We start from the raw sequence: 57,671 nt of genomic DNA on the forward strand, positions 1-57,671 counted from the left end.
TTAGAAGTCGTAGAAATATTATGTTCATTCAACCTTTTGTACTTGATAGTCTTAGAAAGCATATTCCAACCAAAGAAAATACTATCCTCTTTAATATTTTGTGTAGTATGCAAAATAAATTTGTCATTAAATTTCAATTTATCATATTCCTCCACGAGGTTTTTTAACGTTTTCCAAACATCAGTAGAATTACTGGTCAGATTTGAATCTGATAGATGATGTTTCACTTCTGTAGCTTTTACTCCTTGTTGGATATCACCAAAGCATTCGATGTAAACATGTTCACCTTTTTTAGCATTTAGGCATGACTCTAGGGCAATTAGTTTTTGATATTCAAAACCTAACTGCTTTTTGGTAGAATCATTATCTACTGTTTCTTTAGCCATTATTATAAATTTCTAGGTATTAATAATTATTTATTGTTAGCAAGCATCTGCTATTTTCCAATAAATAACTTCAGAATTCATATGTATTATGCAACATTCGGAATAAAGTAAACCAAATTTTTACGGCTTACCGTAATGTGCTTTAATAAAATACAAAGAAAAGATTAGAATTGATTCTCTAACTTTTATTTCATGGTTAATTTTATGGAATAGCCTACACTAAGGATAACCAAACATATTTTATGCAATATAGTAAATTTGTTATTTAATGATAACATTTTACTCAATACTATTGGATTTCCTAAAGAAAGAAAGAAAGAAGTCCAGTATTTTTTTATTAAGTTCTAATCTGTACTGGATAACTAATATTTTTAGTTATATTTATTAATAATTTAAAAGAATTATATTGCTCTTTTTAATAATGTAAAAGGTTACAAAATATAAGGATTGTTGGAATTATATTCTATGGCAGATTCATAGCAGTCTTTTGTTATATTACTTGAAATATAGGTTTTTTGAAAGTGAAGAGGGTTAGTTCGAATCCCTCCCTTTTATCATCATTCCTCTTAAACACTAGTTTTTAATGAAAAGACTAAATTCTAGTTGCTAAATAACCAACACTAAAAACTCACCAATACGGATAAAAATAATTGGAAGTAAGGTGCGCAATTGATTAGAACCAAATATTCAAATTTTCAAAATCACAATCCCATGAAGATAACTTAACAGAAATCAAACAAAAAGAATAAAATAGTAACAACCTTATTTTCAGATATATAGATCTAAAATATTTTCAATATCATTATAAAAATAGTTTGGGTAGCCTACCAGCGAGTTCACTTAAGGAGACAACTATTTGATAGTTGTCTCTTTTTTTTTATTCACAAATATCTTGAAATTGCGACAAAAACCGATTTAAGGCCATATCTTCCCCCCTACTTATTCACATTATCGCATTTTTTTTAATCTTTAGCTTCTTTTTCACTTTTTTTCCGAAAAGCAAAATATATAATAATTACACTCATCAACATTAAAATGGATGCTAGAAAAAACGGAGCTCCTGAAAATTGAAATGGTGCTTTATCATGAGTGAAATAATAGAATAAGTTGGTCATCACTGGAGGTCCCAAAATAGAGGTAGCACTCACTAAACCTGATAATGCCCCCTGCAGTTCCCCCTGTTCATTTGCAGGAACATTTTTACTGATTATTGATTGAAGTGCGGGTCCGCAGATCCCACCTAAGGAATAGGGAACGAGAAAAACAAACATCATCCATCCTTGATTGGTAAATGCAAAAAGCATTAAGCCTAATGCATAAAATAGCAACCCAACATATACACTTTTATATTCTCCTAATATTGGAGTTGTCCACCTAATCAGAATTCCTTGTACTAGGCCAAGCAATAAGCCAAGCAGACCAAGTGACAGACCTACAGTTCTTTCTGTCCAATTAAATTTATACATAGTAAAAAAATGCCAATTGCTTTGTACAGCGTGGAGGGCAACATACACCAAAATTAAAGCGATGACGAGATTTGATATTTTCGACTGTTTTCTCAAAAAATTTACTGTTCCAATAGGGTTTGCACGTTTCCAGCTAAATGACCGACGCTTATCTTTTTCTAAACTTTCCGGTAGTATGAGCAGGCCATAAAGAAAATTCACCATGCATAATATAGCAGCGAAATAAAAGGGAACTCTGGCTCCATAATGTCCAAGCAAACCGCCTATTACCGGACCTATAATAAATCCTAATCCAAAAGCTGCGCCGATTAAGCCGAAATTTTTAGTTCTATCTTCTTCAGTGGATATATCAGCGATATATGCACTAGCTGTTGAAATACTAGCCCCAGTAAGACCGGCAATGATTCTTCCTAAAAACAACCACCCGATAGAAGGCGCTAGTGCTAATAGTACATAATCAACAGCAAATCCAAAAAGAGAAATTAAAATAATTGGGCGTCTCCCATACTTATCACTAAGATTACCCACTATAGGTGCAAATATAAATTGCGTAATAGCATAAGCAAAGCCAAGCCAACCTCCATATTTCGCAGCTTCACCAAGGTCACTATTGATAAGTTCTCCAATGAGTTTAGGAACCACGGGAAGTATAATTCCCCAACCTGTAATATCAATCAACAACGTGACAAATATAAATCCAACAGCTGCTTTTTTACCTGTTTTTTTCATATTGTAAAATTAAACAGAGATAAAAAGGCAGGTATTAACAATTTAATGGTGTTTATGTACAATCTGAAAGCTCATCATATAAATAGTTTGGGCATAAAAGAATATAAATTAGTATTCGTTTCTATAGGTTTTTGGCGACACTCCCACTATTCTTTTAAAGTATCTGCAAAAAACACTTGTTTCTTCGAAATGAAGCTCATTGCTAATTTCTTTGATTGATAAATTAGAAGATTTCAGTAGTGTTTTAGCTTGTAGAATTGTGATATGATCAATCCACTGTAATATAGATTTTCCCGTTTTCTGTTTCAGGAAAGTGGAAAGATATTGTGGTGTTAAATGTAATTTTTCAGCATAAAACACAACGCTTCTCTGTTGATTCGCATGTTTTGAAATAAGTAGATAAAAATCATCTATAATCTCATGTGTACGGTTTTTCACTAAGCTTTTGTTATTCGGTAAAGAAGAATATACTTCAGAAATCATACTTATTAGAACCATAACAAGATGTCGAAGCATTTCCGTTTTATTATGGCTAGGTTTTTTATTGTAGAAATTCTGTATAAGCGTCAATAATTCATTTTGCAAATTTATTTCTTCAGGCTTAAGTCTGATAACGGGCTGCCATCTAATTTGGTGGTTCATTACAAACTCACGTAAAATGGGAAATGCTGTAATAAAATCTAAGGAAAGACCAATGGTTACAATTTGGGCATCGTCACTTAATGATTTTGTATCCATCATCAATTGCGGCTGTAAAACAACAATATCACCCGCGTTCATTTCATATTCTAAAAAATGAATCTGTGCTTTCATGGATCCCTGTATCAGGAATCCTAGCAATAAACCATCAAATAGACGGCTATTATTTGTATATTTCTTTTTAGGATCATTTTGTTGATTAAGAATAACGATCCCTTCCGTCTTTTTTGAAGAATCAAGATTGTACAATGTATAGACATTATCCAAAGTTATCAATAGAGCCATGTGCAAATATCTAAAAAATGAAATCATCTATTAAACTAATAAGGTGCTAAATCAGCAATATGAGATAATTCATCTCATTAATAGATATATTGAGCTCCAATATTCATTTTAGATGTTTGAAAACTTTTTCCGTCAAATTCGACTTTTGAGGGAAATATCAAATACCCTCACGTTATTTTCATTTGTAGAACCCTATGATAATAGTTTTAAGGTTATCCATTGAACAAAATAATCTTTTTGAAGATTCATTTTCTTTTAGCTTTTATGTGAGGCGTGAACTATTTATAATTATCTAAAAACAATTCCTTTATTAGTTCTTTATAAGCAGATTGTATTCCAGTTTAAACACTTTAAAGCGCAAAGAGTTCATTCAATGTATCAGAGTCAGATCTGAGAAATCTGTATTAACTGATTGTTTAATTAATCTTTCAGAAAAGTAAGCGATGTAGTTCCTTAACAGAAATTTTGGATACAATAATTTTCCACAAATTCGTTGAAGTTTATGAAATTATAAGATAGGAGACTCAATTAAATACTACCCGAAAATTCAGCAACCAATCCATAATACATTACTTCAAAATTCAGTATTACTACTGAATTATTTTTAAAAAAATAACATTAATATTGTTTTTATAGTAAACATAAAAGTTTATGAAATATAAAATGGAATCTTTAAAATAATGTAATATTTTTTTTACAATCACCTAGTATAACTAAAGAATGTTATTGCGATTTTAAAAATATCATCAACTCAAAAAACTAATATCATGAAATTAAAATTCAAAAAACTGATGCTTTTGAGCATAACGACAGGCAGTATTTTCAGCCTTATTTGTTGTAAAAAATCTATAGAATCTATAGAAATGGATAAAAATGACAAGGTGTCTCTAGAACATTTTGAGAAAAAATATTTTTCAAACTACAACAAATCATTCATCCCGGATACAGATGACGATAATCTCTGGAAAAATGATACTTTAGTGGTAACCAAAGAAGATTCTGCGAGGGCATTTCACACCTGGTCCTGGCAAAAGTATTTGCATTTAACACAGAACATTAAAGATTCAAAAAATGAAAAAACTCTAGATGGCTTACCATTGTTCCTGGATGATTCAAAAAATATTTTTCAAATTACCGAATACGGAGAACCTGTAAAATCACCTTTCAAATTATTTGCATTTCATCAGGCAGGTAGTGACCATCCTGTATTAAAATCAAATACAGACTTTGCCGGGATTTCTGAAGAGTATACTGTTTTTTATTCCATACATATGAATAAAATTATGCATGATCAGATGGTTAAAGCGACAGATTCTGCTATAGAGAAAGCAAAAAAAGGGATTAAGAATATAAGTGATTCAACAGAGGTCTATACCAATTCTTCATTAGAACTAAAGGCTGCCTGGGTAGATCTTAATGCGATTCCCAAAGATCAGCAGAAAAATTACCTGATTGTACACAATGTACCACAAATAAAAAAAGATTTTTTAAACAAACTAGATTATTTCACCAGAAAAAATGATTATACTAATGTTAATCTAATAATTAATAATCCTCAAAACTATCAAAACATACCCGCGGTTGCTCTTATTGGTTTACACATCGTTGCCAAAGTAGAAGGATTTCCAGAAATGCTTTGGGCAACTTTTGAAGGTCAGGATCTAGCTCCGGATAATCTAAATAACTTAACTGATTTGAATTCAAAACAAAGACATGGATTTAAACCAAACACAACTAACAGTCAGCCAATTGCCAAAACAGAAACCGATTTTTTATTCTTTAAAAAAGGTGAACTTAGTGCAAAAGATTCTCTGAATGCTATTAAGTTTGATACCTTAACTAAAAAAGGTAAAATAGCTGATAAGGCCTATCGTAAATATCCATTGGGCATATCACAAAAAAAATATGATCATCCAAATAATTCTGAATATAAAAGACATGCTGATCTTGCTAATGAATTAAATAAAAAAGCACTTACAAAAAGTGAAATTAAGCAATATTATAACGGTAACATCTGGCTAGGAATGCTTAATAGCAAGGAGTCCAGAAATGTAGATGTTTATCAGCAATTTAATAAGGGAAATTTAAAATTGGCAGGAAGTCCAAATGCGACAAATATTACGATGGAAACGTATCATCAAAATACCACCTGTTTCTCTTGTCACGGAATAACAAATTTTTCATTAGATCCTAAAAAAGATATTCAATACAAAACCTTACTAAATGTTAGTCATATATATGGAGCTTATTTTGCCGAAGCCTATAGAAAAAAAGATAAATCAAAAAACAATATGCTATTAAATATCAACAACATAACATCTTTAAATGAATTGATCAAAACACAAAACGAACAAAAATTAGAAGCCACTTTTAAATAAAAAGCAAACCTCCTGTTGTTCTTTGAAACAGCAGGAGATTTTAAAAATGTGTTAGATTATTTCTTCAATCATAATATCCATAACAACGCTTATCCTGATTGTACTTCCATACTGTAGGAGGTAAGGCGGGTTCCGGCAAAACAAGCTATGTATTTAATAAAAATGACCTCTTACTACCCATTCAATCTTGGCTTCCTGAGAATTTTAATGAAAACAGAGCGAGGAATGTACAACTAAAGATTAGAGCATACATCTTAAAAATTGTCAACAGGATTCAAACCGGAACAACCAAATCATAAATAATTATTAGTCAGCAACATCAACTTAAAACATCCTCTAACTTTGTAAAAATTGGTTTGATGTTCCAACCAAGGAGTTGACAAAAAAACAAATAGCGCCAGCTCTCTTCAGTTGGCGCTATTTTTAAGATGCTTTTAATAAATTTCAGCTCTTGAAATGCCAAAATACAGATGATTTTAGCCTCAATGCCTGACCAGACCTTGAGATTTATAATAAATAAAATGTGAGTATGACTCACAGAAAGCCACACTCACAATAATACCAGATCGGATTGCCAAGAAACAGAATAATTGACTGTCTCTATTTTTTAAGAACTTTTATGGTCTCTACACCTTTTCCCGTTTGTACTCTGACCCAATAAGAGGCCGGGGTAAGAGATGACAAATTAATTTCTGCTTCAATGCCGTTTATTTCCTGTTTTATAACAGTTTGCCCCAGAAAATTAATCACTTCAACATTTAAAATGGGTTGTTCGGATCTGAGGAACAATTTATTGGCAGCAGGATTAGGAAAGAGTTTAAATTTCGTTTTTTCTACTGAGGATACGTTTAGATAACCAGAACAAATAATTCCGCTAATTACAGCACTGTTGTCAACCCAGTTGGATGAGTTTCCATTTAAAGCAAAGCCGTTAAGCGTTCCATTGTAACTATTTCCGCTGCTGTCTTGTAAGAAGGTTATGGCTGCATTATTTGCATTGGCAATGCCCTGATTAAATTTATAATACGCAATTAGTCCTATTTGTGGACCTGGCAGCTCACAGTTCATATGATTGGTTATTTCTCCGGGAGACAAAGCTCTATTCCATATTCTCACTTCGTCCATGGTTCCTGTAAAACTGTTTGCAGCATTATTAAAAGCGCCTAATCTAACCATATTTCCTCCATCAACCGGATCAACATCAGTATTGGTAGATACCAGTTGTCCGTCTTTGTATAATTTCAGTGTGGTAACAGCAGCATCGTAAGTTACTGCAACGTGATGCCAGGTATTAACAGACAGAGGAACATTGTCTTCTACAGCAAACCAGTCACCGTTATGCCCTGCAGAAAGTTTACCGGAATTATTGGGGATCCAGAAAGCGTGCAGCCCATCTGAATCGCCACCAGAGATAATGTTGTTTTGGGTATTTAAACTTTTCACATAAACCCACGCTTCTTTAGTATAACTTGTAGGCAAAATATTTCCACAACTTACATAATCGTTTACGCCATCAAAATCCAACGCTGCTCCCTGCTGAGAAAATCCAAATTGGAAAATCATTACAAAACAGGCAATCCAAATTTTTTGAAAATTTAGTTTGAAAGGCATTAAAAGTATTTTTCTTTTCATAATAATAATTTTTATTAATTACTCCACAAAATTCCATTATTCTTCCGGAGATTCATACAGGGGGAAACCCCTGAATTAAACATTGTATAATTTTCAAGATTAGAAATTGATACATTTGTAAAAAAATATAGGTATGCCTACGATTAAGAAAATCATATTCTTATTCATTACTTTTTTTACCTTATCATGTAGAGAAAAAAAGGAAAATTTTTATTTTGAAAAAGAAAGCCCGTCAAAAGAGGAATCTACAAAAGTCTGGCTAAAAAAAAATGAAAACTATAACGCAGATAAAGAACGTTACCTGAAAGTTTTTCTGGACTACTACCAAAGTAAAATGGCAAAAGGGGATTATTCAAACGCCTCCAAAATTCTGGATGTAGTGACTACAAAATGTGTTTATTTTTATGATTTCGACCCTCGTATTACCAACGTTGTAAAAGAATTTGATGAAAGGTATAGAAGTGAATTACCACCCTTAAAAACAATTTACATTGACAGTTATTATGGTAATTTAGAATTTGACAGGGATCATCTCAACAAGGCTAAGGATTACTTTTTAAAAATTACCGCTTTAGAGCCGGATGATTATAAAAGCTGTTACAAAATAGCCCGTGCTTATTATGATTTATCTTATACTTATTTTGTTTTAGGGGATTTAAAAAACAGTATAGAAGCGAATGAAAAATCAAGAAACTACTCCCTAAAAATTAGGGACAGGGAAAGCATAGCTTCTGTAGAGTCGAATTATGTCAATATATACAAAGCAAACGGTTCTTTTCAAAAGGCAGTCGCAAGTGCGGATGAGGCGATAAAGATCTCTAAAGAAATCGGGAACACCTATGATTATTTTATGGGCAGATACAACAAATGTTCTGTGTATGGTTTCTTTAATCAGCATCAGTTGAAAAATAAATACATCCACGAAACTTACAAAGAATATTTAACCAGTCAATATGATAATGATGTGCTTCTGCTTGGTATTTCTGATTACGAAATAGAAGCTTTAACTGAAGAAAATAAATTAGACGATGCCAAAATAGTTTTAGACAGAATAGAGCCTGTTGCAGAAAAAAATCCCTCTCAAAACTGGCAAAAGGATTACCAGGCGACATTAGCTTTATATCAAATTACTAAAGATGTAAAAACGTGTAACACGAAATATATAGAAAATTCACTGCCCAATTTGCTTGAACATAAAAACTATGAAAGAGCCAACCTGTTTTACAGTGTTTTATTAGAAAAAGCAATTCAAAGCAAAGATCCGGACAAGGTTGCTTTTTATAGTAATGAAGTGTACCGTACAAAGGACAGCTTATCAAGCGCAAAAAGTAAGCTGATCAATTTAGAACTCGCCGCAAAATATGAAACGAAAGAAAAAGAGCAGGAAATTAAACTCCAACAAGAAACCATTATCAATAAAAATGCTGTTATTGTAGCTCTAATACTCGTCTTTATTGCATTGTTATTAGCCATTATTATCTATTATTTAAAACAAAAACAAAAGAAATTGTCTTTAGAAAAAGAACAATCATTGCAGTTTACTAAAAACCTTCTGGATAAAACCGAGGAAGAACGCAAAAGAATTGCCTCTGACCTCCATGATAGCGTGAGCCATGAACTATTGTCGCTTAAACATTCGTTCGAGGCAGGACAGCTTCAATTAAATGAAAAAGTGGATAGCATTATTAATGATATCAGAGCTATCAGCAGAAATTTACATCCCGTTCTTTTTGAAAAAATAGGACTTGAAGCCAGTTTGGAGCAGTTCATAGAACGAATTCAAAATACCCATCTTTTTATGATCTCATCCGAAATCAATTATCAGAATGGTCTCACGACTGAAAAAGAATTACAAATCTACAGAATTGTGCAGGAAGCTGTTTCAAATATTATAAAATACGCCGATGCCATCGCGGCAAAAGTAATTTTAACTGAAGATAAAGACACCGTTATTTTAGAAATTATGGATAATGGAAAAGGTTTTAATGTAAAGGAAACGCTGGAAAAAAAGGATGCTTTCGGACTACACAATATGATAGAAAGAAGCAAAGCAATTGGTGGACAGGCTCATATCACATCCACTGATAAAGGCACAAAAATACTGGTACAAATAAAAAAATAATACAATGAAAATTCTGGTTGCAGACGATCATCCTTTAACCCTGAACGGAACGGTTTCTTACCTTACCAATTTGGGATATAACGTAGTGAGTGCCTGCTCTAATGGAACGGCAGCACTTAATTACATTCAGGTTTATTTGCCGGATGTAGCAGTCTTAGATTTAAATATGCCGGGGTTGGACGGATTGGAAGTCGCCAAAAAAGTAATGGAAAATAAATGGCGTACTAAAGTGATCATCCTTACCATGCACAATGAAACCGGAGTTCTGAACAAGGCAAAAGAATTTGAAGTAGATGGATATATTTTAAAAGAAAAAGCTTGTCCGGATTTAGAAAAATGCATGAAAGAAATTGCTTTAGGAAAGAAATACTATTCAGGAGCTTTACTTCAGAATTACACGATAGAACATACTGAAGACCTCGGCAAACTCAACCTGTTAACATTTTCTGAAAGAAAAATAATAGAATTAATAGCGGGTCAAAAAACCAGTAAACAAATTGCAGAACTTCTTTTCCTGTCTGAAAAAACAGTAGAAGGACACCGTACCAGAATTATAGAAAAACTGGGAATTCCAAAAGAAAAAAACGCATTATTGATTTGGGCCATACAGAATTATAAAAAATGAAAAAAAAGTCCTACCCGATATTGTAAGTACCTTCAAAAAAGCCTGATAGCTCTACTTTAATACATTATGAAAAGAATAGACTGCGTTAAAATAAAAAACCGTCTCATACCAATAATGAAACGGTTTTTTATTAATCTATAAGATCGGGAATTCGTTTTATCTTCTGCCTCTTCCACCACCACCTCTGTTCATTCCTCCCATTTCCATTTCTCTTCCTCCTCTGTCAAATCCCTGTCCGCCCGGAAAGTTCATGCTGTGGATCATTGGGCCGGAATTATGATGAAACTGTCCCATATTATTTCTCATATTCATTTCATGATCCATTTGTTCTTTGCTTGCGGAAACACGGTTATCATGCATACCGTCCATTTCATCTTTATTCGGATGATACATTACGCCTTTTCCTCCATTAAAGCTCATACGATTGTTATTGACAATATTCACTTTATTGATGTAGGTATTATGAATGTTTTTATTCACTCTCCACACTGAAGTGTTGTACATAAAGTGTCCATGATCCCATCTTCCGCCATAGAAACCACTTCCAAAATATCCGAAACCATAGTTGATTCCTCCATAATACCCTACTCTAGGTCCCCAATATCCAGGATGCCATCCGTAGAAGCTATCGTAGAATCCCCAGTATCCGGGAGTCCATAATAGGCCAACAGCAGGAGGCAAAATCCAGACTCCTGGAACCCAGTAATATCCGCTTACATCCCAGGCCCAATATCCGGGCGTCCACAAATAACCATCTCCTGGACACGGAGGCTGTACATAATCCGGTAATGCAGGGGGGGCAAGCTGAGTTTTTACAGTGACAGTCGTCTGATCATCAATATACCCTGTATTCTGTGCAAAAAAAGAAGTCGTTGCAAAGAGAGCAATAATGGAAAGCATTATCAATTTTTTCAGAGCCAGGTACAATTTTGCGGCAAGCAATTGAGTACCGTCTGAGATCATATTATCCTTCATTAGAAATACGTCTTCATGATAGGAAATTGTGTGTGTTTTCATAAAAAAGAGATTTAAGGTTTGATTTAAATTATTATATCATACCTCATAGAGGTTATAGTTATCAAAAAATTAGAATTGAAAAACTATAATGTATGGGGATTACTCTTAATTATTGGGGATAAGAATGTAAAGTCATTATTTATTTTTTATTGAATAACATCCTTTTTCCAATCATTTATATCCAAACTACAGACCAATCTCACGAATTAAGCATCAATAAAATTAAAATTATATTAAATATTGAATACCAGATGAATACAGTAGTACTGAGAGGACAAAAAAACAAATGGTATAAATCCAAAAAATTTTTATATAATTTCAGCCTTTAAAATAAAACGGTTGTCAAAACGGTCTACTTTAATTAGATTTAGAAACGTAACATTTTTGGACATACTATTTTTTCTGAGGTAAATTGATCCAGTGAAAGCCGTCTTTGGCGATGAGTGCATCTGCATTTTCCGGACCCCACGAGTTGGCGGGATAATTCGGGAAGCTTGTCATTTTATTGTTCTCCCAATGATCAAGAATCGGCATGACAACTTTCCACGCTTCCTCCACTTGATCAGCCCGCATAAATAAGGTCTGATCTCCCGAAATAACATCCAGCAATAGTGTTTCATAAGCCTCCGGCGATTCGGTCTTTGTTTTTTCCGAATAATCAAATACCATATCCACCGTATTCAGCATCATTTCAAGACCCGGCGTTTTGCTTTCAAGCTGAAATTTAATCGACATATCTGGTTGGATACTAATAATAAGCCTGTTTTGTTTTGGAATAGTATGCTCTTCATTATTGAACATATTATGCGGCAGTTCCCGAAATTGCACCACAATATAGGAAGCTGTTTTAGAGAGTCTTTTGCCGGTTCGCAAATAAAAGGGAACGCCTTGCCAGCGCCAGTTATCGATATTGAATTTCATCGCGGCATAGGTCTCCGTATTTGAATCCGGCTGCACATCAGGTTCTTCAAGGTAACCGGGAACTTCTTTGCCTTCAACCCAGCCGGAGCCATACTGGCCTCTGACAGCAGTAGTATCAATCTTACCCGGAACAATTTTCCGAATGGCCTTCAAAACATCAACCTTTCGGTCACGCACAAGATCAGCATCGAAGTTGACAGGAGGCTCCATGGCAACAATACATAATAATTGCAGCAAATGGTTTTGGATCATATCCCGTAAGATACCTGCACGGTCAAAATAACTTCCCCTGTTTTCTACACCAATCTGTTCAGTCACCGAGATCTGAACATGTTCGATATGCGTACGGTTCCATAATGGTTCCATAATGGTATTGGCAAAGCGAAAAGCCATCACATTCTGAACTACTTCTTTCCCCAAATAATGATCTATCCTGTAGATTTGCTTTTCATCAAAAATGGTCAGCAGGTTTGCGTTTAACGCTTTTGCAGATTCCAGATCTCTCCCGAATGGTTTCTCAATGATGATGCGCGTGGTTTTCTGATCATTCTCCAGTTTGCTTTTAGAAATATTCTCTGCAATGGTACAGAACAAATCCGGTGAAACAGCGCAATAATACAGTATTGAAGGGTTCTGTTTCCACTCCTCCTTCCACTTGCTTACTTTCAGATAAAACTCGTTGTAAGAAGCCACATCATTAATATCAGCTGCCTGATAAGAAATATTTGAGGAAAATTCTGCCCACTTTTCTTTTTTAGCTTTACCCGTTCTGGAAAACTGATTGATTCCATCCAACAGAGAATCCCGATATTTCTGATCACTCAGTTCAGTTCTTGAAGTTCCTATGATGGCAAATTTTTCAGGCAATCTGTTTTCAAGAAAGAGGTTATACAATGCCGGGATAATTTTCCGTTGAGTCAGATCTCCGTTTCCTCCGAAAATAATCAAAACTGTAGGGTTTACTTTTGTATCTGATGTTTTTGACATTTTTATTTACTTTTTTTAAACTTAGATTAAAAACAAAAGGGTTCTTCTTTAAGATTTTCTGTCCTCCTTTTGGTATGAAAACAGCCGGTTATTTATGATTTACATTAAAATACTAATATTTGAAAACACTTACTATGACGGACGATCTTCCAGATTCCGAATTTTTTCCAGGCGTCGCAGATGTCTTTCAGCACCGATGAATTTTGCATTAAGAAAAGCTAAAACCAATTCTTCCGCGATGGCATACCCCGTTACACGTCCGCCGAGACAGATTAAATTCATATCATCATCCTCAACACCCTGATGTGCTGAGAAATAATCCGTAATTAATGCTGCCCGAATATCGGGAATTTTATTTGCGGCAACACAGGCTCCCACACCACTGCCACAAATTGCAATACCGCGGAAAACTGCTTTTGAAGCCACTGCTTTTGCAAGTGGAACTACAAAATCCGGAAAATCATCTGCATTGTTAAGTTCCATTGCACCATAATCCACCGGTTCGAATTGATTTTCAACTAAAAAAGATTTTATTTTTTCCTTAAGTTCAAAACCCCCGTGATCTGCGCAGATTCCAATTTTTATGAATGTTGACATTCCAATTTTGTATTTAATTCTAAAATATTTTGTAACTGTAAGAATACATGCTCAGCTTGTAAAAAGTCTATCTGCTTTTCGAAAATAAAGCGACAGCTCTTTGTACTATATTTTCAATGCTAAATCCATATTCTTTCATGATTTCTTCTCCCGGTGCGGATTCGCCAAATTTATCGATTCCGATCACATCACCATCGTCAGTTGTATATTTCATCCATCCCACTGATGAACCTGCTTCAACGGCCAATCGCTTACGGATATTTTTAGGTAAAACCTTTTCTTTATAGGCATCAGCCTGCTGATCAAATAAATTCCAGGAAGGCATGCTTACCACACGGGCATCAATCTTATTTTTCTTCAATTCCTCCTGTGCCTTCAATATTAAATGAACTTCGGATCCACTGGCAATCAGGATAATATCAGGCTCCCCTTCCGAATCTGAAAGAATATAAGCCCCTTTCTCCAGGTTTTTTGCATTTGCATATTTTTTTTGATCGATCATCGGAATTTCCTGTCTGGTCAGTGCAATGGCAACAGGCCCGCTTTTGTGTTCAATAGCAACACGCCATGCATGTACGGTTTCGTTTGCATCCGCCGGACGAATGACTGTCATATTCGGAACGGTTCGTAATCCGATCAGTTGTTCTACCGGCTGATGCGTAGTCCCGTCTTCTCCGAGACCAATACTATCATGGGTAAAAACCATGATCTGACGTATTTTCATAATCGCTGCAAGCCTGAGTGGCGGACGCATATAATCTGAAAATATTAAAAATGTTGCACCATATGGAATTAAATAATTGCTTAGAGCCATTCCGTTAAGCACGGCTCCCATGGCATGTTCGCGGATTCCAAAATGGAAATTACGGCCCTCACGGTTGGCTGCGGAAAATGATTGATAAGCTTCCAGAACTGTATTTGTAGAAGGCGATAAATCTGCTGAACCACCTATTAATTGAGGTAAATATGCTGCGACCGCATTCAGTATTTTGCCTGAAGCCTTACGGGTTGCCATATCTTCACCCTGTTCAAATACCGGCAGCTTTTCTTCCCAGCCCTGAGGTAATTTTCCGGAAGAGATCAACTCATATTCTTCAGCAAGATCAGGATATTTTTTCTTATAATTTTTAAATAAGTCATTCCATTCATCTTCATTTTTGGAGGATTTCCTGCCCGCTTCACGATAAAAATCTAACACATCATGAGGTATGATGAAGCTTTTTTCAGGATCAAACCCGAAGTTTTCTTTTACTAACCGAACTTCCTCTTTTCCCAGAGGTGAGCCATGTGCTGACGCAGAATCATGCTTATTGGGACTCCCATAACCGATATGGCTTCGAACTTTTATTAAAGAGGGACGCCCGGTTTCTTTCTGCGCGTTCCTGATGGCATCAGATAATGCTTCAAGGTCATTGATATCCGGTACTTCCTGTACATGCCATCCGTAAGCTTCAAATCTTCTGACAACGTCTTCATCAAAGGCCAGATCAGTATTTCCTTCAATAGTAATATGATTGCTGTCGTAGAAGTAAATCATATTTCCTAAACCCAGATGTCCGGCAAGCGATGCCGCTTCTGCAGAAACACCTTCCATTATATCACCGTCGCTGCATATGGCATAAATTTTATAATCAAAAATAGTAAAATCCGGTTGATTATAGCGTTTTGCCATATATTGCTGTGCAATAGCCATTCCGACTCCGTTTGCAAACCCCTGTCCTAACGGGCCGGTTGTCACTTCAATTCCGGGAGTAAGCCCATATTCAGGATGGCCCGCAGTAATGCTGTGTAGCTGTCTGAAATTTTCAATGTCACTTAATGTAACTTTATACCCTGTCAAATATAAATAGCAGTATTGCAGCATACAGGCATGGCCACAAGAAAGAACAAACCTGTCACGGTTCGCCCAGTCTGCATTTTGTGGATTGTAATGCATGACTTCAGACCACAGCAAATGTCCGAGTGGTGCTAAAGCCATGGGCGTTCCGGGATGTCCTGAATTTGCTTTCTGTACTGCGTCTGCTGAGAGAACTCTTACTGTATCAATACTTTTTTGAGTTAAATTTTTATTTTCCATTCTTACATTTTTGATTAATTATTTTTGTAAATGGGTAAAAGAAAAAGATCGAAAAACCTGTTGAATTTTTTGTTTTCAGTTTCCAAATTCAATGTTCCTTTGTTTTTACATCAAAACTGTGACCATTTAAAAACAGCCAAAGATTCAATACTTCAAAAAAATCTAAATAAGATGGTAACAGGAAAAGCCTATAGCCTGTTTCAGGAATGATGTAATTATTTCTCATCAGTCATCAATTGGGAGATTACGAAGCTTTACACCATCTTGTCAATAACCACCTGAGTTCTTATTCTTAAAATTATATTAATTTATTCATTAAGGTACGGCGCAAAAAAATAATTGATCAGACTAAATTGCCGATAGTAACAATTGACAGGATCATAATGAGTAAGATTTGAGTTGATGATACTCATCTTTGGTACAGTATCAAAATTTCAAACAAAAAAAAATCCCGGATTAACGGGATTTAAATTTCTTTTATTTAGATTTATTTGATCTCTACAGGAACTGAGATTTTATCCCAATCCATTGTGAATCCGTTATTGTTTATTTTATACACTAAAGTTTCCTGTGTTGCCGGTAAAGACTTTGTTTTTACATCCACACGTAAAGCATCTTTAGCTTCTTCATATTTATAAGCACCCCATTGTTTTGGCTCTTTGTTAAAAATCGCAGTCCAGGTTCCGCTTTCTTTAGGGATTAAGAAAAAGCTGTATTTACCTTTAGGCAGTTTTTTCCCCTGAACGGTAATATCTTTATCCGTTTCGAAAGTAGTGGCTTCATTAGCTCCTGCGCGCCAAACTTTATTATAAGCTTCTAAGCCACCCCATATGGTACGCCCTTTAACAGAAGGGCTGCTATAGGCTATTGTAATGTTTGCATCTTTAATTTTCCCTGTAGCAGTAGCTGGCGGGCTGGCAGGTTTTTTAGCCTCCTGAGCAAAAGCATTCACTGAAATCGTCATTGCTGCGAAAAGTACAGTAGCAGATTTAATCATTGTTTTCATACGATTTTTATTGGTTTGTTTTTGTTATTGTCTGTTTACGAATTTACGGTTTTCGGCTTATAAAACACTAACCCGATTGCTGAAAATATAATTACTGCTGCTGCACCAATTACATTAAGCCAAAGGAAAGATACGATATCGAACTGATAAACGGCAATTACAGCAATTTCTGATAAAATTGCCGCCATAAAAACAATTGCACCGGTGATTTTTTTATAGTAAAATGCTACAAGAAAAATCCCCAATATCGGGCCATAGAAAAGAGAACCTAATACATTGACTGCTTCAATAAGAGAACCCATCTGAGTGGCAAACATGGCTACACCGATTGAGAAAATACCCCAGGCCAGAGTGTGCAGGCGACTGTACCTCAATTCGGTTTTCTCATCAGGAATTTCTTTTTTAAATAATAAATGAACATCTTTTAATGAGCAGGCGGCAAGGGAGTTCAGCGCTGCCGAAATAGAACCCCAGCTGGCTAAAAAAATGACGGCAAACAATAGACCGATCATCCCTACAGGCAGGGTATTTTTTACGAAATACAGGAAAATATAATTTGTATCCGTTTTCTCTGCATTATAGTTTGAACTATTAATAGCTTCTTCTACCCTGCTGTGCAGTGCTTTTGCCTGAGTTTGCGTATCTTTAAAATCCTGAATTGTTTTTTTGAGTTGGGGAGAATGAGTTTCTTTCAGCTTTAAAATTTCTTTCGATTCTGCATTAAATTTTGCCTGCAAATCTTCATGCTCTTTTTCAAAAACTGCTGCTTGTTCAGGTTTTGTTTCTTTTAAATATTGATAAGATCGCTCATTAAAATAAATCGGAGCCGGTTTTAAAGAAAAGAATGCGAAAAGCAATGCGCCGATCAGGAGAATGGCAAACTGCATCGGAATTTTAACCAATCCGTTCAACAGCAACCCCATTTTTGCATTAGTCGTGTCTTTCGCACTAATATACCTCCCTACCTGACTCTGGTCTGTTCCGAAATAAGAAAGTGCCAGAAAAAAACCGCCAATCAACCCGCTCCAGATATTATATTTATCTTTCCAATCGAATTCTGTGGTGATCACATTGAGTTTTCCGGATTTTCCTGCCAGATAAAGGGCGTCATTAAAGCCAATTCCGTTCGGCATATTCTGAATAAGCAGATATCCCGCAAAAGTCATGGTGCCTAAAATAATAAGAAACTGTAATTTTTGGGTGTGAGCAATCGCTTTTGCTCCGCCAACATAGGTATAAATTAACAGAATTCCCCCTGTTAAAACATTGGTTAAATAAATATTCCAGTTTAAAACGCTTGATAAGATGATACTCGGAGCATAAATACTGATTCCCGTGGATAGACCTCTGGAAAAAAGAAAAAGCAGTGACGTAAGTACCCGTGTTTTTTTATCAAATCGGTTTTCTAAATATTCATAGGCCGTATACACATTCAAACGCTGAAAAATCGGGATGAAAGTGATACAGATCACAATCATCGCCAAAGGCAAACCAAAGTAATACTGAACGAACCGCATGCCGTCTGTATACGCCTGTCCCGGTGCTGAAAGAAATGTAATGGCACTTGCCTGCGTAGCCATAATCCCGAGAAGTACAATGTACCAGGGCATTTTATTATCTGCTTTCAGGTATGATTCGTTGCTTTTTTGGCCACGGCCGATCAATACGCCATACACCACTACTGCCACAAGTGTAACAATAAGAACTGTCCAATCTATACTACTCATGCCCAGAATTTAGTAAACCAATAATAAAATACGATCTGCAATACTAATGCAACTGCTAATAGTATGTACCAGATATTCCAGTTTTTAAGTTGCTTGCTCATCAGTTTTTCTGTGCAGATAAAAAGTTAAAAAATAAACGTGCCGCACCCACATTTCCCGCAGGCAACTGTCTGAAAAATGCCAAGGGTGTATAAATGAAATTACCCTTCCCATATTGTGCATATAAAGTTGATCCCTGCAGAGGTTCTTCATTTGTATCGTGCATTTCAAAAAGCGGTTCATATGCTGTATCCCACTGATCCGGGAAATAGGCACCACGTTCCTGTACCCAGCCATTAAAATCATCGGCTGTAATTTTATTCGGAAAGTTCAGTAATTTATGATTAGGATTTAAAAATTTAACCGCCGCATTTTCTTCGGTAACCCTTTTATTGGCAATATTGAAATTATAGACTCCCAGTTTGTCAACGGTTGTATCCTGGTTGGTATTATACTGCATCACCAAATTACCTCCGGCTTTTACATAAGACCATAAAAAGGGCATCCAGCGCCCCAGCTTCTTCTCTGTGTTGTTCGCACGAACTCCCAGTATAATGGCATCATATTGTGATAGCTTGTTTTGACGACCATTTCCACCGGATTCATCGATGTTGCCATAAAAATCTCCGTCTTTCAGGACATCTACCTGTACCCCTGCAATACGCAGAAACTCAGGAATGAAATCTCCGGCACCTTCTATATACCCTACTTTTTTAACCTTAGCCTGAATATCACCTTTCATTACGATAGCAGTGGCAGGCGCAAAATATTGTAAAGAGGGTAAATGCGGGTACTGAATTAATATTTGCTTTTTATTATAGGTTACTCCGTCTGCAGTATAATTGGCATCCAATTGCAAACGAGATGAGTTTATGGAGGCAAGTTTAGTTTTTGGAATAACGTAATCAACAGTAAAATCTTTCCCATTGAGCGGATTTAGATCAGCGCCGCCTAATCGTTCTCCACTATACATCAGGTTTAGAATCCCTTTATTCAACTGTTTGTTAGAATTAACCTTAACATTTAAACTTAAATGCAAATCTTCATTTTCTTTGACCACATATAATGGTTGTGTAAATTTCAACTCCAGTGCAGGAACAATACGCAAAGCTTCCACCACATCACCACGCACAGGATCTAGCTTTTTGAAAGATAAAGGAAGTTTAACCTCAAAATTTTCCGAACCTATTTTTAAACTAAGCAACACATTCAGCGGTGATTCTGCCTCTGGCAAACCGACTAAAGTATCGTTCGGAACAGAGAACGTTGCCGCGTTTACAGGAGCTTTTGCCAACCAATAAGGTTCCGTGAGTGCTGCATCAGCAGGAATCTGAATATCATGCTGAATGGTAATTAAAGAATCTTTGGATAGTTTTGTGTTAAAGCTTTCTGATTGATTTAACCATTTTATATGATCTAAAACGACAGGATTTTCAGCTCTTGAAACCAGATTTAATCTGAAATTGTAATGATCTCCGGCCACTGCTTCAGCCTGGCTGGTAACTGCCTCACCCATAAATCCGGCACAGCTTAAAATGATATTGTCAAGAGATTGTAGTTTATCCTTTTTTAAGTCGGTATCGTTTAGTGCGATCACTTTTTTTCTTAAAGCAAGCAACGCAGGCAAACTACGGTCCGGCTTGTTGAAATTAAACGCTGAAATAATTTTATCAAGTGATTGGTCAATATCGGCATTTCCTTTTGTCGTCCAGGTGTTTACTATTCCATCAAAAAGTGTTGCTTTTGCGGGTTCACCAGCAACATGGGCAAAGTATTCAGTTCTGATCCCGGCTACAGATTGTGTTCCTGCACCCTGGCTTTTATGTAAACTTCTGCTTAATCCGGCCAGTTCACCATAGCCCATTCCCAGTTGGGCATCATATTGTCCTACGGTAACTTTCAGTTGATTTTCAGCTGTGGTATTGACTGCACCAAAACGAAAAGTATTCCACAATACGCGTTTTGGCTGCCATACATTCACATATTTTAACTGATTCGGGAACGCCGATTTATCACCTGCCAGTTTAAAAGCTTTTTCTGCTACCACTGCCGAAGCTGCATGTTGTCCATGACCTGCCGCAGCCGTAGGAGGAAAACGACAGATGATCACATCAGGACGGAATTTGCGGATTACCCAGACTACATCTGCTGTAATACTGTCTGCATCCCATTGTTTAAAGGTATCGGTCGTATTCTTAGAGAACCCGAAATCAATCGCCCGGGTAAAAAACTGTTGGGCACCATCTAACTTTCTTGCCTCTAAAAGCTCATGTGTTCTGATTAAACCCAATGCAGCGCCCTGCTCTGTACCTAATAAATTCTGTCCTCCATCCCCTCTGGTTAAAGACAAATAGCCCGTTTCTACATTTTGATCGTTGATTAACCAGGAGAGCAAGCCTGTATTCTCATCATCGGGATGAGCCGCAAGGTATAAAACTTTAGGAAGGTGTTTAAGGGTTTTGAGCTCACGGTAAATTTCAGATGACTTTGATGGACGGACCTGTTGGGCCGAACAAAAAACCGTATACAATCCAAGGATAAATACAGTGCTTACTTTTTTGAACATTTAATTTTACTTTGCGAGGCAAATATAAGTAAATCATCTTTCTTTCAAGCTTAAAAGAATTAAACTATGAATTTCACAAAAAAAATATCTTTTTTTTATTAACCCGCAAAAGGCACACTCCCGCTTTTTGGAACTCAGGCTATTATTTTAAGGTATATACTTTGTGTATAAAAAGTACTCTACAGGTGTATTGAAAATCAAATATCTCCATCCTAATATATCTGATTATGCGATAGTTATACTAAAACACTACATCTGTCTTAGATTTCACCACAGATTATACAGATCTACTCGGATGATTGAGGATATTTTTTATCCGTTGGTCAAGATTAGTTTATCACTAAATAAACTCAAGTGTTTAAAGCCTTTTGTGACTATTGTGGGTAAGGTTAATAATTTATGTTTTTTTAATTGTATTTCTGGTAAGATAGATATAATTGAACATGCAAAATGTGGCTACCGCCCCGAAGGTATGCCATAAAAAGTGGGTTCCGAAACTGAACCAGTCCCATTTATCCGCGACCCGAAAGGTTAAAGCAAAAACAAATGACAATAAAGCAAAGCCTACCCATTTACCGGCTTTCCATTGGGTATACATCAAATAACTTACTACCGAGAAAAGTACAAACAAGGCCATAATTGCATAGTTTACATTGATAAAAAGAGAAGATTTATCTATCAAAATCCAATTTCTCAACGCAAACATAAGCACCATATATACAAGAACCATTACAACAGCATAATACCATCTGATACTTTGAGCTACGAAATAAAACCCCGCAGACAAACAGAGCAGCATAATGGGCAGCCAATCCATCATAATAAATACCGGCCACAGTCTGAATGAATGATAAACCGTTCCCCCTATCGCACCAATATATAATAAAACCAAGCAATAGGTTAAAAAAGGATATTCTTTAAAATTACCTTTCATTTTAATGGTCCAAAAAATGGCTATGGCTAAAAAAAATACGGCAGTTATTGCATTTAACGGCTCAGGGAAAAAATGAGCCATATCTGTTTCTTTGTATAACATGCCTCCGTCCGGAGGTATTTGGCTTATCCGCATAGTCTTTTTTTATATTATATGTACTTATGATAACTACTTCTAAATATAGAAAAAATTATAGCATTATATACGTTGTTGTGTCCGGGTATGTTTTATAAATACTAATTCCCTTTCAGTTTCATTCAGGCATAGTCTGATATTCTTTTTTTATCATAAAACCTTTTTTTAATAAAAGATTAGGTATTACTACTGACAGAAAGGTATTTTTTAAGTAATACTTTTACAGGGTGAATGAAAGCGAAAAACATTTTGCTTCCATCCCACAACTATTAATCATAAATCTATTAATACATGAAAAAATTCTTACGAAAAAATGCGTGGAATGAGGAAGGAACGTTTAATAATCCCGATTTATACTGGTATGCAAGAGCAGTTGCTGAAATGCAGTCCAGAAAATTGGATGATCCAACAAGCTGGTGGTTTTTTGCTGCCATTCACGGGGAAAATTTTGCCGGGGACCCTGATGGTATTGACTGGAATACTATTAAAGCTCCGCCAAAGGTACCTACAAGCCCTTTTCCGTCTAAAGATATAAAAGACAAGTATTGGAATCAATGCCAGCACCAAACCTGGTATTTTGCCCCATGGCATCGTGGCTACCTTATGGCTTTGGAAATTCAGATCAGAGCAATAGTGATAGAACTTAATGGACCTGATGACTGGGCTTTACCATATTGGAACTACTTTGGTGGAGAAAAAGAAAATAAAATACCTCCGGCATTTACCCGCCCGTTTTTAGACCGCGATACGCCTAACCCTCTTTTTGTTGCAGAGAGACACGGTCCTGATAATGACGGAAATATTTACATCAAATTATTTAAAGACGGCAAGCCAAGAGTTACACAAAATTGTGAACTTAAGACAGTATACACCGGTAATCAAAATTGTTTCGGCGGCCCTGAAACTGATTTTTCACATTATGGAACGATATTTCCTGAAGAAAGTTTAGAAACCAATCCTCATAATTTTGTTCATAATGACGTAGGAGGAGTTGTTAAAGGAAATGAAGGTCTGATGTCTGATCCTAACGCTGCCGCACTGGATCCTATCTTTTATCTTCATCACTGTAATATTGACAGAATGTGGGCATCATGGAATGCCAAGGGAAACAGTAATCCATCAGAGAAAAAATGGCTGGGAGGCCCGAAGGAAATTGGAGAACGTGAGTTTGTAATGCCTTTACTTGATGGAAAAGAATGGACGTATACGCCTAATGATGTAACCAATCTTGATCTTTTGGATTACAGCTATGATGATCTTAAAACAGAAGTACAACCTGCTGCTGCAGAGACTACTACTGAGAGACTGAAAAAACTAGGAATTCCGATTTCGGATGATGCTCAACTAACTGAATCTACTATGGATAATCATGAGAAACCAACAGAATTAGTCGCTGCCAACCAAGGTTCTTTTGAAATTAAGAATGCAGTCACCAAAACAACCGTTAATTTTTCCGATAAAGGATTAAAGAAAGTTTCTACAAGCCTTTTAAGAGCGTCTGCAGATGAAATTCCTGACCGTATCTATTTGGTTCTTGAGAATGTGAAAGGAAATATCAACGCCAATACGCTTGAAGTTTCTGTCAACAATCAGCATATAGGATTTATTTCGCTTTTTGGACTTCGCAATGCATCACTGGACGATTCTCACGGAGGAGGTAACGGGCTTAGCTTTTCTTTAGATATTACCAATATTATTGATCAACTGCATCTTGAAAATGATCTTGATAATTTAAAATCTTTAGATGTTGCCATTACTCCTGATAACGAAATCTTATCCGATGCGAAAATTACAGTAGGAAGAATAAGTGTTTACAGAGAAAAACAATAGCAATGAAAAGATCAAATGCTAATCGGAGCCTCATCAGTTACAGTGTATGGGGTTTCAGCATTATCTGTTGGTTTATCCTGCTTTTCAATCCCGGCAATTTGCTCACCGCAGCACATTGCCAGATGAATTTATGTAACGGAAGCAGCGCTTCATTAAAAATGATCCTTACCATAAATCCTTTCTCTGAAATGATGACCGGATGGATATTGATGGTATTGGCAATGATGCTTCCCAAGCTTATTATTCCCATTCAGAGCATCATTAATCAAAGTTTTAAAAGTATGAGCTTTTTATTGGTAATTCTTTTTATAACAGGATATGTTTTGATGTGGACTGTAACCGGCTTTTTATTAAACATTTTCATCATTTTTGTGAGTATTCAGATGCCCGGATCTTTTATTCCGGCAGCTATTTTTGGGATCATCACCTTAATCTGGCAATTTTCTCCCATTAAGCAAAAGTGTCTTAACAGGGGACATTATCATCCTGTTTTGGCAGCGTGGGGTTCAAAAGCTTATAAGGATGCTTTTTCATTTGGGATTACTCATGGCTTCTGGTGCGTTGGCGCAGGCTGGGCATTAATGCTTCTCCCGATGGTATTACCACAGGGACACCATTTGGCAATGCTAATCGTCACGTTTATGATGCTGAGTGAGCATATGGAACATCCGCAAGCTCCCCGTTGGCGTATAGATCTGAGGTTGAAACTGCTGAGAATAATAATCCCTGAAAATCCTATCAGACGTTGATCTGCTATTAAAAAGATCAGATTACAATATCCCAATAGCGCCCTTTTTTATAAAGTGGCGCTATTTTTTGTATTCGTATAATTTTCAATCAGCTGGTTTTTAATTCAATTTACTTATTAAATTTGCTTCACTAATGATTAATTTGCATTAATGGATCTACAACAGCTCAAATATTTTCTGGCTCTGGCAAAAGAACTTCATTTCTGGAATACGTCTGCGAAAATGAATATTACGCAATCTGCTTTGAGCCGGCACATTCAGTCTTTAGAGAATGAACTGGGAGTTCAGTTGTTTTATCGTGATAAGCGAAATGTGAAACTGACACCTGCAGGAAAATTTTTGCAAGAAAAATGGGGTGAAGAACTCAGCCAGATGGAGTCTTTTCATCAGCTGGCCCGGCAAATACATTTAGGTGAATCCGGAACCATAAGAATTGCACATCCCGATTCTATCTCCTCTTCGGTTTTGCCCGATTTTGTGAAAAAGGTTTCGGCAGCTTTTCCCCGTCTTAATCTGGAATTGTTCCAGCTCACGAATGAAATTCAGGAAGATTATCTTAAAAATTACAAGATAGATCTGGCATTTTCGCGGGATATCAATACCTATTCGGCAATTAATGAAAAGAAATTATGCCGGGAAAATCTGTCTTTCGTTCTTCCCGAAAATCATCATTTTAAAACCCTCGCAGATATTACCGAAGAAACCCTGAAGGAGCAAAAATTTCTTCTGACAACGGGCGATGACGGCAGCAGCTACAATCTGCTGGTTCAGGAAGTTCTCGATTTTTATAAAATCAATCCCGGTTCTTATATTCGCTGTGAGTTTGGATCAACCATTATTTCGCTGATAAAAAACGGATTGGGTATTTCAATTCTGCCGCATTCTTATCATCTTCATCAAAATACCGGAATCCGCTTTATACCGCTACCCTTTCTTACCGATTTGTACATCCAATGGCGAAAAGACGACCCTAATCCGATTCTTAAAAATATTCTGGAATTAGTGTAAAACCATTTCTATGTGCGGAATTCCGTCTTCTTCATAAGGTTCTCCTACTTCACTGAAGCCCAATGAATTGTAGAATTTCAACAGGTAAAACTGGGCACTGATTCTAATTCTGGATTCTTTAAGAATATCCTGACAGCCTTTGATGGAATGTTCCATCATCTGTTTTCCTAATCCCAGTCCTCTATACGCTGTACCAATCACAACACGGCCAACAGAAGCGTCTTCGTACGTCAGACCAGGCGGAACAATTCGGGTATATCCCGCCAGATTTCCATCCACGAAACACATCAGGTGATGGCATTGTATATCTTTATCATCAATGTCCTGATACACACAGTTTTGTTCTATAATAAATATTTCGCTTCTTAATTTTAAGATGTTGTAGAGTTCGATTGTGGACAGTTCTTCGAATGATTTTATAAAAAATTCAATTTTCATTGTGTTGCTTTTTAAATCCAGTTTCATCATAATATCGGTCTGTTCTTCGTTTCCGAGCATAAAAATATGTTGATCAAATTCTTTAAATCCGTTTTTCCTGTAAAAGCCAATAGCCCGCAAATTGTTTTCCCAGACGCCCAGCCACAAGTAATCTACCTTTTTTTCTCCGGCAATGGCCATCGCTTTCTCATAAAGAGCCTGCCCTACTTTCTTTCCGTGAAATTCTTTAGAAACATATATTCTTTCAATTTCAAGGGCATTGTCCCCTTTCATTTCAGTTTGGGATGAGCCGGTATTGAGTTTTAAATACCCAATGACTTTATCATCCAGTCTGGCAAAGTAGAATTCGGAGTTGCTGTCTTTGAGTTCACCCTGAAGCTTTTCTGTTGCAAAACTTGTTTCCAGATATTGCGCCATACTTTCTTCCGTATTATTTTCGGAGAATGTCTCAGAGAATGTTTTTTTACCGATCTCCTGTAATGCTGCTATCTCGTTGTCTTTAATTTTTGTGATACTGATTTCCATTTCTATACTTTCCATTCGTAGTTTAACCAATCTTTATTTTCTTTTGCCCCAAGGCGTTTGTAGAATTTTTGTCCGGCGTCGTTCCAGGGTGCAACCGTCCATTTTATCTGTGAGCAATTGTTTCTTTGAGCTTCGGCTTTCAAAGCATTCATAAGCTGTTCGCCAATTTTCCGACCGCGGAAACGTTCATCCACATAAAGCTCTTTCATATAGATTGCAGGTTTATTTTGTGCCGTGTAGGGAAGAAAATAATACACCAGTATTCCTGCAATTTTGCCTTCATTTTCAGCAATTAAACAATAAAAATCGGGTGGACTTTTTCTAAATCCGGATTCTTTTACAATCTCAGGGGTAATTTCAAAACTGTCGATGTAATTTTCGAAAACCGCCAGCTGCTCCATCAAAACCCAGACTTTTTCACTGTCGGATTCTATTGCTTTTCTTATGATAATATCTGTACTCAACTCAATCCATTTATTGCTGCAAAATTAGCGCGTAGATTAATGCGGAAAAATGCTATTTTTTGATTATTTGATCTGATTTTTGCATTAAAAAATTGAACGCAAAGCTCATGAATAATTCCTTTTTATTATAGGGAGGCAACGTGAGGCGACTTTGTCGCTGATGAAGCGGTATGCTTATACGCACGCTTCAACGAATCAACAAAGTTGATTCTGTTCTTTGCTCCCTTACAAATCAGCAGTTTCAAAAATGAAAGCTTTGCGTCAGAAAAAATATCATCACACATCATTATAATTACAGATCATGCTTGGGATTATTTTTTGATGAAAAGATTAAACGCAAAGTATATGAGTAATTCCGCCTTATTGTAAGGAGGCAAAGTGAGGCGACTTCGCCGCTGATGAAGCGGTATGCTTATCCGCACGCTTCAACGAATCAACAAAGTTGATTCTGTTCTTTGCTCTCTTACCATCAACAGTTTCAAAAAAGAAAGCTTTGCGTCAGAAAAAATATCATCAGCACATCATTATAATTACAGATCATGCTTGGGATTATTTTTTGATGAAAAGATTAAACGCAAAGTGTATGAGTAATTCCGCCTTATTCTAAGGAGGCAACGTGAGGCGACTTTGTCGCTGATGAAGCGGTATGCTTATCCGCACGCTTCAACGAATCAACAAAGTTGATTCTGTTCTTTGCTCTCTTACCATCAACAGTTTCAAAAATGAAAACTTCGCGTTAAACAAAACGTTATCAGGGCATTATCATAAATCATGCTTGGAATTATCTTTTGATGAAAAGATTAAACGCAAAGTATATGAGTAATTCGGTCTTATTGTAAGGAGGCAAAGTGAGGCGACTTTGTCGCTGATGAAGCGGTATGCTTATCCACACGCTTCAACGAATCAACAAAGTTGATTCTGTTCTTTGCTCTCTTACAAATCAGCAGTTTCAAAAATGAAAGCTTTGCGTCTGAAAAACACCTCATCAGTACATTAATTATCTGAATCAATAATGTATACAAACCCTCTTATCCTCAATGAGTGTCAGCCGTTTTCTTTTCTCTCCTTCTTTGAATGATAAGGTGCGCAGCATCCAGCATTTTAACCGTATGAATGTAGGGCATCACAATATTCCTTTCCGGTAGATGTTCATAAACACCCATGGAGAAATAAACGATTCCGGACATAAAATAATCAAACTCCCTGATGTTGTATGCTCTGAATGCTTTTTTGAAAACCAGCAGCGGATTCCGGTATTCCTTCTCCGAAAGCAAGCCAAGAACCCACGGGGAAATCTTCTCCGGTTGGGTATCTACAATCCATTTTCTTTCCTTTAGCATGAGGAGATATCCTGCCCGGATTAACGACCTCATCGATTGATGAAACCGGAAGATCACTGCCGGATCTTCATGGATCCAGCTATTTCTCTTTACAGCATAGTTCACTAAGCTGCTGAGCATTTCTTTGGAATCATCCAGCTCATTGAAATGGAAGAAAGTTTCCATCAGCTGTAGCCCAGAGTGCTTATTGTTTGCCCGAAAGCGGGTATCGAAATGTGTTTTTATTTTTTTCATGAGATTGTATTTTTAGAATGTATGAAACCACCAGCCTACCGATGTACGCTGAGTTGTATGGTAAATAATGAATAGAAATAAAATCTGTGTTCCCGTGAAAGCCCTGAAGCCGCAATGGATTGTACACTCCATTGTATCGTATCATGATACTTTATGTGGTGAAGCGGCTTAGAAAAAAATGATTGTAGAAAGCAGAACTGCATGAAATAAAAACGGCATGGGACTCTACAATATCTAAACTGAGGTACTGGTATACCTTGCACACAGATAAGAGAGCCCACGCCTAGGTCGTGAGCTTCCTGCTTATCATCTCGTGTGTTAAAAATTACCAGTTTTCAGTTTGAGATTCTAAGCAATAGCTTCTATTATTCTTTGAAGTATCGCAAAGCTACTTTATTGTAGCTTATTGTACAAATGTAATATTTTTTTTGAAACTGTGACATATTTGTCAATGAAAATTTTGACAAATATGTCACTTTTATTTAATGGAATATATTGAAGATAAATATTTTATTGCAATAGCAAACTATCTGAAAGCATTTATTGATGAGAAGGGAATTGATATTGCAGATTTAGCTGCCGCTGCTAATGTTGATAGAAAACAAATTTATAGATTAATAAATAAGGAAAATATACCTAAATTATCTACTCTAGTAAGAATATTACTAGCTGCCGGACTAGAGCCTTCAATACTTTTCTCAATCAAGTTTGATTTCGAAGCATATATGAAAGAAAATAATATTCTGAAGGCTATTCCTAAAAGGAAGAAAATCAATTAATTTTAACTAGTTTCTATCAAATCTATATCACTTTCCACCTTTAATACTTTTATAGAATTTCTATGTTTAAGCATTTTAAAATATATTTCAGAAAGTTCTTTATCAAAATTTTCAGTTAAGCAAGACTCTAGTTTATTAAAAATTGCATCACACATAGCATATTTAAGTAAGAAAACATCCCAATTAAACATTTTTAACCAATTAATATTTAACTTTTCAATATCAAATATTTGAGGTGAATTTAAAAATTTATATCTCTCTTCTACAATACTTTTTTCATCAATATCAGCTTTTGGCATAATACCTTTTTCTATAAGAAAGTAATATTGAGCTATATAAAAGTCAATTCCATTCTTTTTAAAAGAATAATTTTGATTATTCAATCCAAGATATTCTTTGATTTTGTTTTTATATATTTCTTTTGTTTTGTTATCTATTAATATTTTCTCTCGTAAAGCAGAGAAATAAAACTCAACATAATCATTATTCTCTAAAAATATTTTTAATTTTTCTTTGAATTTTATTCTTGTTTGTTTATTTAAGTAAAGATAGAATTGATCAAATGTTGATTCTCGATCATCAAATTCAAACAAATCTATATTAAAGCTTTCATTAAGATATCGTTTATCCTTTTGTTTAAGCGCATCATTAATCATAAGATATTCATCGTTAAAAATATTATTTTCAGTTAGAATATTTAACAATTCAATTAAAATCTCACTATCAACTAATTTATATTTGTTTTTAACCACATATTTAATATTACTTTCGTCCAATAAATAATTCACATCTTGATATCTAATAAAATTATTTATATGTTTAAAAAGTTCAGTAAGCTGTTCAGAATTAAAATTAAAATTTGCGATTACCAAACAAATATTGTTGAACATTTTCCTTTGTCTCTTTCTAAAATTATTATTTTTAAGTGTATAAGAATGGAAAATATTATTTCTAGTTAACTCTTTTGAAAAGTCGTTTTCTTGATCGACTGGAGATTTTAAAAAATTTAGAATCCAATTGAAAACATAATCTATATTTTCTTCACCGATCTTTATATTTGTTAATTTTCTTTCTTGGATCAGTTTGTGAATTTCTTTCCATTCTGCCTTTTCAATTAAAAGCCTGAACAATAAAGAATCAAAATGTTCTAAATGAGATAAACCAAATATTTTTTGATCCTCATTTAGATCTAGTGTTCCCATATAGTAAGCTAAAATAAAAGTATTTAACGATTTTTTGAATGAATATTCTATTAAAGAAAAACTATTTCCTAAGATAAAGTTATCATTTAAAAAGCCATACAAAGTAGCTGTAGTATTATAAAGATTATTTACACTGCTATCACTTCTAAAACCACCATTTTCAATTCTTCTTAAGTTCTCTGGAATATTAGCAAATTCCTGATCGATAGCATTACATTGTTTTTGTATAAAAATTCCATTTTTTATTTCTTTAAGAAAGAAATAAACATCTTCATCAACAAAATATTTAACTCTTGTCAATTCTTCTTCTAAGTCAATATTTCCTGCTTCTTCAAAAATATCTTGTAATTCTTTAAACTCATATCCATCACCAAAAAAGCTATTCATTATTTGACGCCCTAACATCTTCATATTGTATTTAGCTAAAAAGCTAACTTCCATTACTTTTAATTGATTTGCTTTAACCTCAATTTGCTTAAATGAATTATAAGATTTGTAATAATCACATATTCTATAATGGCTATAACTATATACTAAATCCTCCCATAAGGTTGTTTGATTTGTTATTTCGTATTTATTCATCTTATTGATTGCAGTAGAAAAGTCATAAGCATCAAGCGAACAATTAATACAATCACAAGAATCATTTAAATTCAATTTAGAAATCAAATCAATATTTTTAGAAACTTTTTTTGTCCTATTTTCATTTAACACTAAATAATTAAACCCTGAATACACTAATCGCGTAAGGCAAAAGTTTATGTTATCTAATGTTTCTTTATCATATCCAGCATCTTGATATCCTTCATACTTTTCAAAAAACTCATACAATTGTTTATTTTCTGTAATTAAATACTGTCCATTATAATTTCTATTTGATTCCCAATTTGCATTTTTATTTATAGGATATAAATTTGAAATAATGTATTTAGGTAGACGCCGGAAGTAATAAAATTTTTTTATTGACTTATAAAGCTCATTAATTAATATTTTATCAGTGTTTATATTTGTAAGTGAATTTCTATATAAGTTGATATTAAACTCAGTAGATATATATTTTATTAAAGAATAAACTTTTTTTCCGGTAGGCAACAAATCATTTATATCCTTTCCAGTTATTAATTCTTTATCAAACTTTATTATATTGACACCAAGATTTTCATAATAGTTAATTTCAGATTCAGAAATCTCTTCATTATGATTTAATAAATAAGCACGTTGATGATGTTTCTTTAAAATATATTGAATGTCTTTTATTAATATTTTAAGGTTTACGTCCCCAACTCTGTATCCAATAAACAAAATAATCTTATTGCTAAATAAGGATTTTATAAATATTTCTTTTAAAGTATGTTTCTTACTAAAGTTTAAATAATCATCTTCCTTGAAAACTATATTATGATTTTCAAAATCTCCATGATATTTAATTAGTAAATTTTTAAACTTTGCATATGGTAAATCAATATCTTTTGAGACTATTGAATAAGGCAAACCTTTTAATTTAATTACTTCCTCGAAACAATTATCATAGTTTGTCGTTATTATATGTTGAGGTTTTAAGTCAAATATTGCTTCATGTAGTTCATTATATCTTTGAAAGCCCTTATATATAAGTTTTTTTAAGATTTCATTGTATTCTTTCTCTCCCTTTTCATTGTATAACATCTGAGCAATTTTTAATGCATCAGTCTCATAAGTGCTTTCATTAAGGTATTTTTTCACTTCGTCAATAAGCTCACCCCATAAGGGAATCCCTGAATCTTTAGAAACTCCTGCTCCTGCAAATACTACTAATTGATCATTGTTTATTGCCTCTTTAATTAAGGATACATCATTCTGAAATTTACTTTGCATTATTATTAGTTTTTAAAAAAAGATTTGATGAAACTAATGTAGTGAATTGAAATGAATAATAATACTGTTAATAACCAATTTCAAATGTACTGTAACCCCAATTTACCTGACTTTCGAGCAAGCAGAAGGATCAAGTTTTAAATAATACGGTTTTCCGTAATGCAAGAGATTTAACTTACTTTAAATTTAGTGTGTTAAATAAATTTATAATGGAAACAATTAAAGCAATTAAGCCTGGCCCAAAGCCTAACAAACCTGACGGAACTCCAGACAGAAGACGAAGAGTTACACCAGAAGAAAGACCAAAACACCCGGAATTAAAACCTCACAAACACAAACCTGGAGATTCAAAATAATCTTAGAATTATTACAAATGTCTCTTAAAGTCTCAGCACTGCTGGGATTTTTTGATTGCCGGGAACAGTAAGTTTAGCAATAATTTTATGTAGCTATGAGAGAAATACTGAAATCAAGTAACAAAAAGTCAAAAAATTATCCTATACATTTATGACACTTAAAGAAATTGAAAAAGCTATACAAGAAAATGAAAAGCTCTATGAGGAAAAGGTCATTAATAACAATGATTATATTGAAAAATTATTTGAACTATTAAAGGAATTAGATGAATATAAATATAGACTAGAAAATATTCATCTAGAGTTTTTTAAAAATATAAAGAATTGGCTTAGAAAAAAAATTAACAAAAAAGAATAACCTGCTCAACAGAAATCAAAAACAAAAAAAATCCCAGCTTTTGTTGGGATTTTTAAGTAAAGGATATCTTATATTATTTAACCATCCAAAAACACATCTTAATGTATATTGTCCTTCGTTGTTTTCCATACAAATAATAACTTAACCAATCCTACAAAGAACAATATTGTAAATATGAGTATGTAAATGAAAGTACTGGGATAAATTTGTGTTTTAAACATGTCTCATAAAATAAAGTGGATAATTAAGAACATGATTCTCTTCAAAAACCTGGAATCCGGATTTTCGGTAAAAAACTACATTTTCATGGGCAGTAGTTTCTAGTATGATTGTTTTTCCTTTATAATATTCTAAAGTTTCTCTCAATAATACAGTTCCTGTACCTTTTCCTTGTTGTGAGGGTCTTGTCCCCATCAACCATAGGTGAATATAATCGGAACTGCTATGGTTCATTTTTAATACCTCTTCTCTTTTTAAAACTTTTAAAATATTCGTAATTCCTATTACATTTATTGCTAACTGGATTTCTAAAAACAATCTTTTTATACTAAAATTCTTGCGATGAATGTATAGTATTACTGAATTCATTTCCTCATTTATAAATACTTTTCCAAACATCATGGCCATTCTGAACTGATATTTGAAAAGTCCTCTTAGTTTATTCTTCCTATTTTTCCCTTTTCCTACAATAAAATTGATTGAATTATCAATCATAATGTTTTCAAAGCTTTCAGTCAAAATTTCGACTATAATTTTCTCGTGTGTGTTATTGGCGTTAATCATATTTAGTGGAATAATAGCTCTGTATCACAAGGGGAACCTCCATTGTTCGTAATAATAGTAGTAGTCTATAGCATATCAGCATCAGCTTCCATAGCCACAGATCCTGCAAAAATTGATTTTAGATCACTTAATTTTTTCCCTTTAAGGATTCTAAGGTTATGGGAATCGGATAAAACTTTTATCCGGTTCAATTTCCGGCAGAACAGGGAGAGCCCGCTAGAAAACTCGGATTTTAGATAATTGGACATACATCGGTTTCGCCTATTTGTATTGTAGATTCTTCCTTTAATTCGTATTCAATTTTAAGAATTTCAAAGATAATATAAAATGAAACTTTACCCATGGTATAAAGCATATCCTATGGATATTTTACTGCATCTGACAGCTCAATAGGGTTATTATTATTTTTTATAAACTTTTGTTTGAATTCAGTAAGTTGCTTAAAGTTAGGGGTTACTAGTCTTCCTGACTCATCTACAACCTTCATTACTGCTTTTCCTGCTTTGAGTTCCTTATAAGGATCATTATAATAATCCAAATAAAGTTTGTTTAATTGTTTTTGAGTAACCGGAATGAAATCGTTGTCCATATTAACTTCTCCATTATCTTTTTTAAGTTCCGTCATTGTAAAAATATAATTATCTCCTGAATCTCTCATGTCTACTATAAGACCCGGCAAAGAGTTAAAAACATAAGGTCCTTCCTGAAAAGGAATTTCTTTAGCAAACCAAGCTGTCCAGTCTCTCCCCTTATAATGTAAAGTAGCTTTCTGGCAGTTTACATTATCAATATTTTTTGTTTCTTCTGTAATTTTCCAATTTAATTTAGGCCAGTCTTCTTTCAGAGAGTACCTGTCCAATCCAATTATATAATATTTATCTATTTTATTTTCTTTTTTGTTTTTTGTTATCAAAAAATCAAAATCCGTAGCTTTTGTTCGAACATCTACATTACGAAGAGCTAACGAATCTATATGATACAAATCGTAAGAGTAAAACTTCGAAATTTCATCTTTGACATCTAATAGCATCTTTTTATTTACTGATTCATTTTTTGTTGAATCTATTTTGTACGTCATCTGATAATAAATTCTAAATGTCTGTCCATGAAAAGCGGTAAAGCAGGATAAAATAAAAAGGAAAGTTAAAATGTTTTTTTTCATAAAACTTTTTAATTAAGAGGTTCTACATATCCATCCCATAATAAATTATTATTTTCAAAGAACATATCATTAATTTCTTTGTTAAACATTTTATAGCCGGGATCTTTGGGATAGTTAGGATTATTTATTGCTACAAACCTGATCACTCCGCCATCTACTTTTTTGAATAAATCAAAAACCTGAAATTTTTCGAAAGGGTAACGAGCAAGGACTTGGTTTAGGTCTTCTTTATGTGGTATTTCAGAATATCTTTTTTTCACTTCTTCAATAGAAACTCCTTTATAATAAAAGGCTAAAATATTTGAAAATGTAGGCTGATAAGTATACATAAATAAAAACTGCTCTGTATAATTTTTAGGAATACTATGATATAGTAATCTTTTCATTTCTGAAGAAGTGAAATATATATACTGTTTTTTCACTTTGTTATATACATAATCCCCATAAGTATAAAAATCTAATTGATTTTTGCCTTGATCAAAGTATAGTTTAAACTTCCAGCATGACTGCTTGTCAGATTCTACTCTTTGCTCTTTCAAAAAATAATAATGTTGACAACCCGTTAAGCAGAATAAAGATAATATACTTATATGTTTAATCAATCCATTCATTGGTGTGAATATTGTAATTACAATTTACGAAATATCCTTCTCTTTCCGGGATATATTCTGGGATAAAGCTTGCAGTACAGACATATCTTAATTCACAATCTTTACATGGGTTAATTTTATCTCTATTTAGAACCCATAAAGTAAAGAGTATCTTATAAAAAAGTATCATATATTTGATAGATACCAGCTCTACTCTACGATTTTGCGCCTTCCCTTGTTCAGAACTATTATCTGCTATCGGATTTTTGCTGCCGAAGCCTTTTGACCTGAAATACGTTTAAAGTAAACAATCTTATTGACTCCCCCAAACCTGTAATATTTTGCGAAGCATAGAACTCCTGTCAATCTGTAATCTATATATAATATAACAAACACTCAACTTAATCGTTTTTTTGACTATACTTGTATCATTAAAAAATGATTATCCCTGTGAAAATTGCAATACCGTTTCGCTTTAGCTTATTGATGATCCTTACTACATCTGCTTTTACCCTAATCCCGGCACAATCAACCGCTGTTCTTCCGATAAAGAAAATAGATAACGATACGCTTTTAGTGGCTTATAAGAAATCTATTGATGATGTTTCACATGGGTTGTATCTGGATGCTTCATTCGGGATGCTCAAAAGATTGCATGTAGAAAGTGTGGATCAGCTTGATGATCCCGATGTGGTGGATCAATGGGCACAGGTGATGTCTGCAATGACCGGAATACCCACATTCAATAAGGCTAAAAGTTCGGACTTCCACGTACCCAAAGAACAGATTGCGAACCTGCGTTTATCTAAAGGGGCTAATGCCATCGATGAAATAGTAAAGCGTGCCCATCATACCCGTATCGTTATTCTGAATGAGAATCACCTGGATCCTCGTGGGCGTGCTTTCGGACTTGAAGTGGCTCAAGCTTTACAACCACTTGGCTATACCATTCTTGCTATGGAAGCTTTGAGACCGTATGCAGATGATCAGGAAGAACGCCGCAAAATGGATCAGCTGTCGGCAGATGGAGTCGTGAGAGGCGCAGGTGATTTCTATAGTGGTTATTATTTTGATGATCCCATTTTCGCTGATTTCGTAAGACAATCGCTGGCAATGGGTTATCATCCGGTATCTTACGAGACAGCCGGCCGCGGATATACGGCTCAGGAGCGCGAAGAGAAACAGGCAGACAATCTTATTCGCCGTGCTCTGCAGTCTTTTCCGGAAGCCAAAATTCTTATGTATGTCGGCGAGCGCCACGCCGCTGAAGGACCTATTCTCAACGAAGAAAAACCTTATCTGAAAATGGCCGCTATTCTTAAAGCTAAAACCGGCATAGACCCTCTGACAATTGATCAGGCCGGACTATCCCCTATCCCAATGAACAGACCTGACGTTGACCTATACAAAATTGCCTCATTAAAGGCTCCGAAAACATCAGTCATTTTATTGAATCAGGGTAAACCTTTAACTACGGGCCTTTTATCCGGAGCTGTAGATTTACAGGTCGTTCATCCGCCGGTTAAACTTATCAATGGACGCCCAGAATGGCTAGTAAAGATGAGCAGACATTCCATTTCCGTTCCTCAGAACCTCCTGCCGGAATCAGGTATAAGACTCATTCAGGCTTTCGTTGCAGATTCACCGGCAGACGCCCGTCCTATCGATCAGGTATTAATCATGTCCGGTAAAAAACCACCTGTTTTAATGCTGCCTGACCTCAAGGTTCGTTATGCCACTCATGATTTTCCGAATCAGATAAAAACTTCGGATCAATAGGTGTCAATTTGTATGCAGCTCTTCGGCTTCCAACATCTTTGTTCATCATAGCAACCAGCATTTGTAACTTTCCTTATCATTCATTTAAATAAGGTCTGCAGGCTTTGCTTTTAACAATAGACTTTTGCATTCGGTGGTTTGGAAAAGCTCCAGTCCTTCCTGCCACCATTTCGTCATCTCCTCTTTATCAAATATAAATGAATGGGTGGTAAGTATCCTGTTGATAAAAAAGAAATTGATGTGTACATTGGTGGTTGCCGCTTCCAACTGTGAAATAATAAGATCGTCACTGGCAATCTGATTCAGCATAAAATCTGTGGTACGGGCAAAAACATCCAATACATTCTGAAGAGGTGGATTATTGTATGACGTTTTTTCCAGCCGCAATACAATGGTATCTATGGATGATGCTCCTTTTTCCAGGGCGTGCTGTAAAGGGATAAGGTTTCCAAAGCCTCCGTCAGCATATTCATTTCCGTTCTTTTGACATAAGCTCATCAAAGGAACCATATTGGACGAAGCCCAGATCCAGTCACAGAAATCCTCATAACGGTGTTCATTAGAAGACTTATACTCTATTTGCTGCGTTGTCAGGTTGGCTACCGTGACTACAATTTCTTTTTTCAGTTCTTTTATTTTTTCAAAATCCTGCTTGGTAAAGCTATTACGGATAAGATTTCTGAGATTGGTACTATCTCCTAATGTCTTTTGTCTTTTTATAAACTGTCTGATAATCCCCAGATGGTTGATCCCTACTTTTACTTCACCGTTCTTCTTCGTTATTTTAAACGGACAAACCGTAAAAATATCGGACTGCTCGATGGTGGTATACAACTTTTTAATTCTTTGGATATCTCCAAGAGCCAGAAAAGGAATCAGAAGACTTCCGGTTGAAGTTCCTACAAAGAGTTCATAGTCGTTTTTATTATGTTCTATAAGATGTTCCGCTACCCCGCCTGCAAAAGCCCCTTTGCTCCCTCCTCCTGAAATGACCAATGCTTTCATAATTGTTTAAAAATTAACGTGGTACTAATGTAACAATAAATCAAATATGTGAGTCATAATACATTCAACCCAATACAAGACTGAACACAGCAAAGCATACGTTCACCTGACTGTTCCATGTATGGAAAATAAATCCCCACTCCGAAGTCTCCTGACTATGGAACAAGTATAACGGGAATCATCTTATTTACCGGCTCAAAGTCAGAAGACTTAGCGCAGCGGATAATTCATCATAATATCTATAGAACCACAAAAATGGATAAAATAACGGGCAGGTGATTTCTGGATAAGCAGATAGAAATGGGTAGAAAATATAAATGATTCATAAAATTTGAGGGATTATAGATGAAAAAATAATAATCTACAATATTTGAAAAATGATTATTAACAATCCTATTTCTTTATTCCTTATATCTTATTTTTACAAAAAGATTACATGGATAAATTAAGTTTTCTGGAAGTTATTGCTGCGATTACTGCTTTTGTATCGTTATTGCTTGCAGTATTTTTGTTAACAGTAAAAACAGAAAGAAAACTTGAAAACAGATTATTTGCGGCTTTCCTTATCATAAATGCCATTGACATCAGCGGACTTTTTATGCATCTTTTTGTAGAGAGTTATAATCTGAAAGCTTTCAAGATATCTGCCTACTTATTGGTAATGCCTCTTTTCTATCTGTACGTAAATGCAGTTTGCTATTCGGATTTCACTTTAAAAAGAAAACATTTACTGCATCTTATTCCCTTTATTGCTGCCAATTTAATTTTAGTACCAAGGCTTTATCTTGCAGAAGGTACTGCTAAAGAAGATTTCTTTACAACAATGTGGAACTCTCCGGAAATGTTTTTTTATCAGGGAATCGGGGAACTGCAATATTTCTTTTATATCATTGCTGTATTTCTTATCCTAAAAAAATATAAAGAGATTTATCTTGAAAACTATACCAATCCAAACACTTTATTATACAAATGGCTGTCTCAGCTTACCATGATTTTCTTAGTCATTCATGTATGTATTATTTTTAAGAACATCGTAAGATACACACAGCATAGAGATCTGTTTATCTGGCTGAATATTATTGCAGGAACAGTGTCTTTATTGTCCGCGTGCTGGTTTATTTTAAAGGCTTTAAATCATCCTGAACTTTTCCGAAGAATTGATTCTACCCTACAGCCGACAAAAGATTTTGCTGAAACGCTGGAAACTGAAAATAAAACGGATGATGCCAAAAGCCTTCAGATCGAACAGCTTAAAAAATTCATGGTTGAAAAAGAACCTTTTTTAGAACCTTCATTAACGATTCAGGAATTGGCAGATCAGGTGAACATTCCTGTTCGCGAGTTGTCTGTCCTCATTAATCAGCACATCAATCAGCACTTTTTTGACTTTGTGAATGAATACCGCATAAAAAAAGCAATGACCCTTCTGAAAGATCCCACGAAAAAAAAATATACCGTGTTAGAAATTTTATATGAAGTAGGTTTCAATTCAAAATCTTCTTTTCACACCTCATTTAAAAAATATACGAATCAAACTCCAACAGAATTCAGAAACAATTGATAATTAATAAATTGCCAATAATCGGACATTGAATTGCAGATAGTCGGACTCATTTTAATCAATAAAATGAGTCCGACTTTTTTACATGGACTCTTTTAAGGATTCCTTACAGGATATTTGCATCAGATTATCAATCTCAAATTAAAATTCTGACCATGAAATATGTAACCCTTATTTTGTTTTTTGCCCTACTTGGTTGTAAAAGTACTCATCCCATCCATCAACAAAAGATTGAAAATGCGATTACAAAAAATGCACTTCAGCTATTAGAGGACAAAAGATTTCATTCTGTTTCTGTTGCCGTGCTTAAAGACGGAAAATCTACCATAAAACATTTTGGAGAGCTAACAATTGGAAAAGGAAACAAACCCAACGATTCTACTCTTTATGAATTAGCTTCTGTAACGAAAACCTTTACAGGATATATAGCCGCAAAAGCCGTTCTTGATCAAAAACTCAATGTAGAGGATGATATCAGAATCTATCTTAATGGGTCTTATCCTAATTTAGAATATAAAGGTGAACCTATCAAAATCAAACACCTCATCACCCATACAAGCGGCTTTCCTAATTTCCCGATAAGAAGTGAAAATAAAAAGGCTTTTTTGGAAGGATTAAAACTCATCAAAATCGAAACGAAACCTGGAGAAAAATATTTCTATTCAAACACAGCTCCAGAGTTGACAGCTTACATCCTTGAAAAAGTGTATCAAAAACCTTATGAGGAACTAGTCTCTGAATTTATTTTGAAACCCAATAAAATGAACCAGACGAAGTTTACCCTCAGTAAAGATGACAAAACAAGATTGGTGAAAGGTTATAATGATAAAAACGAGTTAATGCCCAATTTCAACAGAACATTATGGGGTGGAATTTCAGGCTTACATTCTACGACTACGGATCTGGTGAAGTACATGAAATTGCAGCTTGACCCGTCAAATCCTATTGTCAAAGAATCTCATCAAAAACTGTATAAAGAAGGTTCTGATTTTTGGGAAGGTTATCATTGGTATATTATAGAAAATGATCATCAATTAATCTACAGACATCACGGCGGGATATATGGGATGCAGAATTGGTTTGTGATTTATCCTAAAAAGAATATGGGAATATCCATATTGACAAACACCAGCTTTAATGAAACGGGAGAAATCTTAGAAAAATTGGTGGATAACCTGTATGACTCCATCAATGAAAACCAGGAATAAAACCAATCACAGCATTTTTGGGGAAAACATAAAGTTTATGAATAATTCCCACTCTCCGAAGTCTTCCAGCTCTGGAATAATTTTAAAGAAAATAATCTTATTTTCATGAGTTCAAAGTCGGGAGATTTCGCGCAACAGAGGAAAATACGATGAGAAACATTTTTAAAAATTGAAACTCAATAAAAAAATAAAGCAGAACACATTCTAAGATTTTATACTCCCATGTAATAATATCATTTTTTCAGTTGTTTTTAATATTAAATTAGCACCATAAAATAACCATAGAATCAATTCTTTATATATGAAAAAAACGATACTGCTTATCCTATTTTTTTTATCACTCAATATGTTTGCACAAAACAAAAAAGAATTCCGAAATGACCTTCAAAAGAAAATAAATCATTACCTAAAAGAAACAATTGAAATTAATGAAATTCCCGGAGCTTCAGTCGCCGTTATTAAAAATGGAAAGATTATCTATCAGCGATATTATGGGAAAGGTTCTCTCGAAAAAAATACAATGGTAGATCAAAATAGTATTTTCAGATTATATTCTACCACCAAATTAATTACTGCGGTTGCTATTTTTCAGCTTATCGAAAAAAATAAAATTTCCCTGGAAGACAAAATTTCTAAGTATTTATTTGATTTGCCTAAAGAGTGGCAGGATGTAAAAATCAAAAATCTGGTAACCCATTCTTCCGGGTTGCCGGATATTGTAAAATTTGAAGATATTCCCTATTCTTTAGATGAAAACGAAAAATGGATCAGATTGTACAAAAAACCCATAGAGTTTAAGACGGGCGATCATTACAGTTACAATCAAACCAATTATTGTCTACTCACAAAAATTATTGAAAAAATAACAGGTTCTTCATTTGAAGATTTTGTGTTGCAGAATCAGTTTCCAAATGTAAAAAAAGGAGTGGTTTTTTCAGCCAATTCATCAGCATTTATCCCGGGAAGAGTCAATCATTATGTGTTTGATTTTAAAAAGAAAAGATACGAAAGGTTTAATGCTGATCATGGGAAAATTCACAATTCAGGAAGTGGATTAAATCTCACCCTCCAGGAATTTATAAACTGGAATGAAAGACTGGATACCAACAAACTTTTAAATCAGGAAACAAAAAACTTAATGTGGCAGCCCTTTGAGTTTGCAAATAAAAAAGACAAGTTTCTTTATGGCTGGAGCGAATACTCAACAAATAACATTCATTCTTTAGGGTTTAGCGGTGGTTACATGACTGCATTCAGAAAATTTACAGATGAAGATTTAACCATTATATTTCTTTCTAATGGATACAAATATTTTCATATTGAAGAAAAAGTGATTGACCATATCGCAGGAATTATTGATGAGAAACTGATCGATAAAAAGGCATGGGCCGAAGAAGAAATAACAAATGCTTTCTTCAAAAATGATTATACAAAAGCAATACAAACCTACCATGCATTAAAAAGTAAAAATCCTATATTAAATTTTGAAGATGCATTGCTAAACATTGCCTATACTTTAATGAATAGTGATCGTTTAAATGAGTCAATCAAAGTATTTGAACTCAATGTAAAGGAAAACCCTACATCATTCAATGCATTTGATAGTTTAGCAGAAGGGTATTTTAATAATAAGCAATTTGAATTATCAAAAGAAAATTATGAAAAATCTCTGGAGCTAAATCCCAAAAATGAAAATGCCAAAGAAATGCTTCTCAAAATCAATAATCTTATCAAAAAATAAAGCACATTCATTGAAAGTAATAGGAATCACTTTCCGTCTGAAGTCTTCCGGCTTTAAACAACAGCAATAAAAAATCCCAGCTTTCGTTGGGATTTTCTAAGCAAAAGAATATCTAATCCTTATGCCTTCATATGTTTTAATATCCAGTGTAAACATTCTTTAGAATCCATGATACTCCAGGAATGGGGATGTCTTGTCCCGTCCGGACGAATTCCACGATCATTGGTGATAACAAGATCAGCGTTTTTGTGACCTTTTAGTCGCAATAGATTAATCATAGCCGTAATATCTGCCACATTAAGGTCGTAAATATCCCTGCCTCTGTTTTCCATCTGCCATATAATCCCCGGTTCTGTATAAATCAGAATAGGGATATTCAGAAGATATTTTGCATTGCCACCATCTTTTTCACGATAAGAAAACATAGATTCTCTTAGGTAATTGGCTCTGTTTTTATCCGGTGTACCAATGGCATCAACCATTTCAGCAGTTAGATATTTAGCTTCATTAGTTCCAACATCAGAATAATTTCTTTCTATCTCTCTCTGCAACCTGTAATACATATTCTCGTAATCTAACGGTGCATCAAGAGCGAATACAGAATTGGGGATAAAATAGGTGTTTTTGTCCCTGATTGCTCTTTCAGCATAGGTAACAGCCAGCATACCTCCGCCGGAAAGTCCTCCAATTGATATTTTATCTTTAGAAACGTTATGCTTTTCCACCGTATCTTTTACCATTCTGTCTAAAAACTTCTGCTCTGTATGAAATCCAAAATCCCCGTCTTCCCAGGTTGGGAGTAATATGATAAGATTCTTTTCCAATGCCAGATCATCCAGATTAATCTGATTCATTACTTTTTCGCCATTTTCACCTCCACCGGGTAAAATAACAAGTATTCCTTCAGCTTTAGCCTTCGGAACTAATTTCAAATAATGGTTCTCTGTATCTTTAAAAGTTATTTTTTCAGATGTCTGTCCAAAAAGATGAGCACAAAACATTCCCAATAACAGAGTAAAATATCTGATTTTCATCATTAAATAGTTTATTACGAGTTTACATTATTTTTTCACCAGCTCTACTCTACGGTTTTGCGCCTTGCCTTGTTCAGAATTATTATCTGCAATAGGATTTTTGCTGCCGAAGCCCTCTGCTGAAAGTCTTGCTTTATCGATACCTGAAGTAGTTATCGCATTCAATACTGCGGTAGCACGGTCTTTTGACAGTTGGAGATTATGGACATCATTTCCGCTGTTATCGGTATATCCGTTAATAGCCAATTTTAGATTGCTGTCGTTTTTCAGAACTTTTGTGATTTCATCTACGGCTGTTTTGCCATCGGGTTGTAAGCTCGCTTTGTCGGTATCAAAATTAATATGCAATACGGCCTTACCTTTTGCATCCAATTCTTTTTTAATTTCATCAGATTTTAGGATGGAAATCGTTTGCTTAAACGGAGCTTTCTGTAGAATTTGTATTCCTCCGGTAGACGTATTTCCATACAGCTGAATATAAATATCATCGCCATTGGTTCTTCTGATGACATAGACTTTTACAGGTTCATTCCAATAGTCTATAGAACCTTCCTCGCCAAAGTATTTGGCGTCATCTTTTATTCTGTCAAGCTCCTGCTGAGAAACTTTACCGTCAAATATTTTTACACCGCCTACTTTTGTAATCGCATCATCATAGCTTTTCAGAAAATACGGCAATGACCATTCTTCTGTATTGCTTTTCTCGTTGACAACATAGGTTTTCCATACTTTACCTTCTATCGGGGTCATTACGCTGTTAAGTGGAAAAAACAACATATCATAGCTTCTTTGTACCGGTTTGTTTTGGGATTCCAGCCCTTTGGGAAAACTGAAAAAAGGAAGATCACCCACCTCAGCGGTAGAAACCGGTATGGAATTGATATCAAAACTGTTGGCTCCTCCCGAAGATTTTTCTGTAGCAGTAGTATTTCCTATGGCGACAGGATCTTTCGCAGGATCTGTTTTTTGTTCAGCTTTTTTGTTACAGGCAACAAGCAAAGCGCCTATGGACAGAATAATCAGGGTCTTCTTCATATTAATAAATTTAGGTTTTTGGTGTATAATTTTTTTTAAAAACAGCAAGGAATAGAATAACACGAATCCTTCTTCATCAAAATCGTCCGGTCTATTTTCTGTACTATTTTTTTGCGGCACTAACTTACAAATAAAATACGAATGGGAAAGTACCTATATTTAAGGATTTTAGTGATTAAAAAGATAATGTGCGGATGATTTTTTTGACGCAAAGATTTCATTTTTGAAACCGTTGATGGTAAGAGAGCAAAGAACAGAATCAACTTTGTTGATTCGTTGAAGCGTGCGTATAAGCATACCGCTTCATTAGCGACAAAGTCGCATCACTTTGCCTCCTTACAATAAGACGGAATTACTCATGAACTTTGTTGCGTTTAATCTTTTAATCAAAAAAATTCCAAGTGTGTTCCTGGATGATGTTCTGACGCAAAGCTTTTATTTTTGAAACCGTTGATGGTAAGTGAGCAAAGCTTAGCATCAACTTTGTTGATTCACCGAAGCGAATGGATAGGCATACCGCTTCATCAGAATAAACACCATCATGGCCAATATTAACCTCCCAATTGATATATGGATTATGAGCTAATCCATTTTCCGTATGATGATAAACTTTCGCTTTTTTTAGAATTATAGAATCATTATTACTAATTCCAGTATTCTTCATTCCTACTTTTTCAAATATATTTTTTTTCAAAAAAACCGCATATTTTTCACCAGATACTTTTTCAATAATCTTACCTAATAGATAATAACCAATATTGCTATATTCACTTTTAGTACCTGGCGAAAATTCGTAAGGTATTTTTTTTATTTCATTATAGGCAGAATCAGCAGATATGGTACTTAAAGCCAAATCTTTAAATCCTAAGGAAAGTCCGGAAGAATGTGATAATAACATATGAATGGTAACATTTTCAGCATGGGGATAATCTGGAAGAAATGTACTTAACTTATCATCAAGGGATAATTTTCCTCTTTCTACTAACTGAAGAATTGCAGCTGCTGTAAATTGCTTTGTTACTGATGCCAACTGAAATTTGGTGTCTACTGTGTTTTTAATATTCCATTCGTAGTCTGCCAAACCATAAGCCTGCCGCAACAACACCCTGTCTTTTTTAACAATCAGAACGGTACCGCTAAATCCATTCACGTCTTTCTGGGCATTCATATATTTTGATAACTTATGGGAAAGATCGTTCTGATTCTTTGTTAAACCGAGCTCTTTCTTCATCGTTTTGGTCTGGGAAAAACCTTTAAAAGAGAGTAAGCTCATTCCTAAAAGGAATATTAATTTTGAATTTTTCATATAAGGTATAAAATTGTTTGCAATAGCTAAGGAGTCTTTTTATCTATTTCAAAACCGTATCATAAATTTTATTCAACAGATCCTGTCTTATTTTTGAGTTTCTCTGGTCAAGAAGTATGATAATCCCCCATTTTTTATTCCTGTTGTAGCCAATAATCGAAGACTGCCCCATAGAATCTCCTGATTTCACATAAATGGTATTTTTATCATCCGTCACAACATTCAACCCTAGGCCCATTTCTCTTTTCTCATCTTTATACACTATTCTTTCAGCGATGATTGATGCCTTTCCTACTGTTGTTTCTTTATTGAGAACTGCTTTTAAAAAAGTAACCATATCGGATGTATTAGATTTTACCAGTCCGGCTGGTGCAGTAATATTCCATTTGAAAAACTCCTGAATTCCTCCATTTGGATTGTGGCCAGTTGTTATATTTTTTACATTAAAGTCCTTAGTTAATGTACCTTTCATGTGTAATGGTCTAATCATTTTAGCTCTGATAATTTCATCATAACTCTTATCATATACCTTTTCTAGTATCTGTCCCAGTAGCGTATATCCAATCGTAGAATATCTGTATTTACCATAATCTTTTAACTCAGTGCAGGTATTCACCAATGAGGTTAATGTACTTTGGGTTACGTTGCTTACCGGCTGCTGTGGGTTCATTTCTATCAGTTGGGCAAAATCTATATCAGGTAAACCGGATTGATGGGATGCCAGATCTGAAATTTTAATTTTATTTCTAAGATTCTGTTGCAATACATATTCTTTAGGAAGGAATCCGTCTATATAATCATCCAGCTTTAATTTATGATCTAAAACAGCCTGAGCAATTAAGTTTGAAGTCAGGATTTTAGTGATGGAGGCAATTTCGAATACAGAGTTTTCATCAATTTTTGTTTGACTTTCTGCATTCAAATTACCATAGGCCGTATAATACTCTTCATTGTTATTGACAAAGCCAACACTAATTCCTATTTCAGGATTTTTTTTATAATTATCGCTTATGATAGAATCAATTTTTTGGGAAACGTTTTGTCCAAAAGAGAAGCTGCTTACCAATAATGCGATTGCTAAGAATTTTGATGAAGTTTTCATTGTATCGTTTTTTTGTGTTAAAAATTATTTCGATACAAAGATGTGGGAGAAGAAAAAACTATGCGACCGAATAAAAGTATTCAACCGCATTTGCAGAAAAAAATAAGTACAAATCTTTACAAAAAAGAGTACGAATAATTACAAATGACTATTATTCAGATATTTACGATATTGAGTCGGGGTATTCCCTGTATGTTTTTTAAAAGCAGTATTAAAGGAAGATTTTGAATTAAAACCAACTTCGTACAAGATTTCAAGGATCGTTACTTTAGTCTTGGTCCTATCTTTTAAAATATCCATAGCATTCTCAATCCGATAGGTGTTCACAAAATCATAAAAATGCTGTCCAATCTGATGATTGATTAAAAGAGACAGATTACGAACCGGAATTCCGATCTCATTGGAGATATCCTGAATGGTGAGTGAAGAATTAAGAAAAGGTTTTTCCTTCTCCATATACTGTTTTAATTTCAAAAGCTCTTCATGATATTCTCTTTCATCTGTTGTTGGTGGTTCACTGTTTTTTTCTTCTGAAATAATCTCAGAAACAAGCTTTAATTTTGAATCAATATTTCTAAAAAGCTCCGGATTATTTAATGCTTTGAAAAGGTACCAACAAAAAATAAAAAGAGAAGACACTAAAAGACTAATCTTTAGCCATTCGGAAATATAGGGATAATCGGAAAACTTAAAGACGTTTTTTAAAAGAACCACCATGTATATAGCAGTCAATACAATAGTAAATTGAAATAGCCAGTTGTAGGAACTGATATTTTTCCCAGCATAGTTTTCAAGATAAAGCTTCTTTGATTTTCTTAACACTCTAAAAACCGCTATAATATAAAATACGATCTGGATATGTATTAAAATATGATTGAACTGGAACTCTATCATATTCTGACGATTCTGAATAAAATTTATTTTCGAGACTGTATCTACGGTATAAAAACGCGGCAGTAAAATGAAGTTGGCCACTAAAAACGGAAGCAGATGCAGTAAATATTTCGGCTTAAACTTAAAATCAGAGTAACAGACTGAGATTATATAGAGATAAAAAACCGGAGTTTGCAGGAAAGCGAAAGAGCTCCTAAACATTCCAAGGTTTGATGGGCCATCAGCTATCATATTAAACAAAGGCTCGCTAATGTCTATCGCATTTAATATCAGAAAAGCAGCAAACAGAAAATTACTTATTTTGTAATTTGTTTTAACTGTAATCATAAAGAATGCAAGGAACACTGAAATGAATAAAGAAATAATAGTCACAATAATTAACAAATTAATATTATCCATCCTTTATTCTTATTTGCTTATGGTTATTTTTATTTAAAGATTTTATTAAAGTTCTATTAGTATTTCCAGAATTAGAATCCAATATGTGCAAATATAAAAATTAGATTGATGCTGTTTCATTTTTTTAATATAAAATACAGCCTCTAAATACAAAGAGTCTTTATTAATTTCAATAGAAATTCAATAATAAGCATTCAAAGAAAAACAAACTCTATCGCCAATCAAAGTTTCTGGTTTTTGTCTATGTACACTCCTGAAAACCAATCAGAAACCACACACCACACATATATTCCCGGTCCTCTATTCTTTGGGCAGAATCTTAACCTTTCTAAAAGAATTTCACTGTTCATTTCAATGGGTATTTTGCATGCAAAACATTTCCGTAATTCAAAGAGCATTGATTTAACTTAGAATTAATTGTACATAAAATACAGTATTTATACGTAATCATAAACATAAAAATTAAAATAAATTTGTCACATGAATGACGACGTCTAACTATCTTATTATCACAGCATAATGAAATATATTAAACCTCTCTACATCAAAAAACTAAAAATTCAATACCCAGAAAACATGAAAATTAAACTACTTTATTCTCTGATCACTTTATGTGTAACAGCAGCAACCACATATGCACAGATAGGGATCAATACAGACACCCCACAAGCAACATTAGACATTGCAGGAAGTACAGATCCTAATATGAAGGACGGTCTTCTACCCCCCAGAGTTTCTAAACAGCAATTAGCCGCCAAAGATACCGGAACTTACGGAAGCGATCAGATTGGCGCCATTGTTTACATCACTGATATTATTGCACCAACCGGAATTACGCCAAGCATAGCGCAGGTAGGCAGTATTCATAATACCGGATATCATTATTTCACGGGGCTACAATGGGTGGCTATTTCAACCAATATTTACAATTCGGATGGAAGCCTTACGGGAAATCGGGTGGTAACACAAGATGCCAATACTTTAGCATTTACTTCAACTTCTGTCAACGGTTTTTCTGTTGACGGGACCAGTCTGTCGGTAGATGCAGCCAATCACAGAGTCGGGCTCGGAACGGCTTCTCCTGAAACAAGATTTCATGTCGTCTCTACCGTACCAACCTCGAACCGGTATAATTTGATTGATGCTACAGCCGGAGCCAATCAATACGGAATTGTAGCTTTAAGAAATACTTCTGCTTTAGCTACCGGAAATTATTCATTACTTGGTTTTACCAATAGCGGACCATCTTCAGGAGGAGCCAACTGGGTCGTAGGATCCGTTCGTACAGGATCATTATTAATCAATGGTTCGGAAGAAGATTTCTATATTGGAAACTCTACCGGAGGAGGCTTGATTGAAAGAATGAGAATCAACCCGATAACCGGAAATGTAGGTATAGGAACATCCTCAGCAACAAACAGACTTCACATCAATGCTACAAACCCTATAAGACTGGAAGGGCTGCAAGGTGCTTCAGGTACTGTAGGAAGCTTATCTGTAAATAGTACAGGAGTTGTACAATTACGCAATTCATCCAACATAAGTGCTGCTAGAGGTACCGGCACAGTGATCATAACATTAAATAATACCTTTACCAATACAGCCACTTCTGCAAAAACTTTTGATAATCTGAATGAAATGTCAGGAAATACTTTTACTGCAAATGCTACAGGATTATATAAGGTTGATTTTATGATTAATTATCCCCAAAGAGCTGCAACCGAAGACGATGGTGACGGATATATGGGATATTCCCAAATCAGTTTAAATGGAATCCAACAGTCATTTACCAGTACTAAAGTGACTCTACCGGAGGTAAACGGAGCTGCAAGCTTTGTTACATGTTCTAATTCAACCGTGCTAAAGATGAATGCAGGACAGGTTCTTTCGTTTCAGGCACTTACTTTTGGATCCACCCCAAATTCAACGAATATTGTAGCTTCTTTCACCATCAATGTCGTTCGATTAGAATAATCGTTTAAACTAAAACACAACAGGTAAAAGTTCCCACTTACCCTGAACAGGCAAAATTCTATTAACACAAATAAAAAGAACATTTACATTGCTGTAAATGTTCTTTTTTGTTGGAGAAACTCAACACTGATCCGGCACTGATCCATAAAGTATAATACCTATCGTGATTTCAACATGGTTAATCACCTTTATGAAAAAAATAAAAAGAGGTTGTCTCAAAAATCTCCTTCTGAACACAGGCTGAAAGTCTGTGAACGCAGTTCATAAATGCAGTGAAGAATCTCAAACGACTGATAAACAATAAGACTCTTCCTTCGTCAGAAACCGAAGATTCGACATAGTCAATGGCAAAAGCCAAATTATTTGGCTTTTGAGACATCCTCTTTTGGCTATGACATTTATTTATTCATTATTTTATCATATGAGATGTCATAAAACCTTTTACCAGATCTTTATTCTATCTTTTGGTTCTTTGTACATTTTGTCACCAGGCTTCAGGTTGAATGCTTTATAAAACGGCTCAAAATTCATTAATGGTCCCAAAACTCTCCATTTATCCGGGGAGTGAGTATCCACATTGATGAGCTGACGGGAGAGTTCATCGGTCATTTTCGTACGCCATGCATTTCCCATGGCCAAAAAGAAGCGTTGGTCCGGTGTAAATCCGTCAATTTTCTTATCTCCTTTTCCCTGCTCTGTCATTTTAAATGCATCATAAGCAATCGCAATTCCTCCAAAATCAGCAATATTTTCCCCAGTGGTTAATTCACCATTCACATGAAGATTATCAAGAATCGTGAAGCCGCTGTAGAGTTTTTGAATTTGTTTTACCTTTTCATTGAACTTGTCTTTGTCTTCTTTCGACCACCAGTTTTTCATATTTCCGTTTTTGTCATACTGAGCGCCCTGATCGTCAAAACCATGGGTTAATTCATGGCCGATGACCATCCCAATGCCACCGTAATTAACGGCGTCGTCCGCATCTTTATCAAACATCGGATATTGTAGAATGGCAGCCGGAAAATTAATGTCGTTCAAATAAGCATTATAGAATGCATTCACGGTTGACGGTGTTGTTATCCATAAGGTTTTGTCCACCGGTTTCCCCAGCTGGGATAATTGAAATTCAAAATTGTTTCGTTTACAGGCTATCGTATTTTCAAAATATTTAGTCTTATCAATATTCACTTTACTATAGTCCCTCCATTTATCCGGATATCCGATTTTTCTTGCAATAGCATTCAGTTTTTCTTCTGCTGTCTTTTTTGTAACATCACTCATCCAGTCCAGATTCCGGATGCGGTTGGCAAAAGCTTTGGTAAGATTGGTAATCAGCTCATCCATTCTTTTTTTTGCTTCCGGTGGAAAATATTTTTCAGCGTACAGCTGCCCTAAAGCATCACCAAGCTGGGTATCGGTAGCGGCTCCCAAAAGCTCCCATCTCGGTTTTTGCTTTTTCTGACCGGTTAAAGATTTTCTGTATTCAAAAGATGCTTTTTCAAAATCACTGCTCAGCAGATCTGCATAAGAATTCAGCGAATGGGCTTTCAGATATACCTTCCAGTCCGAAAGCGGAACTGTTGTCAACATAGAATTCAGCTTATCATAATACGCAGGCTGTTCCATATCCAATGATTCCACTTTTACCCCTAAAGTGGTGAAGAACTGTCCCCAGTTCAGATTAGGCTGAGTCTTTTCTATCTGGGATAAGGTCACTTTGTTGTAATTCGCTGCCACATCACGAAGCTCAACATTTGTTTTATGGGATGAGGCCAGATTTTTTTCGATATTATAAACAGTTTCTGTGTTTTTAGCAGCGGTTGAAGCGTCCGAGCCTGTAAGCTTAAACAAAGTGGTCAGATAGTTTTTATAAGCCTCCTGAACAATTTTGGTTTCTTTATCATCTTTAAAATAATAATCCCTGTCAGGAAGTCCAAGCCCGCTCTGAGTCAGCCAGGCAATATTCATAGCACTGTTTTTCTGATCAGCATATACCATAAAATTAAGGAGACTTTCGGTACCATTCATTTCTTCTTCCGCCACGAATTTCATAAGTCCCAGTACAGATTGGATAGCATCTATTTTGGTTAGCAGCGGTTTTACAGGTTCAACCCCACGTTTGTTGATTGTTACAGAATCCATTCCTGAGGCATAAAAATCACCTGCTTTCTGCTGAATGCTTCCGGCTTTCCCCTGATTTTTTGCAGCATCTTCCAGAATAGATCTTATTCTTTTCTTTGTTGAATCTACAATATCATAAAAGCCACCCACATACGTCTGATCACCGGGTATTTTTGCTGTTTTCATCCAGTTCCCGACTGCATATTCGTAAAAATCGTCACCCGGTTTTACTGATTTATCAATGTAACTTGTCTCAATAAAATGTTCACGGGAAGCCTCAGTTTTATCCTGTTTACAGGCAATAAAGCATAGGACAGCGATTCCCAATGTTGCAATAGTCAGATTTTTTGTTTTCATATTTTTTGATTAGTAAATTTTTATCATTGGTATTTTTCAAAATTCCAAAGTCTGATGGAATCTTAAAATCCCCCTATTTTGTACCAAATGTATCAAAATATTGCATACAAAACAGATCACTGATTCCGGAAATTTATGAAACCGGTAAATACATTACAAAAATATCATTCATCTACAAATCACAAGCCTGAGGAATAGGTTATCTTTACATTCTCAAATTACATCAATTATGAAGTTAGAATTATATCAGATAGACGCCTTCACAGAGGAAATCTTCCATGGAAACCCTGCGTGCGTTGTCCCGTTACAAGAATGGCTGCCCGATGAGACCCTCCTACAAATAGCCCGTGAAAATGCTGTAGCAGAAACCGCTTTCTTTATTGATAATGGTGATACCATTCACCTGAGATGGTTTACTCCTGAAATAGAGATGGATTTATGCGGACACGCCACTCTTGCTACCGCTCACTGCCTAGCTTCCATCTTAAAATATCAGAACGACAGAATTGTTTTTCAGACCAAGAGCGGTGAATTGACCGTTGACGTAAAAGACGGGGTTTATTATATGGACTTCCCGTCAAGAATACCTGAACCGGCCTCTCTCCCTGATAACATCGCCCAATCTCTCAATATACAGCCTAAAGAAGTCTTCAAGTCAAGAGATTATGTGCTGGTATATGAGTCCGAGGAAGACATAAAAAAGATCCAGATTGAAAGATCTGTTTTCGACCTTATTAATCTGGATCCGGGAGGCGTTGTTGTAACAGCAGCGGGTACCGACAGTGATTTTGTTTCAAGATATTTTACCCCGCAGTCATCCATTCTTGAAGATCCTGTAACCGGCTCTGCCCATTGCTCACTCATTCCGTTCTGGTCATTAAGATCAGGAAAAGATCAGCTTTTTGCCCGCCAGTTATCAGAAAGAGGCGGTGAGCTCTATTGTGAAAACAAAAATGAAAGAGTGATCGTGGCTGGCAAAGCCAGAACCTATTCTACAGGACATTTATGGATAGAATGATATTCTCCTGATCAGGCTGTATATCCCTGACAATAAGGAAAAATCCATCATTTATTTTTAATTTAATCTGAAAGACCGCCATACTCTGAAAAAACATCTATTATTCAGACAGGAAAGTTATGCCCTATTGATCCTTTATTTCCAAAAGGCATCACGTTACATGATATTTAGCATAATCCTCTCTGCAAGGATTTCTTTTACCTATTTTTACGTAACTATACATCTACCATAACATGAGAAAAATCGTATTCACCGGAATCATAACTTTAGGAGGATTTCTGACAACACAAGCACAATGCAAAACCGTATCTACCCTTACAGAGAATTTCGATACATGGAAAGATATCAACAAATGCTGGACTGCCCAACAGGGAAAAGCAATGCTGTATGCAAGTGATAAAAAGGTTATATTTTATTCTATGAAGGATCCCCGGGAAAATATGTATCTGGTAACTCCAAAAATTAAAGCGGGAAAATATACCCTTAGTCTTGATCTTTCAGACAACGGCGGAGAAACTACACTGGAACTGTTTTCAATCGGCAATACCTCCGATACAAAATCATATACTTCAATAGCTAAGCCTGCGAAGATAACCGGAAATAAGAAAGTATATACCATTTCTCTGAAAAAAGATTCTTATCTGGGACTGAAAGTCTTACTTAGCGGAGTGCATCAGGCAGTTTATATGGATAACTTTTCTCTGAAACCGGAAAAATAAATTACATTCCGGTTATTAGCCGGTACTTTAAAAACTTCATCAATACCATTATTCACAATGAATTATTTTATATTTAACGCCGGAAACATAAAATAACTCATGACTACTTCTGTTGCAATTATACTCGGATTATTAATCTCGTTCACAATCATTTATATCATCCTGAATCTGGAAAAATTCAAACCGAAGAAAAAATCCGAACATCAGGAACTGATCGACCAGATTCATTCAAGAATTGCAAAAGCCAACGGGGCATCAATTGAGCAGTTTTCCCTTGAAAATAAGGCTTCAGAAGATCAGCAAAAGAAAGAAAACTATCAGAATCAGGAATTTGTAAATAAAAACTGTACAAGGATTGAAGATTTCATCATCAATGATGAATTAAATTCGTATGATTTAAGGAAACTTGCAGACTTAAATGGAATTCAGCTGCAAATTTCAGCAGGCTGGTATCCGTTGGTTATTGATCTTATCAGGGAACTTAACGATCACGGATGGGACAGGAAGGTATCCTGTATAAAAGAAAAATATGCCGAGTTAAAATTTTACACCCATCACGAATATGCAAGCGAGATCTACACAATCATTGAAAAATACGGTGCAAAATCTGAACACATCTGTGAAACATGTGGTGAAAGAGGAGAAATCAGATACCATACCGACTGGGATTATGTCGCATGCAGAAAACATTATTTAGAAAATCGCGGAAAAATAACCCCCGAAGGAGAAGGCTTTCAGCATAACGGAAAAAAATACCTCTGGAAAGAAATACGCCATGCTGTTTTAGAAGATCTGGACTATTCTCAAAAATACCGTTTTGTGATATTAGAATTCAGACACAATACAATCAGTCACGCCGGCTGGAGTGATAACAAACTTTATATTTCTAAAAACCTGATAGGTTTCGGAAATTTTCTGAGTTCTCTGCCTGAAACACTCCCGAATCCGGACCGAAATTATATTCAACAATTTGAGAATCCGAAATTTTGTGAATGTTGCGGATACAAAGCCGTTTATCAAGATAAATGTGAATGCTGTGAAAATGAAACCTGGAAAAGTAATCTAAAAAAACGGAAAGAAAAAGACACGGAAGAAAGAAAACTTGATTTTATTAAATACCAGCAAATTTCCTGGACAATAGATGAAGGAGAAATCTATGAAAAAACGCAAAACAATTATCAGAAAAATCCTGATTACCGGATTCTATTTACTCCGGAAGAACTGAAAGAATACGAAGAAGCCTAAATACAACTCCAGATAAACAATAAAAAAATCAGAGCAGAAAACGATCTACTCTGATTGATCCCTGATGTATTAATCAGTTATTTTTTTTCAGAATCTGTTACGAGTTTTCTGAATACATGATATCTTTTTCAGTCAGTACTTTTGGATTTTTCTCATATACAGGTATTCCTCCTACCCAGGTTTCCGATACCGGAATATCCCGCATTTTCATGTATTGTGAGGATTGCGTATTCAATGAAAGAGGATTTTCGTCCAGTATCACGAAATCAGCAAAATGACCTTTATGTAATGAGCCCACCCATTTATCTGCATAACATTGCCATGCCGCATCATAAGTAACGGCAATCAATGCCTGCTCAGGAGTAAGACATTCCGCACTGTTTAAAACTTCAATATTTCCGGGCTTCTTTTCCATGATTCTGGTAATCGACTGTTCCATCATTCTCAAAGGACCCAGCGGGCTTACCTCATTATCGCTGTGAAGAGAAATTCTCATACCGGCAGCAAGAGTAGAGCCACAAAGATCGAGCATCTGCGCTTTTTCACCGAATATCACCTCCTTAAAAGCATATCCCCAATAGCCTACATGGCCGATAAGGAAGCTTGGCGACACCCCCATTTGCAGCATATTGGTAATCTGATCTGCAGTCAGAAGTGAGCAGTGTTCTATACGATTACGAAGCTCCGGGCCTTTATACCGGGCAAGTGTACGCTGATAGGCATTGATAGCGAATGTTACCGCCTGGTCGCCATTAGCATGAATCATCAGCGGCCAGCCTTTGACAGCTACCGCAGTATTGATGAGTGTATTATAGCTTGGCGGAATCGTATGTGCAGGAATACCTGTCTGTGGGAAATTAAATACTCCTGTAGGATAATTGGCTTCACACTTATACCGAGCACTCTGATAACCGGTCAACCCCTGGTTTGAACCATCTGAAACGATTTTAATATGCCCACGGTATGCCTGTTTATATTCTTCAGGCTCTCTATACTGATGCAGTTTATCAACATCTTCCTGACCGGCACAAAGATATGCCCCGCCCGTTCTTACCAACTCATCATGAGTCTTAAAATATAATTTTAAAAGAATTTCAAAATTTTCATCCAGTCCGGCATCATACATAAAGGTAACCCCTCTTTTATTAGCCTCCGCAAAAAGTTCAGTGAGGC

General features: G+C 35.1%; 44 protein-coding genes and 1 pseudogene (2 of these 45 cut by a window edge). 17 read left to right on the top strand and 28 right to left on the bottom strand.

Annotation, left to right across the window (positions count from 1 at the left end; genetic code table 11):
* The 3 genes from JO178_RS18670 to JO178_RS18680 form a co-directional block, all read right to left on the bottom strand.
* Positions 1 to 386: the beginning of a hypothetical protein gene (locus JO178_RS18670; protein WP_291939025.1), read on the bottom strand. 745 nt of this gene lie to the left of the window's left edge; 386 of the gene's 1,131 nt are visible here — the first part of the coding sequence; the start codon lies at positions 384 to 386; the stop codon falls past the left edge of the window.
* Between the two features lie 962 nt (positions 387 to 1,348).
* Positions 1,349 to 2,581 (bottom strand): TCR/Tet family MFS transporter, encoded by a 1,233-nt coding sequence (locus JO178_RS18675; protein WP_291939028.1) that lies wholly within the window; start codon positions 2,579 to 2,581, stop codon positions 1,349 to 1,351.
* Positions 2,582 to 2,689: 108 nt separating this feature from the next.
* Positions 2,690 to 3,565: an AraC family transcriptional regulator gene (locus tag JO178_RS18680; protein ID WP_291939029.1), complete on the bottom strand. Its 876-nt coding sequence runs from the start codon at positions 3,563 to 3,565 to the stop codon at positions 2,690 to 2,692.
* Between the two features lie 767 nt (positions 3,566 to 4,332).
* Between JO178_RS18680 and JO178_RS18685 the strand changes: the two genes are divergently transcribed.
* The gene (locus JO178_RS18685) at positions 4,333 to 5,943 is read left to right on the top strand and encodes a hypothetical protein (protein ID WP_291939031.1); all 1,611 of its coding nucleotides are present in this window, start codon (positions 4,333 to 4,335) and stop codon (positions 5,941 to 5,943) included.
* 600 nt (positions 5,944 to 6,543) lie between these two features.
* On the opposite strand, the gene JO178_RS18690 is transcribed toward JO178_RS18685, so the two are convergent.
* Positions 6,544 to 7,575 carry a LamG-like jellyroll fold domain-containing protein gene (locus tag JO178_RS18690; RefSeq protein WP_291939032.1) on the bottom strand — a complete coding sequence of 344 codons (1,032 nt, stop codon included), beginning with the start codon at positions 7,573 to 7,575 and terminating at the stop codon, positions 6,544 to 6,546.
* A 133-nt stretch (positions 7,576 to 7,708) separates the two neighbouring features.
* Here JO178_RS18690 and JO178_RS18695 point away from each other — a divergent pair, with 133 nt between their 5' ends.
* Both JO178_RS18695 and JO178_RS18700 read left to right on the top strand, forming a co-directional pair.
* Complete coding sequence (locus JO178_RS18695; RefSeq protein WP_291939034.1) at positions 7,709 to 9,697, top strand: sensor histidine kinase; 1,989 nt, start codon at positions 7,709 to 7,711, stop codon at positions 9,695 to 9,697.
* A gap of 4 nt (positions 9,698 to 9,701) precedes the next feature.
* A complete protein-coding gene (locus JO178_RS18700; RefSeq protein ID WP_291939035.1) occupies positions 9,702 to 10,322 on the top strand; it encodes a response regulator transcription factor in 621 nt (206 codons plus the stop codon).
* Between the two features lie 156 nt (positions 10,323 to 10,478).
* Here JO178_RS18700 and JO178_RS18705 read toward each other — a convergent pair whose 3' ends face one another.
* The 8 genes from JO178_RS18705 to JO178_RS18740 form a co-directional block, all read right to left on the bottom strand.
* On the bottom strand, positions 10,479 to 11,339 hold the full coding sequence (locus tag JO178_RS18705) for a YXWGXW repeat-containing protein (RefSeq protein ID WP_291939038.1): 861 nt from the start codon (positions 11,337 to 11,339) through the stop codon (positions 10,479 to 10,481).
* 393 nt (positions 11,340 to 11,732) lie between these two features.
* The gene (zwf, locus tag JO178_RS18710) at positions 11,733 to 13,247 is read right to left on the bottom strand and encodes a glucose-6-phosphate dehydrogenase (protein ID WP_291939041.1); all 1,515 of its coding nucleotides are present in this window, start codon (positions 13,245 to 13,247) and stop codon (positions 11,733 to 11,735) included.
* A gap of 132 nt (positions 13,248 to 13,379) precedes the next feature.
* Positions 13,380 to 13,844 (bottom strand): RpiB/LacA/LacB family sugar-phosphate isomerase, encoded by a 465-nt coding sequence (locus JO178_RS18715; protein ID WP_291939045.1) that lies wholly within the window; start codon positions 13,842 to 13,844, stop codon positions 13,380 to 13,382.
* Between the two features lie 67 nt (positions 13,845 to 13,911).
* Entirely contained in the window at positions 13,912 to 15,921 is a 2,010-nt protein-coding gene (tkt, locus tag JO178_RS18720; RefSeq protein WP_291939048.1) for a transketolase, read from the bottom strand.
* 487 nt (positions 15,922 to 16,408) lie between these two features.
* Positions 16,409 to 16,927 carry a DUF2911 domain-containing protein gene (locus JO178_RS18725; RefSeq protein ID WP_291939053.1) on the bottom strand — a complete coding sequence of 173 codons (519 nt, stop codon included), beginning with the start codon at positions 16,925 to 16,927 and terminating at the stop codon, positions 16,409 to 16,411.
* Between the two features lie 35 nt (positions 16,928 to 16,962).
* Positions 16,963 to 18,654, bottom strand: coding sequence for a sodium:solute symporter (locus tag JO178_RS18730; RefSeq protein ID WP_291939056.1), 1,692 nt, complete (start codon positions 18,652 to 18,654; stop codon positions 16,963 to 16,965).
* Between the two features lie 100 nt (positions 18,655 to 18,754).
* The gene (locus JO178_RS18735) at positions 18,755 to 21,259 is read right to left on the bottom strand and encodes a PIG-L family deacetylase (protein WP_291939057.1); all 2,505 of its coding nucleotides are present in this window, start codon (positions 21,257 to 21,259) and stop codon (positions 18,755 to 18,757) included.
* 397 nt (positions 21,260 to 21,656) lie between these two features.
* A complete protein-coding gene (locus tag JO178_RS18740; protein WP_291939061.1) occupies positions 21,657 to 22,274 on the bottom strand; it encodes a hypothetical protein in 618 nt (205 codons plus the stop codon).
* A gap of 345 nt (positions 22,275 to 22,619) precedes the next feature.
* Here JO178_RS18740 and JO178_RS18745 point away from each other — a divergent pair, with 345 nt between their 5' ends.
* From JO178_RS18745 to JO178_RS18755, 3 genes are all read left to right on the top strand, one after another.
* Positions 22,620 to 24,158: a tyrosinase family protein gene (locus tag JO178_RS18745; RefSeq protein WP_291939063.1), complete on the top strand. Its 1,539-nt coding sequence runs from the start codon at positions 22,620 to 22,622 to the stop codon at positions 24,156 to 24,158.
* Between the two features lie 2 nt (positions 24,159 to 24,160).
* Positions 24,161 to 24,907 carry a DUF2182 domain-containing protein gene (locus JO178_RS18750; protein ID WP_291939065.1) on the top strand — a complete coding sequence of 249 codons (747 nt, stop codon included), beginning with the start codon at positions 24,161 to 24,163 and terminating at the stop codon, positions 24,905 to 24,907.
* A 150-nt stretch (positions 24,908 to 25,057) separates the two neighbouring features.
* On the top strand, positions 25,058 to 25,915 hold the full coding sequence (locus JO178_RS18755) for a LysR family transcriptional regulator (RefSeq protein WP_291939068.1): 858 nt from the start codon (positions 25,058 to 25,060) through the stop codon (positions 25,913 to 25,915).
* On the opposite strand, the gene JO178_RS18760 is transcribed toward JO178_RS18755, so the two are convergent.
* The 4 genes and pseudogenes from JO178_RS18760 to JO178_RS18775 all read right to left on the bottom strand — a co-directional run bounded on the left by JO178_RS18760 (position 25,907) and on the right by JO178_RS18775 (position 28,916).
* The gene (locus JO178_RS18760; protein WP_365867227.1) at positions 25,907 to 26,383 is read right to left on the bottom strand and encodes a GNAT family N-acetyltransferase; all 477 of its coding nucleotides are present in this window, start codon (positions 26,381 to 26,383) and stop codon (positions 25,907 to 25,909) included. The genes JO178_RS18755 and JO178_RS18760 overlap by 9 nt on opposite strands.
* Positions 26,366 to 26,878, bottom strand: a pseudogene (locus JO178_RS18765) (GNAT family N-acetyltransferase); the annotation flags it as partial. The pseudogene JO178_RS18765 and the gene JO178_RS18760, both read right to left, overlap by 18 nt.
* Before the next feature lie 2 nt (positions 26,879 to 26,880).
* Complete coding sequence (locus JO178_RS18770; RefSeq protein ID WP_291939072.1) at positions 26,881 to 27,342, bottom strand: GNAT family N-acetyltransferase; 462 nt, start codon at positions 27,340 to 27,342, stop codon at positions 26,881 to 26,883.
* A 1,034-nt stretch (positions 27,343 to 28,376) separates the two neighbouring features.
* Positions 28,377 to 28,916 carry a hypothetical protein gene (locus tag JO178_RS18775; RefSeq protein WP_291939075.1) on the bottom strand — a complete coding sequence of 180 codons (540 nt, stop codon included), beginning with the start codon at positions 28,914 to 28,916 and terminating at the stop codon, positions 28,377 to 28,379.
* Positions 28,917 to 29,401: 485 nt separating this feature from the next.
* Between JO178_RS18775 and JO178_RS18780 the strand changes: the two genes are divergently transcribed.
* Positions 29,402 to 29,695, top strand: a complete 294-nt coding sequence (locus JO178_RS18780) for a helix-turn-helix domain-containing protein (protein ID WP_291939078.1) — start codon at positions 29,402 to 29,404, stop codon at positions 29,693 to 29,695.
* A gap of 2 nt (positions 29,696 to 29,697) precedes the next feature.
* Here the strand turns inward: JO178_RS18780 and JO178_RS18785 are convergent, their stop codons facing one another.
* A complete protein-coding gene (locus JO178_RS18785; protein ID WP_291939081.1) occupies positions 29,698 to 32,751 on the bottom strand; it encodes an SIR2 family protein in 3,054 nt (1,017 codons plus the stop codon).
* Positions 32,752 to 32,960: 209 nt separating this feature from the next.
* Between JO178_RS18785 and JO178_RS18790 the strand changes: the two genes are divergently transcribed.
* Together JO178_RS18790 and JO178_RS18795 are read left to right on the top strand one after the other, a co-directional pair.
* Entirely contained in the window at positions 32,961 to 33,107 is a 147-nt protein-coding gene (locus JO178_RS18790) for a hypothetical protein (protein WP_291939084.1), read from the top strand.
* 151 nt (positions 33,108 to 33,258) lie between these two features.
* Entirely contained in the window at positions 33,259 to 33,465 is a 207-nt protein-coding gene (locus JO178_RS18795; protein WP_291939087.1) for a hypothetical protein, read from the top strand.
* A 213-nt stretch (positions 33,466 to 33,678) separates the two neighbouring features.
* Here the strand turns inward: JO178_RS18795 and JO178_RS18800 are convergent, their stop codons facing one another.
* The 3 genes from JO178_RS18800 to JO178_RS18810 all read right to left on the bottom strand — a co-directional run bounded on the left by JO178_RS18800 (position 33,679) and on the right by JO178_RS18810 (position 36,021).
* Positions 33,679 to 34,248, bottom strand: coding sequence for a GNAT family N-acetyltransferase (locus tag JO178_RS18800; protein WP_291939090.1), 570 nt, complete (start codon positions 34,246 to 34,248; stop codon positions 33,679 to 33,681).
* A 358-nt stretch (positions 34,249 to 34,606) separates the two neighbouring features.
* Positions 34,607 to 35,410 (bottom strand): GLPGLI family protein, encoded by an 804-nt coding sequence (locus tag JO178_RS18805; protein ID WP_291939094.1) that lies wholly within the window; start codon positions 35,408 to 35,410, stop codon positions 34,607 to 34,609.
* Between the two features lie 8 nt (positions 35,411 to 35,418).
* Entirely contained in the window at positions 35,419 to 36,021 is a 603-nt protein-coding gene (locus JO178_RS18810) for a hypothetical protein (RefSeq protein ID WP_291939097.1), read from the bottom strand.
* A 429-nt stretch (positions 36,022 to 36,450) separates the two neighbouring features.
* Here JO178_RS18810 and JO178_RS18815 point away from each other — a divergent pair, with 429 nt between their 5' ends.
* Positions 36,451 to 37,779, top strand: a complete 1,329-nt coding sequence (locus JO178_RS18815; RefSeq protein WP_291939099.1) for a hypothetical protein — start codon at positions 36,451 to 36,453, stop codon at positions 37,777 to 37,779.
* A gap of 84 nt (positions 37,780 to 37,863) precedes the next feature.
* Here the strand turns inward: JO178_RS18815 and JO178_RS18820 are convergent, their stop codons facing one another.
* A complete protein-coding gene (locus JO178_RS18820) occupies positions 37,864 to 38,784 on the bottom strand; it encodes a patatin-like phospholipase family protein (protein ID WP_291939102.1) in 921 nt (306 codons plus the stop codon).
* A gap of 436 nt (positions 38,785 to 39,220) precedes the next feature.
* Between JO178_RS18820 and JO178_RS18825 the strand changes: the two genes are divergently transcribed.
* The 3 genes from JO178_RS18825 to JO178_RS18835 all read left to right on the top strand — a co-directional run bounded on the left by JO178_RS18825 (position 39,221) and on the right by JO178_RS18835 (position 43,294).
* The gene (locus JO178_RS18825; protein WP_291939105.1) at positions 39,221 to 40,345 is read left to right on the top strand and encodes a helix-turn-helix transcriptional regulator; all 1,125 of its coding nucleotides are present in this window, start codon (positions 39,221 to 39,223) and stop codon (positions 40,343 to 40,345) included.
* Between the two features lie 155 nt (positions 40,346 to 40,500).
* A complete protein-coding gene (locus JO178_RS18830) occupies positions 40,501 to 41,553 on the top strand; it encodes a serine hydrolase domain-containing protein (RefSeq protein WP_291939107.1) in 1,053 nt (350 codons plus the stop codon).
* A 301-nt stretch (positions 41,554 to 41,854) separates the two neighbouring features.
* The gene (locus tag JO178_RS18835; protein WP_291939110.1) at positions 41,855 to 43,294 is read left to right on the top strand and encodes a serine hydrolase; all 1,440 of its coding nucleotides are present in this window, start codon (positions 41,855 to 41,857) and stop codon (positions 43,292 to 43,294) included.
* A 119-nt stretch (positions 43,295 to 43,413) separates the two neighbouring features.
* On the opposite strand, the gene JO178_RS18840 is transcribed toward JO178_RS18835, so the two are convergent.
* The 5 genes from JO178_RS18840 to JO178_RS18860 all read right to left on the bottom strand — a co-directional run bounded on the left by JO178_RS18840 (position 43,414) and on the right by JO178_RS18860 (position 48,665).
* Positions 43,414 to 44,331, bottom strand: a complete 918-nt coding sequence (locus JO178_RS18840) for a hypothetical protein (protein WP_291939112.1) — start codon at positions 44,329 to 44,331, stop codon at positions 43,414 to 43,416.
* 24 nt (positions 44,332 to 44,355) lie between these two features.
* Positions 44,356 to 45,363 (bottom strand): OmpA family protein, encoded by a 1,008-nt coding sequence (locus tag JO178_RS18845; RefSeq protein WP_291939115.1) that lies wholly within the window; start codon positions 45,361 to 45,363, stop codon positions 44,356 to 44,358.
* Positions 45,364 to 45,745: 382 nt separating this feature from the next.
* Positions 45,746 to 46,669, bottom strand: a complete 924-nt coding sequence (locus JO178_RS18850; RefSeq protein ID WP_291939118.1) for a serine hydrolase domain-containing protein — start codon at positions 46,667 to 46,669, stop codon at positions 45,746 to 45,748.
* A gap of 43 nt (positions 46,670 to 46,712) precedes the next feature.
* Positions 46,713 to 47,771 (bottom strand): serine hydrolase domain-containing protein, encoded by a 1,059-nt coding sequence (locus JO178_RS18855; RefSeq protein ID WP_291939121.1) that lies wholly within the window; start codon positions 47,769 to 47,771, stop codon positions 46,713 to 46,715.
* Between the two features lie 138 nt (positions 47,772 to 47,909).
* Positions 47,910 to 48,665, bottom strand: a complete 756-nt coding sequence (locus JO178_RS18860; protein ID WP_291939124.1) for an AraC family transcriptional regulator — start codon at positions 48,663 to 48,665, stop codon at positions 47,910 to 47,912.
* Between the two features lie 975 nt (positions 48,666 to 49,640).
* Between JO178_RS18860 and JO178_RS18865 the strand changes: the two genes are divergently transcribed.
* Positions 49,641 to 51,038, top strand: coding sequence for a hypothetical protein (locus JO178_RS18865; protein WP_291939127.1), 1,398 nt, complete (start codon positions 49,641 to 49,643; stop codon positions 51,036 to 51,038).
* A gap of 441 nt (positions 51,039 to 51,479) precedes the next feature.
* Here the strand turns inward: JO178_RS18865 and JO178_RS18870 are convergent, their stop codons facing one another.
* Positions 51,480 to 53,516 carry a M13 family metallopeptidase gene (locus JO178_RS18870; RefSeq protein WP_291939130.1) on the bottom strand — a complete coding sequence of 679 codons (2,037 nt, stop codon included), beginning with the start codon at positions 53,514 to 53,516 and terminating at the stop codon, positions 51,480 to 51,482.
* Between the two features lie 229 nt (positions 53,517 to 53,745).
* Between JO178_RS18870 and JO178_RS18875 the strand changes: the two genes are divergently transcribed.
* The 3 genes from JO178_RS18875 (at position 53,746) to JO178_RS18885 (ending at position 56,498) form a co-directional block, all read left to right on the top strand.
* Positions 53,746 to 54,534 (top strand): PhzF family phenazine biosynthesis protein, encoded by a 789-nt coding sequence (locus JO178_RS18875; protein WP_291939133.1) that lies wholly within the window; start codon positions 53,746 to 53,748, stop codon positions 54,532 to 54,534.
* Positions 54,535 to 54,767: 233 nt separating this feature from the next.
* On the top strand, positions 54,768 to 55,253 hold the full coding sequence (locus tag JO178_RS18880) for a hypothetical protein (RefSeq protein WP_291939136.1): 486 nt from the start codon (positions 54,768 to 54,770) through the stop codon (positions 55,251 to 55,253).
* A 99-nt stretch (positions 55,254 to 55,352) separates the two neighbouring features.
* Complete coding sequence (locus JO178_RS18885; RefSeq protein ID WP_291939139.1) at positions 55,353 to 56,498, top strand: hypothetical protein; 1,146 nt, start codon at positions 55,353 to 55,355, stop codon at positions 56,496 to 56,498.
* A 97-nt stretch (positions 56,499 to 56,595) separates the two neighbouring features.
* Here the strand turns inward: JO178_RS18885 and JO178_RS18890 are convergent, their stop codons facing one another.
* Positions 56,596 to 57,671, bottom strand: the 3' portion of a protein-coding gene (locus tag JO178_RS18890) for an amidohydrolase family protein (RefSeq protein ID WP_291939142.1). 826 nt of this gene lie beyond the right edge of the window; the window shows 1,076 of its 1,902 coding nt (coding positions 827–1,902); its start codon lies beyond the right edge, outside the window; the stop codon is at positions 56,596 to 56,598.

The organism is Chryseobacterium sp. (assembly GCF_019236175.1).
Lineage (GTDB): Bacteria > Bacteroidota > Bacteroidia > Flavobacteriales > Weeksellaceae > Chryseobacterium.

Coding starts and splice junctions, on each gene's coding strand:
- JO178_RS18715 (WP_291939045.1), bottom strand. CDS start 13,844: ATGTCAACATTCATAAAAATTGGAATCTGCGCAGATCACGGGGGTTTT.
- JO178_RS18805 (WP_291939094.1), bottom strand. CDS start 35,410: ATGAAAAAAAACATTTTAACTTTCCTTTTTATTTTATCCTGCTTTACC.
- JO178_RS18820 (WP_291939102.1), bottom strand. CDS start 38,784: ATGAAAGCATTGGTCATTTCAGGAGGAGGGAGCAAAGGGGCTTTTGCA.
- JO178_RS18790 (WP_291939084.1), top strand. CDS start 32,961: ATGGAAACAATTAAAGCAATTAAGCCTGGCCCAAAGCCTAACAAACCT.
- tkt (WP_291939048.1), bottom strand. CDS start 15,921: ATGGAAAATAAAAATTTAACTCAAAAAAGTATTGATACAGTAAGAGTT.
- zwf (WP_291939041.1), bottom strand. CDS start 13,247: ATGTCAAAAACATCAGATACAAAAGTAAACCCTACAGTTTTGATTATT.
- JO178_RS18695 (WP_291939034.1), top strand. CDS start 7,709: ATGCCTACGATTAAGAAAATCATATTCTTATTCATTACTTTTTTTACC.
- JO178_RS18775 (WP_291939075.1), bottom strand. CDS start 28,916: ATGAAAAAAATAAAAACACATTTCGATACCCGCTTTCGGGCAAACAAT.
- JO178_RS18835 (WP_291939110.1), top strand. CDS start 41,855: ATGAAAAAAACGATACTGCTTATCCTATTTTTTTTATCACTCAATATG.
- JO178_RS18685 (WP_291939031.1), top strand. CDS start 4,333: ATGAAATTAAAATTCAAAAAACTGATGCTTTTGAGCATAACGACAGGC.
- JO178_RS18795 (WP_291939087.1), top strand. CDS start 33,259: ATGACACTTAAAGAAATTGAAAAAGCTATACAAGAAAATGAAAAGCTC.
- JO178_RS18830 (WP_291939107.1), top strand. CDS start 40,501: ATGAAATATGTAACCCTTATTTTGTTTTTTGCCCTACTTGGTTGTAAA.
- JO178_RS18700 (WP_291939035.1), top strand. CDS start 9,702: ATGAAAATTCTGGTTGCAGACGATCATCCTTTAACCCTGAACGGAACG.
- JO178_RS18855 (WP_291939121.1), bottom strand. CDS start 47,771: ATGAAAACTTCATCAAAATTCTTAGCAATCGCATTATTGGTAAGCAGC.
- JO178_RS18785 (WP_291939081.1), bottom strand. CDS start 32,751: ATGCAAAGTAAATTTCAGAATGATGTATCCTTAATTAAAGAGGCAATA.
- JO178_RS18825 (WP_291939105.1), top strand. CDS start 39,221: ATGGATAAATTAAGTTTTCTGGAAGTTATTGCTGCGATTACTGCTTTT.
- JO178_RS18730 (WP_291939056.1), bottom strand. CDS start 18,654: ATGAGTAGTATAGATTGGACAGTTCTTATTGTTACACTTGTGGCAGTA.
- JO178_RS18675 (WP_291939028.1), bottom strand. CDS start 2,581: ATGAAAAAAACAGGTAAAAAAGCAGCTGTTGGATTTATATTTGTCACG.
- JO178_RS18755 (WP_291939068.1), top strand. CDS start 25,058: ATGGATCTACAACAGCTCAAATATTTTCTGGCTCTGGCAAAAGAACTT.
- JO178_RS18740 (WP_291939061.1), bottom strand. CDS start 22,274: ATGGCTCATTTTTTCCCTGAGCCGTTAAATGCAATAACTGCCGTATTT.
- JO178_RS18845 (WP_291939115.1), bottom strand. CDS start 45,363: ATGAAGAAGACCCTGATTATTCTGTCCATAGGCGCTTTGCTTGTTGCC.
- JO178_RS18810 (WP_291939097.1), bottom strand. CDS start 36,021: ATGAATGGATTGATTAAACATATAAGTATATTATCTTTATTCTGCTTA.
- JO178_RS18745 (WP_291939063.1), top strand. CDS start 22,620: ATGAAAAAATTCTTACGAAAAAATGCGTGGAATGAGGAAGGAACGTTT.
- JO178_RS18725 (WP_291939053.1), bottom strand. CDS start 16,927: ATGAAAACAATGATTAAATCTGCTACTGTACTTTTCGCAGCAATGACG.
- JO178_RS18850 (WP_291939118.1), bottom strand. CDS start 46,669: ATGAAAAATTCAAAATTAATATTCCTTTTAGGAATGAGCTTACTCTCT.
- JO178_RS18860 (WP_291939124.1), bottom strand. CDS start 48,665: ATGATAGAGTTCCAGTTCAATCATATTTTAATACATATCCAGATCGTA.
- JO178_RS18680 (WP_291939029.1), bottom strand. CDS start 3,565: ATGGCTCTATTGATAACTTTGGATAATGTCTATACATTGTACAATCTT.
- JO178_RS18885 (WP_291939139.1), top strand. CDS start 55,353: ATGACTACTTCTGTTGCAATTATACTCGGATTATTAATCTCGTTCACA.
- JO178_RS18705 (WP_291939038.1), bottom strand. CDS start 11,339: ATGAAAACACACACAATTTCCTATCATGAAGACGTATTTCTAATGAAG.
- JO178_RS18880 (WP_291939136.1), top strand. CDS start 54,768: ATGAGAAAAATCGTATTCACCGGAATCATAACTTTAGGAGGATTTCTG.
- JO178_RS18760 (WP_365867227.1), bottom strand. CDS start 26,383: ATGATGAAACTGGATTTAAAAAGCAACACAATGAAAATTGAATTTTTT.
- JO178_RS18690 (WP_291939032.1), bottom strand. CDS start 7,575: ATGAAAAGAAAAATACTTTTAATGCCTTTCAAACTAAATTTTCAAAAA.
- JO178_RS18870 (WP_291939130.1), bottom strand. CDS start 53,516: ATGAAAACAAAAAATCTGACTATTGCAACATTGGGAATCGCTGTCCTA.
- JO178_RS18865 (WP_291939127.1), top strand. CDS start 49,641: ATGAAAATTAAACTACTTTATTCTCTGATCACTTTATGTGTAACAGCA.
- JO178_RS18840 (WP_291939112.1), bottom strand. CDS start 44,331: ATGATGAAAATCAGATATTTTACTCTGTTATTGGGAATGTTTTGTGCT.
- JO178_RS18780 (WP_291939078.1), top strand. CDS start 29,402: ATGGAATATATTGAAGATAAATATTTTATTGCAATAGCAAACTATCTG.
- JO178_RS18750 (WP_291939065.1), top strand. CDS start 24,161: ATGAAAAGATCAAATGCTAATCGGAGCCTCATCAGTTACAGTGTATGG.
- JO178_RS18875 (WP_291939133.1), top strand. CDS start 53,746: ATGAAGTTAGAATTATATCAGATAGACGCCTTCACAGAGGAAATCTTC.
- JO178_RS18800 (WP_291939090.1), bottom strand. CDS start 34,248: ATGATTAACGCCAATAACACACACGAGAAAATTATAGTCGAAATTTTG.
- JO178_RS18735 (WP_291939057.1), bottom strand. CDS start 21,259: ATGTTCAAAAAAGTAAGCACTGTATTTATCCTTGGATTGTATACGGTT.